Here is a 57,671-nt window from a genome sequence, read left to right on the forward strand (position 1 = left end):
ACGATGAGGACCACGGCCACGATGCCGCGCGGCAGCCAGGCCACGATGCCGTTGATCATCGTGCTGACCGGGTTGGCGCCGAAGACACCGAGCGCGAGCTGGAGCGTGATCAGCATCAGCGCGTAGTAGACGATCTTGCAGACGATCCCGGTCAGGTCGTACGCGGAGTCCCGCAGCAACTGCGCGGTACCCGCCCGTTCGGCCAGTCGCTCCGAACCGACCTTGCGCAGGACGCGGTCCAGCACACGGGCGATCAGCTTCGACACGAACCAGCCGATGGCCAGGATGATGAGGAACGCGACGAGTTTCGGGACGAACGTGGCGATCTTCGCCCAGGCGTCGTCGAGCCCCTGGGTGAAGTCGATGGCAAGCCCGGTACTGCTGCCGTGGGTGATGGTGGCCATGGATGGTCTTCCTTCGGTAGGTGATCAGGTGCTACCGGCCCCCTCCGTCGTGGATATCAGCGACGGCGCCCGACGGCCGTGGGTGCGCGGCCGAACGGGTGACCGATCCCCCATCTCGGAGACATACGCTGCCCCCCGTGACCTCTCCGACTTCTCCGGCCTCTCCGACTTCTCCCGCCGCCCGCACCGCGCTCGACCTCACCGCCGACCTCCCGGTCCCGGCCCTGGAGGACCTCTACCGCGACCTGCACAGCCACCCGGAACTGTCCCTGGCGGAACACCGCACGGCAGCCCGGCTGGCCGAGACCCTCCGCGAATCCGGCTACGAGACGACGGAGGGCGTCGGCGGCACAGGCGTCGTGGGCGTCCTTCGCAACGGCGACGGCCCGGCGGTCCTGCTCCGCGCCGACATGGACGCGCTCCCGGTACCGGAGGAAACGGCCCTCCCCTACGCCTCCACCGTCCCCGGCGTGATGCACGCCTGCGGCCACGACCTGCACGTGACCTGGCTGGCGGGGGCGGCCCAGGCCCTGGCAGCGGGCCGGGACACATGGAACGGCACTCTGCTCCTGGTCGGCCAGCCCGCCGAGGAGACGGGCGAGGGGGCACGGGCGATGCTGGCGGACGGCCTGTACGAGCGCTTCCCGCGCCCGGACGCCCTGCTGGCACAGCACGCGGCGCCGGGCCCGGCCGGCCTCTTCCCCCACATCCCCGGCCTGATCATGTCGGCGTCTACGGACGTCGACCTCGTCGTACACGGCCGGGGCGGCCACGGATCCCGCCCCGAAACGACGGTCGACCCGGTGGTGACGGCGGCCTACATCGTCACGCGCCTCCAGACGGTCGTCTCGCGCGAGATCGCGGCCCGCGACTCCGCCGTCCTGACGGTCGGCGTGATCGAGGCGGGCACCCGGCACAACATCATCCCGGCGACGGCACGTATCGCCCTGAACCTGCGCACCCAGTCGACCGACGTACGGGACCGCATGCTGGCCTCGATCAGACGGATCGCCCAGGGCGAGTGCCTGGCGGCGGGCTGCCCGCGCGATCCGGAGATCGAGGTCGGCGCGACCTTCCCGGTGACGGTCAACGACGCGACGCTCGACGAGCGGGTGGCCTCCGTCCACCGTGAGGTCTTCGGCGCGGGCACGGTCTTCGACCCCGGCCCGGCCATGGGCAGCGAGGACTTCGCCCATCTGGCGACGGACCAACTCCCGTACGCCTACTGGTTCGTGACGACCACACCGGCCGAGGTCTGGAACGCGGCGGAGGGCGGCGACGACCTGATGGCCAAACTCGCGGCGGTACCGAGCAACCACAGCCCACTGTTCGCCCCGGACCTGTCGGTGGTCGCACCCGGAGTACGAACCCTGGTGTCGGGGGCACTGGCCGTCCTGTCGCCGGCTTAGCCGACCAGGCATTGAGCGACCTCTTGCGGAGCAGGTCGAATCCGGCACGACCGTACAGCTGTCTCTTGATCTTCTTGATGCGGTTCACAGCACCTTCGGCACCGCCGGAACTCCAGACGGGCGTCCGCCGGAGCGGACGCCCTTCTGGCTGCGCGGCGGCACCGAGGCTGACTCAGGACGAGCTGACCGGCACCTCACCCGTTTTGTCCGCGACGCCAATTCCCAGGAGTGCGCTCTTGGTTGTTCCAAGGTAGACGAGACTCGACGAGTCGAAGACCCAGGCGTAGCCCTTTGAGGAGCCCTGGAACGTAAGGCCGACGCCCTCCCGCCCCGCGGCGTCCTTGACATGACTCACGACGCGCACGTCGGGGAGCTTGGCCATGGCACGGTAGATCGCGGCGCTGAGGTCGGGCAGCAGAGTGGCGTCGTCGATGATGGCCCCGAGGTTCTCGACGACCACTTCCGTGAGGCGGCTCGCTTCCACATTCCTCGCATCGCCGGAGAGCTTCTTCAGCAGCGCGTCGGGATCGGTGGGCAGAGCCTGAAGCTGCCGGAAGGTCAGGTATCCGACGCCGCTCATGCCCATGACCATCTTCTTGGACGGGTCGTTGAGCGCGACGCCCTTCCTCAAACCGTCCCGCTTGCCGTCTACCGAATCCCATTGCTCTCGTCGGACGGACCCCTTGTACTCCTCCACCTTGAAGGTCCCCTTGCTCTTCGCGAGCTCTTCGAAATCGCGGAAGTCAACGCCCAACTCACCTGCCAACCCTTGGGACTTGGTGTAGATGTACTGGTCGCCGCGCACCGTGACCGCCGGGCGGTCGGCCGCCGCCAGGGCGATCCGGTCCAGCAACTGCGTGGCTTTCCGGTGGTCGTCCCCGGTGACACCTGCGGCAGCTGTGTCGCGCCGGCCGTCCTGTGCGCCGTCGACCGCCACTACGCCCAGGCTCACGACGGCGGCCAGTGCCAGCGGGGCCGCGACGAGAACGAGGCGCCGCCCGGGGCGTCGGCGTGCGGGGGGCACAGGTGATGCGCTCGGTGATGGGTTCGTCGCACCCGACTGCTCGTGGGTGGTCTCGCGAGTGATCTGCTCCATCAGGTGTTCCCTCAGTACGCGGTGGCGGTCCTGCGCGAGCACCGGACGGCCCGGCGCGGGCAGCAACTCGGCCAGATCCTGGTAGTCGACCGGCCGATCGCGTCGTCGCGGGTTGGTGTTCATCGCTTCTTCTCCTGCGTGGACCGAGCCGCCTGATGGCGGCTAACCGGTAACTGTCCGACCGTGGCCGGGCGTTGCACTCGGGTCTGCCCGGTGGCGTCTTCCGTGCCGTTGTTGCCGCCTGTGCCGCCGCCGAGTTCGAGCTCAGTGAGCTTGCGCAGGCGTTTCCTCGCGCGCGAGAGCCGGGCCCGTACGGTGCCGACGGCCACGCCCAGGGCCTCGGCCGCTGTGGCGGCGTCCAGGCCCTCCCACACGCAGAGCGTGAACACCTCGCGCTCCCCGCGGCGCATCGTGCTCAATGCCTTCTGCGCGGCGGCCAGTTCCTCGGTGTCGGCCAGGCGCCGTGTCACCTCGTCGGCGAAGTCCGGCACGGGATCGGGGGGCGGGACTCTGATGAGCGCGGCCTGGTGTCTTCGCGCCGCCCGCGCGGTGTTGCGTGTGACGTTCGTCGCGATCCCCAGCAGCCACGGGCGCAGGCTGTCGTCACCCGGAAGCACCCGCTCACGCAGCCGCCATGCCTCCAGGAAGGTCAGCGACACGATGTCGTCGGCCATGACCCAGTTGCCGGTCATCCGGACGGCGTGCCGGTGGACCACCGAAGCGTGCTCGTCGAAGAGTTGCCTGAACGCATCCGGATCCCCGGCTCGCACGCGGTCCCGCAGTGAAATCTCCACACTCCTCTCTGTCCCCTGCGAGGACCGCGCTGCGGTGATCCGCGTCACACCATGGCCGGACCAACCCCGCAGTGCACATCACCGGACCGCTGCGACCATTCCGGCTTCTCGGACCATTCGCCAGTGACGAGCCTGGGGCCCTTGCCGGGCAGACTCCGCCACGTCACTGAGGGCACGGCCACCCTCGCCCCGGGCTGTCGACGGATGGAAGCCACGCCTCGGGTCTTGCGGTCGGAGCATGAACATGCCCTGTGGGATGAGGCTGCGACGGCGCCACATCTTGGGGAGCGGTCGCGGAAGGTCACTGAAACAGGATCATCTTGCGGAGCAGGTCGAATCCGGCACGACCGTACAGCTGTCTCTTCTGCGCGCCGGCCGGACGGGAGGGCGAGCGGCGTCGGCTCGACATCGCAGGCACCGTCGGTCTGCGTAGCGGTGACCGCCTGGCCGGGCTGCGGGGCGACGGAGCACAGGTAGCCGCGGTGCGCGGCAACGCACTTCTCGACGGCTTGACCGAGGTTCTGGAGCAGATGAAACCGATCAGCGACCTGGAGGGCGTCCGGGGCGCCGAGCGCGGCACCCTCGGCGTAGGCCCCGGCACGGTCCCTGCAGATCACCTCAACTCCCGGATGCGCCATCAGCCATGCGGCCAAGGTCGCCGCCTCGCGTCCGGGCAGGACCTCGATGGGCCGGTGGCGTTCACCGTCCGTGATCACGGTGGCGTACGAGTGCCCGCGCCGGGTGGCGAAATCGTCCACCCCGAGCACGCGAGGCGTGGTGACCTGCGGGTCCGGCAGCGCCAGATCTGTGCCAGAACCGCCAGCCGGCCCAACCGGGCAGCACGTGCTGGGCCGCCGGCACCTGCCCCGCCGGTCCGTCAGCGGCTCAACCGGGCACGTGCTGGGCGGTCCGCGCCTGCCTCAGCTTCTCCAACTGCCGCTCGGCATGCCGTACGGCGCCTTCGCGTCGGCCGGGCACCCGGTGCCTCAACTCGACGACCACCGGCCCGAGTTCACGCGCGTCGGCACTCTCGCCGAGGCTCGTCCACTGGTGGTGGGCCCGGTCGACGGCCGCCTCGACGGCGGGCGCGTCCGACGCCTGCCCGGCCCCGAGCCGCGCACCGGCGACGGTCAGCCAGGCCCGACAGCTCCGGGCCGGGTCCCCGGCGAACATCGCGAGATCGGCCCGCACCTCGGTCCAGTGCAACGCCTCCTCGGAAGCGACCCCGTACGCCCGAGCGGCGGCCTGCTCCCACTGGGCGGCCAACGCGTCGGCGTCCCCGTGCCGCCCGGCCTGCACGGCGGAGGTGATGAAGGAGTGCGGATCCCCGTCCTGGACGAGGGCGAGCCGACGCGGTGCGTCTGCAACTGGGGCTGCTTGCTTGGCTGGTGTCGCCGGCTCGGCCGGAACCGCCTGCTCGGCCGGAACCGGTGGAGCTGCAACCAGGTCCGCCTTCTCGGCTGAGCGCAGCTGCCTTACTGGGCTCGACTGTTCAGCTGTACCTGGTGTGCCTTCGGCTGCGCCCAGCCGTGTGGCTGAGCCCGATGCGCCTTCACCTGGTGCTGGCGCCGATTCGACGGAGCCTGACGCCTTTTCGGCTGGGACCGGTGCTTCTGCAGCTCGGCTCAGCGCCTCTGCGGCCGGGCTTGCCGCACCTCGGGACCGGATTGGCGAAGGCGGGGCTCCGCCGGGCGCTTCCGCGGCTCCGCCGGGTGCCTCTTCGGCGGCGGACGGCATGTTCAGCCCGTCTGGGGGTCCCCCCTCTGGGCCCCACCCACCCGCACCCTCAGACGGGGGTCTGGGGGCGAAGCCCCCCAGGGACGGGACGGGTAGGGGCGGCGGGGGCGAGACCAACCCGGCGTCCACACCCGCACCGGACACCGCGTCCCACGCCAGCACCACATCCCCGTAGGCCACCCCCTCCGACGACAACCGCCCGAGCGCCTGCTGATGCAACTGCCCCGCCTCGGGCCGATACCCGCTGCGCAGAATCGTCGCGACCGCCTTCATGTACGTCGGCACGGCCACCGCCCGCCGAGGCGGCGCCGGAGCCACCCTCCCGTACACACTCACCCCGCGCCCCGCAGCGAACGCCCGCCCCGTGACGTACTGCCACGCGGCGGCATCGGCGTGCAGGTCGAGGAACAGTGTCGTCGTCCCCGGCGCCCGCAACCGCAGCTCCTCCGCGATCCAGTGCCACGGGAACGCGGTGTAGCGAACCGTCGAGGGGGTCGTGCGGGCCAGCGCGAGATGCGGAAGGTGCTGTTTGCGGTCGAGTTGGAGCTGTCCGGTGAGGAAGACGGTGAGCGGCCCGGGGGCCACCGCGGCGGCACGCAGCCGGGTGAGCACGGCCTGCGGCTCCAGCGGGTCGGCGAGTTCGACGACGTTCGCGGTGTCGGTGCCGGCCAGCACGGCGGGGGCGACTGCGGCGAGGACGGGCAGCACGGACGCCGCGTCCACGAGACAGCCCTTGCCCACGGGCGAGGCGGCGAGCAGCAGCGCGGTCCCGGTCGTCGAGCCGATCGAACCCATCGCACCCGTTGCCCCGGCCATGGCCCCTCCCCTCACGTCCGTCACACCGTCACATGCCTAGGCAGCACCGTAACCGGTGCGACTGCGAAGGGGGGTTGGCGGTACGGCTATGGCCCTCTATGGACGGCTTGTACCGGACCCGGGGTCAGCCGCACCCTCTGCCGCCCCGTCCGCCGCACGCACGGCGAACACCGTCGTGTCGTCGGCGAGCCGCCCACCGCAGTGCCGCAGCGTGCCGTCCCGCACGAACGCCACCAGGCGCTCCGGATCGGCGGTACGCGGATCGTGGGCGACGGCGTCGGCGACGCGTTCACGCAGCGGGAAGAAGGTGCCGCCCGCGTCCCTGGCCTCGGTGACGCCGTCGGTGACGAGGAGCAGGGTCTCCGCGGCGCCGAGCGGCACCCGGACCACGGACGGCGGCCCACCGGCGCCCGCGGTCAACTCGCTGAGCCCGAGCGGGAGTCCGTCCCCCGGCGGCAGACTCCGTACCCCGTCGGGTGACACGATCAGGGAAGGCTCGTGCCCGAAGTTGACGACCTCGACGACGAGCCGCCCGTCGGCAGCCGCCCGGCGCTCCTCGGGAAAGCCGGGGGAGCCGGGGAAGCCGATGAGGACGGCCGTGGCGAACCGGTCGCCGTCGTCCCGCCCGACGGCCGCCCGGTAGTGGATGTGCCGCAGCATCCGTACCTCCAGGCGTTCCGCGACCGCCGCGAGCACCGGTTCGTGGTACGCGGCCTCCCGGAACGTGCCGAGCAGGGCCGCCGCCGCCTCGACCGCGCCGAGCCCCTTGCCCTGGACGTCACCGATGAGGACCCGGGTGCCGTGCGGGCCGGGCTGGATGTCGTAGAAGTCGCCGCCGACGCGGGCGACGGTGTCGGCGGCGAGATAGACCGCCGCGTGGTCGAGGCCGCCCCAGCCCGGCGGCAGCGGACGCAGCACCGTACGACGGGTGGTCTCGACGACGTCCCGCATGTGCAGCATGCGCCGCTCACCGCGCAGCCGGACCACGCAGGCCAGGACGGCGAGCACCCCGCCGAGGGCGACGAGGATGAAGTCGGGCAGCCCGGTCTGGTACTGGTGCGGCCAGGCACCGTCGACGAAGACATAGGTGCCGAGGGACAGGACGGCGAAGGCGACGGTGCCGGCCACCCGGCAGAGCGCGGCGGCGATCCCGGGTACCAGCACGATCCAGGAGATGATCCGGAACTCCCCGGTGGTGTTCCAGTCGAGGACCGCGATCACCATGAGCAGCACCAGCGGCGGCACCCACCCGGCACCGCGGCGCCCGGCGGAGAGGGGCGACGAGAAGGCGGGCCCCTCTTCCGTGCCCAGACCCACCGGGCCCACCGGCTTCATGGAACCCAGCGAAACACGGCCGACCACCCCTGTCGACTTGCCGACGGACCTCTCCAGGTGTGCTCTGGAGGGCGGGGGCGAGGAGAGAGGACACTCTCATGGCTCAGACAACGTCCGGCATCCCCGGCAGGGCCGGGTTTCCCGACATCTTCGGCGCCCGGGCCCACCGGGCCACGCACCTGGCGCTGCCCGTCGTACTCGGGCTGGTCTACGGCTTCTGGGCCGCCGCCAACCGGCGCGACGGCGGTCCCATCACCGGCTGGAACGTCCTCTTCGGCTGTGTGAGCGCGCTGGCGTTCATGGCGGTGCTGGTCGGCGTACGGGCGGTGGCGCCGCGGCTGAGGCGCGAGCCGCACGCGCTGGTGTGGGGCGCGTTCGCCGGGGTCGCCTTCGGGTTCCTGTACAGCCAGACCGGGGCGAGTGTGCTGCGGTCGTGCGGCAACTCGCTGGCGGTCGCGGCGTCCGTGTCGGCGGTGCTGTTCTACCGCTACTACACGCACGAGGACGCGACCGGCCAACGGGTGGGCTGATCCGGGCCGAAGCCGGACTCAGCCGAAGGTGACGTTCCAGGTGAAGCTCCACGTCCCCGAGGCGTTCCCGTGGTCGTGACCGTGGCCGTGGCCGTCGTCCTTCCACTCCGGGCACGGGTCGGCACACCTGGGCACCGGCCGGCCGCCGGTGTCGACGAAGGCGGCGCTCGCCCAGGCGTCGACGCCGGGCAGCCAGTACCAGTGCGGGTTTCCGCGCACGGTCTGCCCGTCGACCGAGCACTCGACACGGCCGTGGCTGCCCGGTGCCAGCCGCCCGACGACGGGCGAGTCGCTGGTCGGCTGCTGCCGCAGGTTCAGCTCGCCGGCGGAGACGACGGTGCCCCGGACCCCGGCGCCGTCGGAGCCGGCCGGCACCGCCGCCATCGCCGTGCCGAGGGGTACGGCGGCCATGATCCCGCCGGTGAACAGGGCCGCGGACAGGGTCCGCAGGGCCGGAGTGGTGCGCATGATCGTCCTCCTTCTCCCCAAAACCAGGAAACACCCGTTCGGGTGAACGCTCCACCGGAGGCTCCACCACGGAGGCTTGTCCCGCACCCCCATATGCAGTCATATGCAGTCGACCCGCTCGCGTTTCCCGCCCCCGGGCCTTTGCCTGGAGGGGTGTCTCACCGTGCGTGTCACCGTCTCCGGAGCGTCCTGTCGGCCGTCCTCACCGCCCTCGCGTGCTTCCTGCTGCCCTTCGGCGCGCTCTCGGCCTGGGCGGCGTACGGGCTCGCCGACACCGGCCGGTACGTCACCACGATGGCGCCGCTCGCCGAGAACCCGTACGTCCAGGACGCCATCGCGGACAACGTCGGCGCCGGGATCGTGCACGCTGTCGACGTCGGCCCGCTCGAAGGCACCGTGAACCACTTCGTGCAGGACGCGGTGCACTCGTTCACCCGCACCGATGCCTTCCGCGCCGCCTGGGACACCGCGAACCGCGCCACCCACGAGGCCGTACTCCACGCCCTGCGCAACGCCCCCACCAGGCAGCGCCCCTACGCCGGTTACGGGGGCGAGGGCGCCGTCACCATCGACCTGGCCCCCGTCACCGCCCAGGTCAAGCGTCAACTCACCGCCGACCATGTGCCGTTGGCGAGCCACATCCCCGTCGCGCACACCGAGGTCGCGGTTCTGCCCGCGCAGGATCTCGTACCGCTCCGGAAGGGTTTTCGCGTGCTCGAAGTCGCCGGTTTCTGGCTTCCGGTGACGGCCGGTGTCCTCGCCGTCGCCGGCATCGCCCTCGCCGTCCGGCGCCGCCGGGCGATCACGGCGACCGCGCTCGGTACGGCGCTCGGCGGGGCGCTGCTCGGCGTCGCGCTCGTGATCACCCGCCATCTGACCCTCGCCGACCTGCCGCCGGGTGTCTCCGCACCAGCCGCCGGCGCTGTCTACGACGCCCTGACGGCCACCCTCCGCACGGTCTCCTGGCTGCTCCTCGCCCTCGGCCTCGCCGTCGCCCTCGGCATGTGGGTCACCGACCGGTACGGCCGCGCCGGGCGATCACGGCGAGCGTCCGAAGCGCCCGGACCAGGTCCGCTTCCGGCACCGACGCGAGCCCAAGTCTGACAGCCTCCGGTGCCCGCTGCGGCCCCACGGCGAAGGTGTCCCCCGGCGTGACGGCGATACCGTGCACCGCGGCGGCGGCCGTGAAGGTGTCCGCCCGCCAGGACGCGGGCAACTCCCACCAGGCGTAGTAGGCGTACGGATCCGACCGCAGGCTGCCCTCGAACTCCGCCAACTCCCGTGCCACCAGTTGCTGTCGACGCGCCGCGTCCAGCCGCTTCGCGGCCACGAGCCGCGCCACCGTCCCGTCCTCGACCCACCGCGTCCCGGCCTCCAGCGCGAACCGCCCGGCACTCCACCCACCCGACCGCACCGCCGCCGCCACGGCTTCCGTCCGGTCCGGCGGTACGACGAGAAAGCCCACCGTGAGCCCGGGCGCCACCCGCTTGGACAACCCGTCCACGACATGCGCCAGTTCGGGAACATGGGCGGCGAGGGGTTCTCCCGTGCCGGGTGTACCGGTTATGCCGGTCGCGCCGGTCGCGGCATGTGCGCCGGTCGTGTCCGTGAGGAACGACCAGATCCGGTCCTCCACCACCGGTACGCCCAACTCCCGCACCACACCCGCGAGTTCACGCCTCCTCCGGTCACCCATCGTCGCCGACGTCGGGTTGTGCAGCGTCGGCTGGACGTACAGCGCGGACAGGGGAGCGGTGCGGTGGGCGGCGGCGACGGCGTCGGGGCGCAGACCCTCCCGGTCCATGGCGAGGGGGACGAGGGTGATGCCGAGGCGGACGGCGATCTCCTTGACCAGCGCGTACGTCAGCGCCTCGACGCCGACCCGGCCGCCCGGCCGGACCAGGGAGGCGAGGGTGGCGGCGATCGCCTGCCGCGCGTTGCCCGCGAAGAGGACGCCGCCGGGGTCGGGCCGCCAGCCCGGGGTGGCGAGCAGCCCGGCGACCGCCGCCCTGGCCTCGGCCGTACCGGTGGCGGGCGCCGGACGCAGCGCCTCGGTGAGCACGTCGGGCCGCAGAAGCGGCGCGAGCGCCGGGGCGAGCAGCTCCGACTGGCCCGGCACGGACGGGTAGTTGAGCTCCAGGTTCACCGTCGCGGCCTGGCCGCTCAGCGCCGGTTCGGCGAGCGCGCGCCCGCCCGGCGCGGGTGGCGCGGCCCGCACGAACGTGCCGCGTCCGACCTCGCCGACGACCAGTCCCCGGCGCACGAGCTCGCCGTACACCCGCCCGGCCGTCGACCCGGCGATCCCGCGCCGGCGCGCGAACGCCCGCTGCGGAGGCAGCCGTTCACCCGGGCGGAGCCGTCCGGTGGCGATGTCGTCGGCTATCCGGTCGGCGAGGCGTCGGTAGTCGTCCATGTATCCCCCGTACCCGTTCTCGTACATTGCACCGAGAGCAAAGATCCTATTGCACCGAGCAGTTGAGCGGATCTAAGGTCGTCCACATGCCCCCTCCCACCCCCATTGACCTCAATGACCCTCATGACCCCCATAGCCCTATTACCCCTCTCGTCCCCCTCACCCCTCTCGTCCTCGTGCACGGACACCCCTTCGACCACACGATGTGGAACCCGCAGATCGAGGCGTTCTCGGCCACCCGCCGGGTCATCGCCCCCGACCTGCGCGGCTACGGCATCTCCCCGGCGGCCGTCGACACCGCCACCCCGCTCTCGCGGTTCGCGCAGGACATCGAGGAGCTGCTCGACGAGGCGCGGGTCGAGTCGTGCGTGCTCGCCGGGCTGTCGATGGGCGGCCAGATCGTCATGGAGTGCTGCGAACGGTTCCCGGAGCGCGTCCGGGGTGTCGTCCTCGCCGACACCTTCCCCGCGCCCGAGACACCGGAGGGCCGCCTCGTCCGGAACGCGATGGCGGACCGACTGCTCGCCGAGGGCATGCGCGGGTACGCCGACGAGGTGCTGGAGAAGATGGTCGCCCCGTACGCCGACGCGAGCGTCAAGGCCCACGTCCACCGCATGATGACGGCCACGGACCCCCGGGGCGCGGCGGCGGCCCTCCGGGGCCGCGCGCGGCGCCCCGACTACCGCCCCCTGCTGGCCGGGCTCACCGTCCCGGCCCTGGTCGTCGTGGGCGCCGACGACCGGTTCACCCCGGTCTCCGACGCCGAGGCCATGCACGCGGCCCTCCCCGACTCCACGCTCCAGGTGATCGAGCGCTCGGCCCACCTGCCCAACCTGGAACGCCCGGCGGAGTTCAACAGGGCCCTGGCCGGCTTCCTAGCGACGCGTATCGACCCGGCACCCTGAACACGCCCAGGCCCCGGCCGGACCCGCCACCAGTTCCGCCACCGGATCCGCCACCGGCGCGGACGAGCCCGGTGGGTCCTCTCCGCGTCCGGCGATAATGGGGCCATGTCCCGCGAGTTCCCCATCGGCCTCACACCTCCCGACTGGCTGGTGCGGAATCTCCGGCCCCAGCCGGCCCCACCCGTCAACCGCCCCGCCGTAGCGCGTGCCGCCATCGGCATGGCGCTGCCGCTGGCCGTCGGACTCGCCACCGGCCACGCCGCCTACGGCGCTCTGGCCTCCATGGGCGCCCTCTCGGGCGTCATCGGGGACACCGCCGACGCGTACCGGATGCGCATCCTCAACATCGCGATCCCCCAGCTCTTCGGCGCGCTCGGCGTCACCCTCGGCTCGCTCGTGTACGGCCAGGGCTGGACCGCCGTCGTCGCGGTCACCGGCGTCGCCCTCGTCTCCGGGATGATCTCGACGATCGGCGCGGTGGCCTCCGTGTCCGGACTGCTGCTGCTCCTCAACTCCGTGATCGGCGCCGGGCTGCCGCTGCCGGGCGCCTGGTGGCTCGCGCCGGCGCTGATGTCCGGGGGCGGGCTGCTCGTCCTGACCCTGGCCCTGCTCGCCTGGCCGCTGCGCTCGGGGGTGCCGGAGCGGGCGGCGGTCGCGCAGACCTACCGTACGGTCGCCGAACTGCTCGCCGCCGGCGCCACCGACGGCTACGAGGACGCCCGGCAGGCCGTCACCCAGTCCCTCAACCAGTCCTACGACCTCGTCCTCGCCCGGCGCACCCGCCATCACGGCCGCAGCCCCGAACTCGTGCGCCTGCTCGCCCAGTTGAACGCCATCACCCCCGTCATCGAGGCCGCCCCCGCCGCCCACCAGGCCGGCCGCCCGCTGCCGCCCGAGGTCCCGGTGGCGGTGCGCCACCTCGCCGACGCCGTCGAGACCGGCTACACCGGCCCGACCGGGCTGCACATCCCCGCCCCCACCGACCACACCGCCCGAGCGGTAGAACAGGCGCTGCGCCATGCCGCGGACGTGGTCGGCAGCCGCTCCCCCGACCTGCGCACCGCCGTCGCCGACGACGACCGCCTCGGCCGGCCGGCCACCCTGCGCGCCCGTGCCGTCCGCGCGGCCCGGGACGTCGCCTTGTCCGGCGACTCCTGGCGCTACGGACTGCGCCTCGCGCTGTGCATCGGCCTCGCGCAGGTGCTGGTGTCGGCCGTCCCGGTGCCGCGGTCGTACTGGGTCGCGCTGACCATCACCTTCGTCCTGAAGCCCGACTTCGGCTCCGTCTTCTCCCGGGCGCTGCTGCGCGCCCTCGGCACGGTCGCGGGGCTGTTGATCGCGGCGGCGGTGCTCGTCCAGGTGCCGCGCGGCTGGTGGGACGTACCCGTGCTCCTCCTCCTCGCGCCGCTGATCCCGGCGTTCACCCCACGCGGGTACGGCTACCAGACGGCCGCCATCACCCCGGTGATCCTCCTTCTCTCCGACGTCCTCAACCACCAGGGCGCGGCCCTGCTGCTGCCCCGGCTCCTCGACTCCCTCATGGGCTGCGGAATCGCCCTCGTCGCCGGGTACCTCCTGTGGCCGGAGAGCTGGCACACCCGCGTCGGCGACCGCCTCGCCGACGCGGTCGCGGACACGGCCCGCTATGTGGAGTCGGCGTTCCGCCCGGACACCGAGGGTGCGGCACGGGCGCGGATGCGACGGCGCCTGTACCGCGATCTCTCCGTCGTCCGTACGGAGTTCCAGCGGGCGCTGACCGAACCGCCGCCCACCGGACGGCGGGCGGCGGCCTGGTGGCCCCTGGTCGTCGCGGTGGAATGCATCGTCGACGCGACGACGGCGGCCCGGGTCCACATCAAGCAGGGCGCGAACCCGCCGTCCGACGCCGAGATCACCCATGTCGTCGTCCAGCTCCGGGAGTTGTCGGACGGGCTGCGCCGGGTCGAGACGCTGTACGCGGTGCGTACGGACCTCAGCGGACCGGCGGACAGTGTGCTGGAGCCGCTGCGACAGGAGGTGGCGGCGGCGAGGGCGGTCACGTCACCGCGCCCGTAGGGACGGCGGCGAAGGGGGGCGCGGGCCGCCCCTGTGCAGAGGGACGGCCCGCGCCTGTGGGGGGTGGGGGCTACCGGGGACCCCTGAGGGTCAATCGGTCGTACGGCGAGTGTCGGCGTCTGTGCGACCGCTGTGATGATGGCAAGTCGCGATAGCGCGGCCCTATCACCGTCTTTGTGCGTCTGTCGGAACGCACGGATCCGGCTTAGGCTGCGACGGCATGGACATGTGCACGCGCATGATTCGCGACGCGGAGCCGGTCGCATGGAGCTAGAGGTGAGGCACCTTCGGGCGCTGTGCGCCATCGCCGACACCGGCAGCCTGCACCGGGCCGCCCGCCAACTGGGCGTGGCCCAGCCCTCGTTGAGCACCCAGTTGCGCCGGATCGAACAGGCGCTGGGCGGCGAGCTGTTCACCCGCACCCAGGCCGGCTGCCGTCCGACACCGCTCGGCCGGCTCGTCCTGAGCCGGGCCCGTCCCCTGGTGACGGAGATGCGCTCACTGGTCACGGAGGCACGGGCCGCCGCGGCGGACGCGCCACAGCTGCGCATCGGCTCGACGGCCAGCCGCGCCCTGTCGGGCTGGCTGCGCCGACTCCGTCAGCGCCAGCAGGAGCCGACCCTCCGCATGGACGTCTCCGCGAACGCGCTGCTGCGCATGGTCGCCGACGGCCGGCTGGACGTGGCGTTCGTGCACGAGGTCGAGGGCTGCCCGCTCAGAATCCCCGACGGCCTGCGGCTGCGCGTACTGGTCGACAGGGAACCCCAGTTCGTGTCCCTGCCCGCCGACCATCCGGCCACCGCGAAACCGGTGGTCCACCTCTCCGAGCTGGCCGGCGACCGCTGGATGGTGGACGAGACCGTCGACGGCGAGTTCGACGCCGTACTGCGCATGCTGCACACCGCCGGCCTCAGCCCCCGTGTCCTGCACGGCGATTACCACACCGCCGCCTCGCTGGTGGCGACCGGCGAGGTCGTCACCGTCTGCCAGGCGACCTGCCTGCCGCGCCCCGAGATGGCGGTACGCCGGCTCCACGGCGACCCGCTCGGCGTACGGCTGCTGCTGGCGGCCCGTACGGAGACGGAACTGGACGCGGCGCATCCGGCGCTGGCGGAGGCGTACGAAGAGGTGGCCCGCCAGGCACCGGCGTACCGGGAGTGGCTGGAACAGGGTGATGTGAACACCCCGGTTCCAGCCCTCCCCCACTAGAACACCGCTCGTCGGTCAGCTGCCGATGTCGCAGCCGTCCTTGCGCCACACCGCGACGACCGCCGGGCGGACGTACGTGCCCGGTCCGTCGGGCCAGGTGCTGGCCGGCGCCTCGACGGTCGCGCCGGTGATCTCGCCCGGGTGCTGCACGGCGACAAGCACCTGCCGCTCCCCGATGACCGGACCGCAGGTCTCGGCGCCCTTCGGCACGGTCAGGAACTGCTTCAGCTCACCGCGCCGGGGACCTTGCGTCGCCACGCCGAACAGACCGTCGTGCGAACCGAGTTGGGCGCCGTCCGTGGAGATCCACAGGTTGCCGTGCGGGTCGAAGGCCACGTTGTCCGGGCACGAGATCTGGCTGACGCTGTCCTTCGGGAAGCCCGCGAAGTAGGTCGCCGGGTCGTCCGGGTCGCCCGCGACGAGGAAGAGCAGCCAGGCGAACGAGGTGCTCTCGGGCCGGTTCCAGCGCTCGGTGAGCTCCAGGACGTGGCCGTGCTTGTTGGCGTTGCGCGGGTTGGGCTCGTCGGCCTTGGCGTTCGTACCGACACCGCGGTTGGTGTTGTTGGTCAGCGCGACGTACACCTTGCCGGTCTTCGGGTTGGGCTCGATGTCCTCGGGCCGGTCCATCTTGGTGGCGCCGACCTTGTCACCGGCGAGCCGCGTGAAGACGAAGACCTCCTCGGCGGTCATGCCCTCGACGTGCGAGACGGCACCCTTGGCGGTGGCGGTCGCCAGCGGGATCCACGTACCGCTGCCGTCGAACTCACCGTCGGCGGGCAGCTTCCCGCTCCCGTCGATCTCGATGGCGGGGGAGTCACCGGTGAGCTTGGCGACGTACAGCGTGCCCTCGTCGAGAAGGGTGAGGTTGTGCTCACGGGCGGAGCGCGAGTCCCCGTGCCGCATCCGCTTGCTGCTGACGAACTTGTAGAAGTAGTCGAAGCGCTCGTCGTCACCGCTGTAGGCGACGGGACGCCCGTCGGAGGTCAGCCGGATGGTGGCACCCTCGTGCTTGAAGCGTCCGAGGGCGGTGTGCTTGCGGGGCGTGGAGGAGGGGTCGTAGGGGTCGAACTCCACGACATACCCGAAGCGGTGGACCTCGTTGGGCTCCTGGGCGACGTCGAACCGCTTGTCGAACCGCTCCCACTTGCGCTCGCTGGCGCCGGTGCCGATGCCGTACCGCTTGTCGGTGGCACGGGAGGCGTTGGCGAAGTACTGGTTGAAGTTCTCCTCGCCGCTGAGGATGGTCCCCCACGGGGTGGTGCCGCCCGCGCAGTTGTTGAGGGTGCCGAAGGCCTTGCGGCCGGTCGGGTCGGTGGAGGTCTTGAGAAGGTCCGACCCGGCGGCCGGCCCGGTGATCCGGAACTCGGTGGTGGCGGTGACACGCCGGTTGAGCGGGTGGCGGGGCACCGGGGTGAGCTTGCCGGTACGCCGGTCGCCCTCGACCACGACGGCCGACAGCCCGTGCGCGGCCCAGGCGATCTCGACCTGCTCACGGGTGGGGTTGGCGGCGTCGTAGCCGCGGAACATCAGGATCTCGTCGGTGTACTCGTGGTTGGCGACCAGGAGCTTCTGGTTCCCGTGGAGGGGGAGCAGGGAGAGGAAGTCGTTGTTGTACCCGAACTGGCCAGCCTGCGCGGCGGCGGTCTGCTTCTCCGGGTCGAAGGCGGGGGCACCGCGGAGGATGGGCTCGCCCCAGCGGATGACCACGTTCTGGCCATACCCGCCGGGGACGGTCACGGCGTCGGCGGTGTTGGGCTCGACGGGGGTGAAGCGCAGGCCGCGCGGCACGGAGGAGTGGGAGGGGCGGGAGGGGTGCGGGTGGCGGGAGGCCGCGGTCGCGGCTTCCGCGCCCTCGGCGCCGGCGACGTTCACGGCGGTTCCGGCCGCGGTCACCACGGAGACGACGGCGGCGGCACGCATCACGGAACGGCGGCTGAGGGCGCCGGCGATCACATCGCCGACGTACTCGTTGGCGCTGGTGTTGGGAACCTCGTGGAAGCAGGCGTCACCACACCGGAAACGACAGGTCATCGCCGACCGGCCGCCCGGATGCGATCCGGACGACGATCCGATCAACGGCAGCAGCTTGCGCACTTTGCTCTCCCCATGGTGTCCCTATACGTGCCTTTGGTGTCAGCGTGACGCTAGGCGGACGGGAGTGCGACGGTGGGGACGCCAGGTGAACGGAGGGTGAACCCGTCGCAGCGGTAAGAGTATTGAGGTGCGGGCGAGGTGCGGACGGAACCTGTCGCGGGCCCGCCCGACGCCTGCTGGAGGGCGGGGCGCGAGGTTGGCGAGGTGGCGCCCTTGACGCCCGCCGGGTTCCGTGAAAGACCCTGCCCAAGATCGCCAATCCGGCCCGCTAACCTTACGTGTCCGTCCTGGCCAGGGATTGACGGCTACAACTCACGTGAAGGGTTGCGCACATGGGCATTCTCACTCTCCTGCGGAACGCGTTCGGCAAGTCACGCAAGGGGCGTGACGCCGAGGCGGCGCCCGCGCGGGAGGCGGAGTCGGCTCCTCAGCAGGAGGCCACCGAGCCGAAGATTCCGGCACCGTCCCCAGAACCGACCCTGACACCGAAGCCCGCGGCGGCCCCCTCGGTGGTGGACGACCTCGTCTCGGCAGCCTTCGACAACGTAACGGTCCCCAAGCCGACGAGGCCGGTCGACGAACCGGCGGCAGCACCGGCGAAGCCGGTGGTCGAGCCTGTGGCCGAGCTGCCGAAGCCGGTGGTCGAGGCCGAGGTGTCCGAGCCCGTGGTCGAGCCGGTGACCGAGGTGTCCAAGCCGCTGGTCGAGCCGGTGACCGAGGTCAAGGTGCCCAAGCCGGTGACCGAGGTCGAGGCCAAGACCGAGGTTGCGGAGGAGACCAAGCCTGAGCCGGTGGCCAAGACCGAGGTTGCGGAGGAGACCAAGCCTGAGCCGGTGGCCGAGGCCGAGGTTGCGGAGGAGACCGCGGCAGAGGTGGAGGCCAAGCCTGCGGTGGAGGCGGCGCCTGAGCCGGTCGCCGAGACCGCGCCGGAGGCTGAGCCGGTCGCCGAGGTGACACCGGAACCGGAATCTGTTGTCGAGGCGTCCCCCGAGCCCGAACCGGTCGCCGAGGTAGCCCCCCAGCCCGAACCGGAACCTCTGGCCGAGGTGACCCCTGAGCCGGAGCCGGAGGCTGTCGTCGAGGCCGAGCCCGAGGCAGAGGCCAAGCCTGTGTCCGAGGAGCCGGTGGCCGAGGTGACTGAGGTCGCCCCGGAACCGGAACCCGAGGTCGAAGCGGTTGTCGAGCCCGAGCCCGAGATCGAGCCCGCCGCGGAGGAGCCGACCCCCGAGCCGGTTGAACCGGAGTCTGCGCCTGAGGCCGATGCTCAGGACCTGGAACCGGCAGCCGCCGACGCAGAGGAAGCCCCACAGGGGCCACCCGCACCCGAGAACGAAGGCGCCACGGGTGGTGCGGGTGGGAAAACGGACACAGCCGACGGCGGAGCCGAGGCCGTACCCGCCAGCCTCCTCACCGCGTACCACTCCGCCGCCGCAACCCTCACCACCCTCAACCTCAACAACACCCCCGCCAAGGTCTATCTCGTCCTGGACCGCTCCGCGTCCATGCGCCCGTACTACAAGGACGGCTCCGCCCAGGCCCTCGGCGAGCAGACCCTCGCCCTCGCCGCCCACCTCGACCCGGAGGCGACCGTCCACGTCGTCTTCTTCTCCACGGAACTGGACGGCACCGGCGAGCTGACCCTCCCCGACCACGACAACAAGATCGACGAGCTCCACGCCTCCCTCGGCCGCATGGGCCGTACGAGCTACCACGCGGCCGTGGAGGAGGTCGTCGCGCACTACGAGAAGTCCGGCACCGAACACCCCGCCCTCATCGTCTTCCAGACGGACGGCGCCCCGGACGCCAAGACCCCCGCCACCCAGTCCCTCACGGACGCGGCGGCGAAGCACCCCACCCTCTTCTTCTCCTTCGTCGCGTTCGGCGAGCCGGAGAACAAGGCCTTCGACTACCTCCGCAAGCTCAAGACGTCCAACACGTCCTTCTTCCACGCGGGCCCGGCCCCCCGCGAGCTGACGGACACGGAGCTGTACGAGGGCGTACTGGCCAACTGGCGCCCCTAACCCTCGTAGAGAACCTCACGCACCACGACCGACAGGGCCCGGGACCATACCCCGGGCCCTGTCCCCGGGTGCGGCTGCGTGCCACCCGTAGGACCCTGCGTCTATGGCGTACACCAAGCTGGAGATCTGGGCCACGGGCGAGTGGCACGGCGTTCGGGGAGCCCGCCCCCTTGGGCGGCCCTTCGGGGTGGCAGGTGACTTCTCGTGTGGCCGCAGGCAAGCCACAGGCACGACGCGGCAGTCACTCGCGACCGAACTGGACAGGCTGCTGAAGCCGAACGACCCCCTTGAGGTCGTCATGGAAGACGGACGCACGCTGTACTTCGCTCCCGGCACGGCGGGGCCGTTCCGCATGGCCGGCGACGAGGACGAGCAGTCCTGACAGCACGAGGCCAAGGGGCTACGCCGACGTTCAGGACTCGGGGGACTCGGGGGACTCGGGCTCGGGCTCGGGCTCGGGCTCGGGCTCGGCCAGCCAGACGGTCGACTGGCCCGTACGGCGGGCGACGGTGTCGACGTCACGGTCGTGGTGGAGGAGGGTCAGGCCCGACAACTCGGCCGTGGCGGCGACGAGCAGGTCGACCGGTCCGGCCGAGCGATGCTCGCCGTTGTCGGTAAGAAGCTGCTGAACCTCGCGAGCGCGCTGATAGATGCCGTCGGGCATCAGGGCCCAGGCGAACAACCTCCGCAGACGCTCCTGCTTGGCATCCCGGTCCTTTCCGGAACGGGCAGAGTAGAGGAGTTCCAGTTCGGTCAGGTCACATAGCGCGACCAGCCCGTTGGCGAGGACCTGCTGCCATCGCTCGTCATACGCGTCGCTGTTGAGCAGGCGCACAACGGCCGAGGTGTCGATCAGATACGAGACGTCACTCACCGGCGGTAGTTCCTCTTGTCCAGAAGGATGTCGAAGTCACCTCGCGCTCCCATCTCCCGGAGCTCTGCCAGCGCTATGGCCCGGCTGCGCCGCTTGGCGACTTCCCGCAGCGCGGTGTTGACGGTGTCCTTCTTGGTCTTGGTGCCGAGCAGGACCTGGGCTTCCGCCAGAGCCTCGTCGTCGACCTCGATGAGCAGTTTCGACATGACAGACCTCCCCGTATAGATAAATGCCTCATGAAATATATACGGGCGCCGCGAGCGTCCACTCCCAGCTACGATTTCAGGGTTCGTGAAGCAGCAGGAAACCAACCTGGGAGCAGCCCCCGATGGCTCGACACCTCATCACCAGCGCCCTTCCGTACATCAACGGGATCAAGCACCTGGGCAACATGGTGGGGTCCATGCTCCCGGCGGACGTCTACTCCCGTTATCTCCGCCAGCGCGGCCACGACGTCCTCTACATCTGCGCGACGGACGAACACGGCACCCCGGCCGAACTGGCCGCGAAGGAGCAGGGCATCCCCGTGGCGGAGTTCTGCGCGCAGGCGCACGACGCGCAGAAGGCGGTGTACGACGGGTTCGCGCTGGCCTTCGACCACTTCGGGCGGAGTTCCTCCCCGCAGAACGTGGAGATCACCCAGCACTTCGCCCGCCGACTGGGCGAGAACGGCTTCATCGAAGAGCGCGCGATCCGCCAGGTGTACAGCCCCACCGACGGCCGTTTCCTCCCGGACCGCTACGTCGAGGGCACCTGCCCGCACTGTGGCTACGACAAGGCCCGCGGCGACCAGTGCGAGAACTGCACCCGGGTGCTCGACCCCACCGACCTGATCGACCCCCGGTCCGCGATCTCCGGCTCCACCGACCTTGAGGTCCGCGAGACGAAGCACCTCTTCCTGCTCCAGTCGAAGCTCCAGCACGAGGTCGAGGAGTGGGTGACCGCCCACGAGGGCCGGTGGCCGCACCTCGCCTCCTCCATCGCCCGCAAGTGGCTCACCGAGGGTCTGCACGACCGTGCGATCACCCGCGACCTGGACTGGGGAGTCCCGGTCCCGGCGGACACCTGGCCGGAGCTGGCGGCGGAGGGCAAGGTCTTCTACGTCTGGTTCGACGCCCCGATCGAGTACATCGGCGCGACGAAGGAGTGGTCGGACGAGCAGCCGGAGACCAGGGACTGGAAGTCCTGGTGGTACGAGGCCGACGCCGGCGACAACCCGGTCCACTACACGGAGTTCATGGCGAAGGACAACGTCCCGTTCCACACGGTGATGTTCCCGGCCACGCAGCTCGGCGTCCGCGAACCGTGGAAGAAGGTCGACGTCGTCAAGGCCTTCAACTGGCTGACGTACTACGGCGGAAAGTTCTCCACGTCCCAGAAGCGCGGCGTCTTCACCGACCAGGCCCTGTCCATCCTCCCGGCCGACTACTGGCGCTACTTCCTGATCGCCAACGCCCCCGAGTCCGACGACTCCTCCTTCACCTGGGAGCACTTCACGGCCACGGTGAACAAGGACCTGGCGGACACCCTCGGCAACTTCGTCAACCGCGTCCTGTCCTTCTCGAAGAAGCGCTTCGGCGACGAGGTCCCGGCGGGCTCGGCGGCCGGCGAGGCGGAGGCGAAGCTGGGCGAGCAGATCGCCGAGCTGCTCGCGGAGTACGAGAACCAGCTGGAGGCGCTCCAGTTCCGCAAGGCGGCGGCAGCCCTGCGTGCCCTGTGGTCGGCGGGCAACTCCTACCTGGAGGAGAAGGCCCCCTGGCTGGAGATCAAGACCGACCAGGACGGCGCGGCCCTGACCCTCCGTACGGCGATGAACCTCATCCATCTCTACGCGGTGGTCTCGGAACCCTTCATCCCGGCGACGTCGGCGACGATGCGCGCGGCGTTCGCGCTGCGGGGTGACACGAAGACGTGGGTCACGGCCGACGAGGCGAAGTCGCTGTCCGCCGTCCCCGCGGGCACCGCCTTCACCGTCCCGCCGGTGCTGTTCGCGAAGCTGACGGACGAGGACCTGGAGACGTACAAGGAGCGCTTCGGCGGCGCATCCGAGTGACGACCGGGCCCCCGCGCCTCACGCCGTGACACCGAACCGCCCGCCAACTCCCTTGAGCTGACGGGCGGTTCCTTCGGTCGGGTCGTCGGCATCGGCGGCGTCGGGGCCCGGCGGACCGGATGCGAGCCCGAGGGCGCTGCGGGCGGCAACGACGTACTGGAGACCCTCCGCGGCGGTCTGCCTCGCGAGCGCGTACTCGGCGGGCGTGCGGGCGGTGGCCAGTTGGCCGCGGGCGGCGTGATGCCGTCCGGCCGCCTCGGCCAACGCCTGCGCGGCGGCTTCGTCGGCCCCCGGCCGCAGACCGGCCAGACTCCCTCCGAGCCGCACCACCCATCGGTTGGCCTCGACCTCGGCGTCGAGCCCGGCCAGGCCGGACGGAACCCTGCGCATCCCCGCCTGCCTGCGCAGAAGGACACCGGAAACCACCGCTCCGACGATCAGCAGCAGCGTGAGCGGAACGACGACTCCCATGACTTCCTCCAACGGGCGCGAGCAACGAACAACGAGCGTGAGGGGAACATCCCGTGGGGTGCGGTTACCCCACTGCGACAGTTCCCATCAAACGCCCCGCCACTGTGCCCTCCCGACGAGAAGTCTGTGCGCCCCCTGCGAACCTCCCGTGTGCGTGGGCTTGATCAGGCTCACCGGGACATGAGTCCAGATGTGGACGTCCCCAGAGGGGGACCCCATCGCGGTGGAGACCGCGGGCACCTTCGACCTCGACGCCGAACTCAGGATCTGGATCCCCGGCACCCCGACCCCGGTCCAGAAGACGTTCACCAAGGGAGTCGACATCTACGAGGTCCAGGCGATCCTGACGCAGTTCGTGGCGAAGTAGGCGAGTAGGCGAAGCAGGAGGCAGGGGCAGGGGGCAGGGGGCAGGAGCACACCTACCGGCGAAGGCCCGGAACCTGGGGGGGTTCCGGGCCTTCGCCCTTCGCGGGCCGTACGTCCGTCAGCTCGCGGAAGCGGAGGGGGAGGCCGTGTCCGCCGGCGATTCGGACGCGCCCGGCTGCACCGCGTCGCCCGTGCCGTCGTTGGTCGCCTCCGGGTCGACGCCCATCGTGATGGAGCCGGTCACACCCTTCGCGATGTTCTTCTTGTCGTACTTCAGCCTGAGCAGACCGCCCGCGGTGCCGCTCTGGTCGTAGATCGTGTCCTCGGTGAGCGTCGTGCGCTCGGTCGTCGACGTCGAGTACGGCTCGACCGTGGCGGAGAGCAGCACCGACTCCTCGTCGAAGAAGAACTGACCGGTGTGGCAGGTGGTGCCGCCCTCGTAGCCGGCGTCGGTCCAGGTGCCGTCCACGTGCACCTTCGTGTGGATGTGGACCGTGCGGCCCCGGTACCAGCCCGGGAAGACCGTCTTGAAGGTGACCCGGCCCTGCCGGTCGGTCTTCCAGGTGCCGCGCAGGTAGCGCTTGTCGTCGGTGGGCTCCTCGTGCACACCGCCACCGCCACCGCCCGTGCCGCCGGACGGCGCGTCGGTCGGCGGCTCACCGGTCGGGGTGCCCGAGGGTGCGTCCGTCGGGGCGCCGCCACCACCGCCGGTGGAGAGGCTCTCGTAGCCGGAGTACAGGCCCAGGGCGTCGCAGTGCCAGATGTCGACGGCCGCGTTGACGATCGGTTTGCACGACTCGGAGTCGATCACCCGCAGGCTCAGGGTCAGCGGGATGCCTTCCTTGTCCTCGGTGATGTCCTGGCGGAGCTTGTCCGCGTCGATGTAGTACGGGCCCTCGGTGGTCTCCGAGGTGAGCGTGTAGCAGACCTCCGCACTGCTGCCGGACGCCTTGGGGGTGGGGGTCTTCCCGCCCCTGCCCGTCTCACCCGCGAACGCGCCCGCCGCGAGTCCGCCCGCGACGCCCACCGCGGCGACCGCTCCGGCGCCGGTGACGACGACCTTCCGACGTGTCAGATCCCTTTTGTGCTTCGGCCCTTGAATCTCTGTCATGGCCTGGAACTTAGGCAGGACGCCTGTCAGGACCATGGGAAGGGACTGTGCTTTCCTTCGTCTTCTAATGAACCTGAGAGAAATGCGCGAAAGGGGCGGAAAACAGGGATCCTTTTTCCGCCCCAGGTGCGCGAGCCAGGAAGCCTATCCTTATTTATTTAGTTGCTGTCCTGCGTCTAGTCCGGTGCCACGCCCATCGTCAGCTCGGCGAGAACCCCGCGCCCGATGTCCCGCTTCTTGTACCGCAGCCGCAGCAGTCCGCCCTCGGCGCCGTTGTCCGGGTAGATCGTGTCCTCGTCGAGGGTCGTGCGGGTGGCCGTGTTCGCCGAGTACGGGGCCGTCTCCGCCGAGAGCAGCACCGACTCCTCGTCGAAGAACAGCTGGCCCGTGTGGCAGGTGTGCCCGCCCTCGTAGCCGGCGTCGGTCCAGGTGCCGTCCACGTGCACCTTGACGTGGATGTGGACGCAGCGGCCCCGGTACCAGCCCGGGAACACGGTCCGGAAGGTGACGTGGCCGTGCCGGTCCGTCTTCCACGTGCCGCGCAGATAGCGCTCGTCGTCGGTCGGCTCCTGGTGGCCGCCCGGCCCGCCGGGACCGCCGGTCGGGGGCGGACCCGTGGGTACGTCCGTCGGCTCGCCGGAGGGCGGGGTGCCGCCACCGCCGTTGCCCATGTCCTCGTAGCCGGAGTAGATGCCGAGCGCCGAGCAGTGCCAGATGTCGACGGCCGCGTTCCGCACCGGCTCGCAGGTCTCGGCGTCGATCACCTTGAGCCTGAGGGTGAGGGGGATGCCCGCCTCGTCCTCGGTGACGTCCTGGCGGATCCTGTCGGCGTCGATGTAGTACGGGCCCTCGGTGGTCTCCGTGGTGAGTGCGTAACAGGCCTCGGGCGTACCCGAGGGGGTGCCGGAGGCAGTGCCGGAGGGCCGGCTTCCGGGGCCGTGCGCACCCATGCCCTCCGGCGCTCCCTGCGCCGACGCCAGCCCGGCGCCCAGAGCCACCGCCGTGGCCGTCACCGCCGTCGCGCCACCGGCGACGACGACTCTGCGGCGCGTCAATTCCTGTAATTCATGCTGGGGGGTGTCAGTCATGGCCACGGAGATTATGAATGTGACCTGTCAAAGAGCTGTGAATTTCCGTGTTTTCCTGAGCACCATACGAGAATGGCTCGGAATCGCCGCCGATTCCGAGCCACCCACACAAAGCCCCTTTTACTTCGGCTGCGGCTTCCGCACCGAAATGTGCAGCTCCCGAAGCCGCGCCTCCTCCAGCTCCGTCGGCGCGCCCATCATCAGGTCCTGGGCGTTGCCGTTGAGCGGGAAGGCGATCGTCTCGCGGATGTTCGGCTCGTCCGCGAGGAGCATGACGATACGGTCGACGCCGGGCGCGATCCCGCCGTGCGGAGGGGCGCCGAAGCGGAACGCGCGGAGCATGCCGGCGAACTCGCGCTCGACCGTCTCCTCGTCGTAGCCCGCGATGCCGAACGCCTTCAGCATGATGTCGGGCTCGTGGTTGCGGATCGCGCCGGAGGACAGCTCCGTACCGTTGCAGACGATGTCGTACTGCCAGGCCAGGATGTCCAGCGGGTCCTGGGTCTCCAGGGCCTCCATGCCGCCCTGGGGCATCGAGAACGGGTTGTGCGAGAAGTCGATCCTGCCGGTCTCCTCGTCCTTCTCGAACATCGGGAAGTCGACGATCCAGCAGAACCGGAACACGTTCTCCTCGAAGTGCCCGGCACGCTTGGCGGCCTCGACCCGCACCGCGCCCATGATCTTCGAGACCTCGTCGAACTCGCCCGCGCCGAAGAACACCGCGTGACCGGGGGCCAGCGAGAGCCGCTTGGTCAGCTCGGCGACGTTCGCCTCGGTGAGGAACTTCGCGATCGGCCCGGACAGCGAACCGTCCTCCGTGACCCGCACCCAGGCCAGGCCCTTCGCACCCAGCGTGACGGCGAAGTCACCGAGCTGGTCGAAGAACTTCCGGGTCTGTGACGCCACGTCCGGCACCGGCAGGGCGCGTACGTGCCGGCCCGCGAAGGCCTTGAACTCCGAGCCCGCGAAGACGTCGGTGATGTCGACCAGCTCCAGCTGGGCGCGCAGGTCCGGCTTGTCGGAGCCGTACTTCAGCATCGCCTCGCGGAACGGGATGCGCGGGAAGGGCGAGGTGACCTCGCGGCCCTTGCCGAACTCGGTGAAGAGCTCGGTCATCAGCCGCTCGATCGGCTGGAAGACGTCCTCCTGCTCGACGAAGCTCATCTCGACGTCGAGCTGGTAGAACTCGCCCGGCGAACGGTCCGCGCGCGCGTCCTCGTCACGGAAACAGGGCGCGATCTGGAAGTAGCGGTCGAACCCGGAGATCATCAGCAGCTGCTTGAACTGCTGCGGGGCCTGCGGCAGCGCGTAGAACCGGCCCGGGTTGAGGCGCGACGGCACCACGAAGTCGCGGGCGCCCTCCGGGGAGGTCGCCGTCAGGATCGGCGTGGCCATCTCGTTGAAGCCCAGCGCGGTCATCTTGTGCCGGATCGCCGAGATGACGGCCGTACGCAGCATGATGTTGCGGTGCATGCGCTCGCGGCGCAGGTCCAGGAAGCGGTACTCCAGGCGCCGCTCCTCGTTGACCCCGTCCTCGGTGTTGATCGTGAAGGGCAGCGGCTGGGCGGCGCCGAGCAGCTCCACCTCGCCGACCTCGACCTCGATCTCGCCCGTGGGCAGCTCGGGGTTGATGTTCTCCGCGCCGCGCGAGACGACCTTGCCGTCGACGCGGACCGTCGACTCCTTGGAGACCTTGTCGAGGGCCTCGTAGGCGGGCGTGCCGGGGCGGGCGACGAGCTGCGTGATGCCGTAGTGATCGCGCAGGTCGATGAAGAGGATGCCGCCCAGGTCGCGCCGATTGTGCAGCCAGCCGCTCAGCCGGACGTCGCTGCCGACGTCAGAGGCGCGGAGCTCGCCGCAGGTGTGGGACCTGTACCGATGCATCGTCGTTCATCCAGCCTTCGCGGATCGGGGATCGGGGATCGAGGCCGGTGTTTCACGTGAAACACCGAAACCTCCGAAAACACAGACCCAGGGTACCGGCCGCCCCGAGACCGCTTCCCCGCAATTGTTCGCGGGCGTAGCCTGTACCGCTCCTCCACAGGGTGCTCCGCACAGCTTGGGTGGCACGCTGCGATCACCTCTCCATAAAGTGGGTCAATGCGCACTGGTGAGCCCCTGCCCGCCGTGGGGGACGTCCTGGTCGCCCTCGCAACCGGCATGTGGCATTGGGACACGGCCACACAACTGGTCACGCTCGACGCCGAGGCGGCCCGTCTGCTCGGCCTGCCCGCCGAGCGGACCACCCTCACGGAGGCCGCGACCCGGGCCCGGCTCCACCCCGTCGACTGGAACGAGATCACCGGCGTCATCCAGCTCGCCGTCGCCGAGGACAGCATCGCCGAGGTCCGGGTCCGCGTCATGGACGAGCAGGGCCGGGTGATCCGTACCGCACGCAGCCGCGCGAAGCCGACCTTCGACCTCGACCGCAAGGCGTACGACGTGATGGGCACCCTCCAGGAGGTCACCGAGCCCTCGCCGGGCACCGCCGCGCGCACCCCCGTCACCGGTGACTGGCGCCGCTCGCGGGAGGCGTTCCTGCTGGACGCGGGCCGGGCGCTGGCCGAGGCGCGGTCCACGGAGGAGGTGCTGCGGGTCGCGGCCGGCCTGTCGATGCCGGGCTTCTCACCGGACGGCCTCGCCGTCTTCGGCGTCCAGGGTGACCGCCTGACCGTCATCGGCCACCACGGCCAGCGCGCCGGCGACGAGCATCCCTTCTCCCGCATGCCCCTGGAGACCGACTACCCGGCCGCTGAGGTGGTCCGCACCGGCCGGGCCGTCTACCTCTCCTCCCCCGAGGCCTACAAGGCCCGCTACCCCACCGCCTGGCCGCTCGCCCAGGTGTTCGACCGACAGTCCTGGGCGTTCCTGCCGCTGACCGTCGCCGGCCGCACGATGGGCGCCTGGATGGCGGGCTTCGCCTACCCGGTCAGCTTCATCCCCGACGAACGCTCGGTCCTGACGACGGTCGCCCGCATGCTCGCCCAGGCCCTCTCCCGGGCAGGCGTCGCCGAGTCGGAACGCGAACTGACCGACGGCCTGCAACGCTCGATGCTGCCGACCCTCGGCCCCGAGATACCCGGCATGGAGGTCACCGCCCGTTACATACCGACCGGCGGCGGCCTCCAGGTCGGCGGCGACTGGTACGACATGATCCCGCTGCCCGGCGGCGGACGCTTCGCCCTGGTCATCGGCGACGTCCAGGGCCACGACGTCCGCGCCGCCGGCCTGATGGGCCAGCTCCGCATAGCGCTGCGCGCCTACGCCTCCGAGGGCCACCGCCCCGACGCCGTCCTCTCCCGCGCGTCCCGCTTCCTGCACGGCATCACCCACTCCGCGGACAGCGCGGTCGGCGGCGACCTGCGCTTCGCGACCTGCCTGTACGTCGAGGTCGACCCCGCGACCGGCGTCCTGGAGATCGCCCGCGCCGGCCACCCCGACCCGGCGATCCGGATGGCGGACGGCACGGTACTGACCCGCCCGACCGCGGGCGGCCTGCCCCTGGGCATCGACCCGGACGCCGACTACCCCACCACCCTCCTCGCCCTCGAACCCGGCGAGACCATGCTCCTGTGCACCGACGGCCTGATCGAGACCGGCGGCCACGACCTGGACACGGGCTGGCGGCGCATCCGGACGACCCTGGAGGAGCACAAGGGGGACATCAAGGACGACGGCCTGGAGGAACTGGCCGACGCCCTCGTCCAGGCCGTGCACGGCCCGTCCTCCCACCACACCACGGGCCCACTGGCCGACCGCCGCGAGGACGACATAGCGCTGCTGCTCCTGAGCCGCCCGGCCGAATGCGCCACCGACGGCACGCTGCCGCCGGCGGTGCGGTCCAGCGTCCGCCGCACCATGCTGACGATCGCCCAGGCGGAACCCGAGCGCGTCGCCGTCGCCCGCCAGCAACTCCGCGAACAGCTCCACGACTGGGCCTGCCCCGACCAGGTCGACTCGGCAGTCCTCCTGCTCTCCGAGACGGCCACCAACGTCCTGGTCCACACGGACACCGACGCCCTGGTCGTCGCCGAGGTCACGGGCGCCCCCGGCACGCGCCGCATCCGCGTCGAGGTCACCGACGTGAGCGACGACCTCCCGCACAAACGCCGCCCGGGTGAACTCGCCTCGTCGGGGCGGGGGTTGATGCTGATCGAGATGCTCGCGGACGCATGGGGAGTCGACCCGCGGGGCGAGGGCAAGAGCATCTGGTTCGAGCTGTACGAGAGGGACCACGAGAAGGGAGAGGAGGAGAAGGGAGAGGAGGGGGAGGAGCGGGAGGGGGAGGCGAAGAAGGAGACGGAGCAGGAGACGGAGCAGGAGGTGTAGCGCGAAAGGGCACCCCCGAGCGCCCAGAAACGCGGATGATACGACCATGGCCGTCTCGCGCACCGCCCGCAGGTCCGCACCCGGGACCACATCCGCCACCGCTCCCGTCCCCGGCCCCACCGGCCACCCCCTGCTGGGCTCGGCCCTCGACCTCCGCAGGGACCCGCTCGGCACCTTCGTCCGCGCCCAGCGGGAGCACGGCGACGTGGTCCGCGTATCGGCAGGACCGCCCGGCCTCCGTACGGTCATGTACTGCGTCTTCTCCCCCGAGGGCGCCCAGCAGGTCCTGGCCACACAGGCCGCCAACTTCCGCAAGGACAACGTCTTCTACGAGGAGATCCGCCAGACCGGCGGCAACGGCCTCCTGACCAGCCAGGACGACGTCTACCTCCGCCAACGGCGCCTGATCCAGCCCTTGTTCACGAAGAAACGGGTCGACGGTTACGCCGCGACGATCACCGACGAGGCCGAGGCGACAGCCGAGCGCTGGCGGAACAGGCCCGACGTGGACGTCGTACGGGAGATGGACCGGCTGGCGCTGCGCACGGTCTCCCGTGTCCTGTTCGGCGCGGACGTCGAGGCCGCGGTGGACGTCATCCACGTCAACTTCCCGGTCATCAGCGCGTACATCACCGGGCGGGCCTACTCCCCGCTCAGGCTCCCGCGCACCTGGCCCACACCGTCCAACAGGCGTGCGGAGGCGGCGACCCGGGCGGTGTACGAGGTCTGCGACCGCATCATCGCGGCGCGCCGGAGCAACGGAGACGAGGCGGCCCACGAGACGGCCGGAACCGACCTGCTCTCCCTCCTCGCCCAGGCACAGAACGAGGAGGACGGCAGCCTCGACGCCACCGAACTCCGCGACCAGGTACTGGTGTTCCTCCTCGCGGGCCACGAAACGACGGCGACGTCACTCGCCTTCGCGCTCCGCCTCCTGGCCTGCCATCCCGAGGCGAGGGCCCGGGCCCAGGAGGAGATCGACGCGCTGCCGCCGGGCGAGCCCTGCACGGCGGCGACCATGGACCAACTCCCGTACCTGACAAGGGTCCTGAAGGAGACGATGCGCCTGTATCCGGCCGCTCCCCTGATGGGCAGGCGGGCGGTGGCGGAGACGGAGATCGACGGCCACGTCATCCCGGCGGGCGCGGACGTCCTGATCTCGCCCTGGGTCACCCACCGCCACCCGGCCCACTGGACCGACCCCGCCCGCTTCGACCCGGACCGCTTCACCCCCGACCGGGAAGCCGCCCGCCACCGCTACGCATGGCTCCCCTTCGGCGGCGGCCCGCGCGCGTGCATCGGCCGCCACTTCTCGATGCTGGAGTCGGTCCTGGCCCTGGCGGTACTGCTCCGCGAGTACGACGTCGAGGCACCGGCCACGGAGATGCCGGTGACGGCGGCGGTGACGTTGCAGGCGGTGGGGGAGGCCCGGGTGGGGGTGCGGGCGCGCAGAGGGAGGCTCGCCGCAGAATCGATGCCTCTGTCCCCCTAAAGGACGAACAAGCTTGCTATAGACGTATGTTGGTCCACCGTCTGCCTACTTTCCGAGGCGGAGGTGATGCTCGATGTACGAGCAGAACAACAACCCGCCGTCGGACAGGCCGACGGCACAGCGGCAGGACGCGATCGACATCAGCGACTTCGTGTTCGCGGCCACGGGGTCGCGGGTGCGGAGGCTGACGATGCCGGACGGGGAACACTGGTTCGTCGCCGCAGATGTGGCTGCGAACCTGGGGTACGCAAATACCCGTCAGGCACTCGTCATGCATGTTGCAGCAGATTGCCAGACGCCTCTTGACGATCTTGCGCGAGGCGTCTGTGGAGCAGACGCTTCACACAAGATTGCAGGTCACGGACTCAAGAAGTCGATGAGGATGGTGAATCTAAGGGGGCTGATCAGCCTCGTCAACGGGTGCACCAAGCCGGAGTGCGAGCCATTCAAGGCCTGGGTTTCCGAGGTTGTCGCCACCATCCAGCGAGACGGTTCGTACTCCCTCGAACCGGCCCCCGTACAGCCCGCCCCCGACGGCGGCACCGCCTACGCGATGCCCCAGCAGGTCGCCAACGCGATCGTGCGGCTCGAAGAGCGGAACATCCGGGCGGACGAATCGATGGTGGCGTTGCAGGAGGAACACAACGGACTCCTACGGCAGATCGGCCACAGCCAGCACATGATGGCCGACGCGCTGCGGGACATCGCCCAGTCCCTCAGGCGCCCCGCGGAAAGCCGTCACCAACCCGCCCCCGTACCGGAGTTGACGCCTCAGCAGCTCCTCGCCACCTGGAAGGCGAAGAACCTGGTCGTCACCGACGACATCCACGCCGTGGCGGCCTACCTGGCCCCGGCGCTCGTGCACGGTGAGGCCAGCTACCGCCTGGAGGAGATCGCCACCCGCACGGGGCTGCCGCACGACCGTGTCCACGACTGCCTGCGGATGCTGCTCAAGCGGGGTTGCGTCCGCCAGATCGGATGCACTCCGGATGGCGCACCGGTCTACGTGCTGCCGTAACCGAACCCGGCGAAACAGACAGGCCCGAAGCCGCAACATCAACTTGCGGCTTCGGGCCCAGTCGTACCGTACTGAACCTTCGAGGTTCTACAGACCACCCTCGGACATTCCGTGCACCGCCGGGACAGTTCCCAGCCGGCCCTTCTGGAAGTCCTCGAACGCCTGCTCAAGCTCCGCCCTCGTGTTCATCACGAACGGGCCGTAGTGGGCCATCGGCTCACGGATCGGCTGCCCACCGAGGAGTACGACCTCCAGGTCCGGGGTGTTCGCGTCCTGCGCCTCGTCCGCGCGGACGGTCAGGGACGAGCCCGTGCCGAAGACCGCCGTCTGGCCCTTGTGGACCGGGCGCCGGTCCACACCCACGCTGCCGCGGCCCGCGAGGACGTACGCCAGGCCGTTGAAGTCCTCGCGCCAGGGGATCGTGACCTCCGCGCCCGGGGCCAGCGTGGCGTGGACCAGGCTGATCGGGGTGTGGGTGATACCGGGACCCTGGTGGCCGTCCAGCTCGCCGGCGATGACGCGCAGGAGCGCGCCGCCGTCGTGGGACGTGAGGAGCTGGACCTGGCCACCGCGGATGTCCTGGTAGCGGGGGGCCATCATCTTGTCCTTGGCCGGGAGGTTCACCCACAGCTGGATGCCGTGGAAGAGGCCGCCGGACATCACCAGGGACTCCGGGGGAGCCTCGATATGGAGGAGACCCGAGCCGGCCGTCATCCACTGGGTGTCCCCGTTGGTGATGGTGCCGCCGCCGCCCTGCGAGTCCTGGTGGTCGAAGATGCCGTCAATGGACCTCCTTGTGCGGCCAGTTTAGTTGATTCTTGAACTTCCTGCTACCTCTAACAGCGAAGGCCCGGAGGGCATTCCCTCCGGGCCTCACCGGCCGACCGGGCCGGTTAGTTGCTGAAGTACAGGTACTTCCAGGATCCGAACGTCGTCGAGTTCACGTTGTCGCCGGAGGCGCCGTCGACGTAGGCCGACCGTATCCGGGCCCGGATGCCCGACTCACCGGGCGCCACGAGCTCCACCGCCGACCTGCCGTTCGTGCCGATCCCGAAGTACTGGGAGTCCGCGGAGTACCACGTGCCCTCGAAGAAGACCTGCAGGTCGAAGCGCTGCTGACGGCCCGGGTAGTAGGGCATCGAGGTCGTCAGCACCGGGTTGGTGTTCTTGTGGAACCAGTAGTACGAGGTCGAGCCGATCTTGCCCGTCCGGTAGTGCCGGGACACGGCCGTGGAGATCCGCACCCGCGCGTTCGCCGTGACCTTGACCGTCTTCGGCGCGAAGCGGGCGTCACCCTTGAAGACCGCGGTGACGTTCGTGTCGCGGGTCATGTCGACGGTCACGGTGAGGTTTCCGGCGGAGTTGACCTTGCCGGTCTTGACCAGCTTCTTCGGCCTGTCGCTGCCGTGCGGGTCGACCCAGATCTCGACCGTGCGGTTCTTGTACGTCCGGCCCAGGTGCGCGGTGAACTTGACGTCGGTGCCGTAGTTGTACAGCTTCTTGTTGTTGTTCAGGGTCAGCGTCGTCGCCGTACGGGAGACCGCGACCTTGTCGGAGACGGCGACCGGGGTGTGCGCGGCGTCGCCGACGTACGCCACCTTGTAGGTGACCGGGCCGCCGACGGGCGGGGTGTTGGTGAAGGAGTACGTGCCGTCCGACTTCACCGTGACCGACGGCAGCGCCCTGCCGTTCGGGGTCTCCAGGTCGGTGCGGGTGACACTCAGCTTGACGCCGGCCGGCAGCGCGACCGTCGCCGAGAGCTTGCCGGAGACGGTGAGCTTCTTGGCGCGGGTGGCCGTCGACGGAGCGTTCACCGTCAGGGTCGGGACGTTCTTCGTCGGGTCGGTGAGTACCTTGAGGGTGTAACCGGTGCCGGTGCCGACCAGGGCGAAGATCCGCGAGGAGTCCGGCGCCCAGGCCAGGTCGCCGGTGCCCTGCGTGCTGGTCGTGTACGTGCGCAGCGGCCTCGTGGCGTTCGGCCGGTAGACGGTTACCTTGGTACCGCCGAACTGGGCGACCAGGCCGTTCGGGGCGATGTCGGCACTCTCGCCGCCCGGGTAGGCGCCCAGCTTCTTGAACATGCCGTTCGCGTAGGCGTCCCGGTCCTTGCCGTTGACCAGCACCTGCGGGGTTCCTGGCACGAGGTCGAGGTCCCAGATGCCCTCGTTGAGCGTGTAGTCGCCGTTGTGCCAGGCGGTCAGCTCGGGCGTCGCTCCGGAGACGTCCACGACGGCCATCGAGGATGTGGTCAGGCCGGTCTCACCGACGGCCAGGAGACCGGGCGCCGACGGGCTCGCGTCGAGCAGCGCCGGACCCCAGATGCCGGGGTGGGACTGCGGGAACAGTTCCATCGTCACCGGGTCGGCCCCGCTCGCCAGGGCCCTGGTGGAGGCGTCGGCGGAGACCTCCGGGGAGGGAGCGGGCGCGTCGGTGGGCTCGGCGGAGGCATCCGGCGACGGTTCCGAGGTGGGCGGCTCCGTCGTGGGCTCCACGGACGGCTCGGCGCTCGGCTCCGTGGTCGGCTCCGTGCCCGGGTCGTCGGACGGGTCCGGTGCGGGCGACGTCGGGGGCTGGGACGGCGGCGCCGTCGGCTCGACGACCGTCGAGGTCGGAGTCGGCGTCGGGGCCGGGGGCTCGGGCTCGGTCCAGTTCGGGTCGACCGAGCCCAGGTTGCCGTCCCACTGGTCGCCGTAGCTGAACCAGAGCTTGCCGCCGGTGAAGGCGAGGTGGCGCGGGCCGGTGTCGGTGGGGACCGCGTAGCGGGCCTTGATGTTCAGGGTGGCCGGGTCGAGGGCCACGATCTGGTGCCGCGCGGGCAGGGACGCGTACAGGGTTCGTCCGTCGTCGGAGAGCGCCAGGTCGGCGACCGAACCGAGGCCGCCCACGGTGTCGACGACGGTGCCCGAGTAGTTCGCCGCCACGACACGGCCGTTGCCGCTGTCGCCGACGAAAACCCGCTTCAGGATCGCGTCCGCCACGATGCCGCCGGGCGACTGCACGGTGGCGACGGCCGCCGAGGCCGTACCGGTGGTGGCGACGCTCAGAACCACCGAACTGAAGAGGACGGCGAGCGCCGTCGCGGTCGAAGTGCTGCGCATACGCACAGTGATGAACCCCCACAAGAGAACCCGGGATCACCCGGGAGCTGAGAGCGCCGCGCGGCACCCAGGCGCGACCGCCGGAAGCGGTGGCCAGTGGGGCGCGGCTGCCAGAAGGAACCCTATGGCATGCCTGTGACAATCACGGAGGGGATTTTCAGCGGGCGGACAACGATTTCGGCACGGGAGAAGGGATCTCCGGCCTGCGGGGGCGGGGGATCGGAGGGGAGGGCGGTCAGCCGTACATCCTGCGCATCGCGAACTCCACCATCTGCTCGACCGCCTTCGCGTCGAACACCATGCGGTGCTCGCCCTCCATGTCCACGACGAAGCCGTAGCCCGTCGGCAGCAGGTCGATGACCTCGGCGCCGGTGATCACGAAGTACTTGGACTCCTTGCCGGCGTACCGGCGCAGCTCCTTCAGGGAGGTGAACATCGGGATCACCGGCTGCTGGGTGTTGTGCAGCGCCAGGAACCCGGGGTTGTCACCGCGCGGGCAGTACACCTTCGACGTGGCGAAGACCTGCTGGAAGTCCTCGGCCGACAGCGAGCCCGTCGTGAAGGCGCGCACCGCGTCCGCGAGGGACGGCGGGGACGGCTCGGGATACAGCGGCGGCTGCTGGCCGTACCCGCCCGGCATCTGCTGCTGCGGCTGGGCGTACTGCTGCTGCGCCGCACCTCCATCGCCGTGCTGGCCATATCCATACATGGGCGCAAGAGTACCGAGAGCGCGGCCGAGTGGGGGCGGCCCGGTCCCCCGCTCGCGGCCGGGGTGGCCGGGCCGCCCCACAGGGAGCCCACAGGTACGGCCCCGGCTTGCCACAGCGGGCGCCCATACCGTCGAATTCGACAAGGTATCGATCAGGCGGTGGCAATGGCCGGGTAACGCCCGGCGGGCGCAGACAGAGGGAGACGGCCATGAGCGGACACGGGCACCACGTCCAGGCGGACCACCACGACCACGAGGACCACGAGCACGACAGGGGCCTCTCCTACGACTTCCCCGTCCTCGCCCGCCGCCGGATGATCCGCCTGCTGGCCGGCGCGAGTCTGGTGCCACTGGTGGGCTGCTCCGCCGACGACGATCCCACGTCCTCCTCCGGCACCCCGTCCGGTGGCACGGCCTCCACCTCGTCGTCCGCGTCCGCCGAGTGCGCGACCATCCCCAGCGAGACGGCCGGCCCGTACCCGGGCGACGGTTCGAACGGGGTGAACGTGCTCAAGGAGAGCGGAGTCGTCCGCGCCGACATCAGGTCCAGCTTCGGGAACTCGGCGGGCGGTACGGCCGAGGGTGTGCCGCTGACCGTCACGCTCACCGTCGTCGACGCGGCCTCCGGCTGCGGGACGCCCAAGGCGGGCGCCGCCGTCTACCTGTGGCACTGCGACCGGGCCGGCGACTACTCCCTCTATACGGAGGGGGTCACCGACGAGAACTACCTCCGGGGCGTTCAGGAGACGGACGAGAAGGGCCGGGTCACCTTCACGAGCATCTTCCCTGGCTGCTACACGGGCCGCTGGCCGCACATCCACTTCGAGGTCTACGGCAGCCTGGCGGACGCGACCGCCGCCACGTCCATCACGAACACCTCGCAGCTGGCGTTCCCGAAGGACGTCTGCGACGCGGTGTACGCGACGGACGGGTACAGCCGGAGCGTGGAGAACCTGGGGGAGCTCTCCCTGGAGAGCGACATGATCTTCAGCGACGGCTACGACCAGCAGCTGGCGGCCATGGAAGGCAGCGTGGACAAGGGCTACACGGCCCGTCTCACCGTCCCGGTCTAGATCGCTCCGTTTCATCGATCCGTTTCACGGCGCCCCTGGCGCGCACGTGACGCGTCACATATGGCCGGTTGGGGTTGCGCCTTATTACCGACGGGTAGCATCATCGTAGGAAGCTAGTTACTAGTTGGTACGCGAATTAGGCGCGAGGAGTCAGTGCCTCGCCGATCTCTCTACGGAGCCGTCGCCATGGGGCACTACAAGTCGAATCTCCGCGACATCGAGTTCAACCTCTTCGAGGTCCTCGGGCGCGACAAGCTGTACGGCACGGGTCCGTTCGCGGAGATGGACACCGACACCGCCAAGAGCATCCTGGAAGAGCTGACGCGCCTCTCGGAGAACGAGCTGGCGGAGTCCTTCATGGACGGCGACCGCACCCCGCCGGTCTTCGACCCCGCGACGAACACCGCTCCCGTACCGGCGTCCTTCAAGAAGAGCTACAAGGCCTTCATGGACTCGGAGTACTGGCGTCTCGGCCTGCCCGAGGAGATCGGCGGCACCACCTCCCCCCGCTCCCTGATCTGGGCGTACGCGGAGCTGCTGCTCGGCTCGAACCCGGCCGTGTGGATGTACGCCTCCGGCCCGGCGTTCGCCGGCATCCTCTACGACGAGGGCAACGACGTACAGAAGAAGATCGCCCAGATCGCGGTCGACAAGACCTGGGGCTCCACCATGGTCCTCACCGAGCCGGACGCCGGCTCGGACGTGGGCGCCGGCCGCACCAAGGCGATCCAGCAGGAGGACGGCTCCTGGCACATCGAGGGCGTGAAGCGGTTCATCACCTCCGGTGAGCACGACATGGAGGAGAACATCCTCCACTACGTCCTCGCGCGGCCGGAGGGCAACGGCCCCGGCACCAAGGGCCTGTCCCTCTTCCTCGTACCGAAGTTCCTCTTCGACTTCGAGACGGGCGAACTGGGCGAGCGCAACGGCGTGTACGCGACGAACGTCGAGCACAAGATGGGCCTCAAGGCCTCCAACACCTGCGAGATGACCTTCGGCGACCGGCACCCGGCCAAGGGCTGGCTGATCGGTGACAAGCACGACGGCATCCGCCAGATGTTCCGGATCATCGAGTTCGCCCGCATGATGGTCGGCACGAAGGCCATCTCGACGCTGTCGACCGGCTACCTCAACGCCCTGGAGTACGCCAAGGAGCGCGTCCAGGGCACGGATCTCGCCAACTTCATGGACAAGACGGCGCCCAAGGTCACCATCACGCACCACCCGGACGTCCGCCGCTCGCTGATCACGCAGAAGGCGTACGCCGAGGGCATGCGCGCGCTGGTGCTGCACACCGCGGCCGTGCAGGACGACATCCAGGTCAAGGAGGCGGCCGGCGAGGACACCGCCGCCCTGGAGGCCATGAACGACCTGCTGCTCCCGATCGTGAAGGGCTACGGCTCCGAGAAGGGCTACGAGCTGCTCGCCCAGTCGCTCCAGACCTTCGGCGGCTCCGGTTTCCTCCAGGAGTACCCGATCGAGCAGTACATCCGCGACGCCAAGATCGACACCCTGTACGAGGGCACGACCGCGATCCAGGGCCAGGACTTCTTCTTCCGGAAGATCGTCCGCAACCAGGGCGCGGCCCTCAACTCCCTCGCCGAGGACATCAAGAAGTTCCTCGCGCCGGGCACGGGCGGCGAGGACCTGGCGGTGGCGCGCGAGCAGCTCGCCAAGGCGGCCGTCGAGCTGGAGGCGATCGTCGGCCTGATGCTGACGGACCTCGCGGCGACCGAGCAGGACGTCAAGAACATCTACAAGGTGGGCCTCAACACCACCCGCCTGCTGATGGCTTCGGGCGACGTCGTCGTCGGCTACCTCCTCCTCAGGGGTGCCGCGGTGGCCGCCGAGAAGCTGCGGACGGCGTCGGCGAAGGACGTCCCGTTCTACACGGGCAAGATCGCGGCGGCGAAGTTCTTCGCGGCCAACGTCCTCCCGGGCGTCACCGGCGCCCGCAAGCTCGCGGCGGGCGTGGACCTCGATCTGATGGAGCTGGACGAAGCGGCTTTCTGAGCCGGACGGACACGTACGGCAGGCCAAGCACGGCGGCCCGCATCCGGATCCACTTCCGGGGCGGGCCGCCGTGCTGCTGAACCAGGACACAACCCCACGGCCCCTCCGGTGTCCGATAACTGAATCACTGGCCAGTTGTCCGGCCTTCACACCCCCGTTACGAGAGCCCGCTCACCATCCCAGGGAGCGGGCCCTGTTACGTCGTTAAGGTGAACCCCATGAGCGCACCCCACCGCTTCGACCGCGGCCACACCGACGACTTGATGTCCTTCCTGGCGGCAAGTCCGTCGCCGTACCACGCCGTGGCGAACACCGCCGAGCGGCTGGAGAAGGCCGGCTTCCGTCAGGTCGCCGAGACGGACGCCTGGGACGCGGAGAGCTCGGCGGGCTCCGCGACCGGGAGCGGTGGCAAGTACGTGCTGCGCGGCGGCGCGATCGTGGCCTGGTACGTCCCCGAGGGCGCCGCGCCGCACACCCCCTTCCGGATCGTCGGCGCCCACACCGACTCCCCCAACCTGCGGGTCAAGCCGGTGCCCGACCTCGGAGGACACGGCTGGCGCCAGGTCGCCGTGGAGATCTACGGCGGACCGCTGCTCAACTCCTGGCTCGACCGCGACCTCGGTCTGGCGGGCCGCCTCACCCTCCGGGACGGCACCTCGCGTCTGGTGAACATCGACCGGCCCCTGATGCGGGTCCCCCAGCTCGCCATCCACCTCGACCGCGCCGTGAACACCGACGGGCTGAAGCTCGACAAGCAGCGCCACCTGCAGCCCATCTGGGGCATGTCGGACGATGTCCGCGAGGGCGACCTGATCGCCTTCCTCGAACAGGAGTCCGGGCTCACGCCGGGCGAGGTCACCGGCTGGGACCTGATGGTCCACTCCATCGAACCGCCCGCGTACCTGGGCCGCGACCGGGAACTGGTCGCCGGCCCGCGCATGGACAACCTCCTGTCCGTGCACGCCGCCACCGCGGCTCTCGCGTCCGTGGCGACGAGCGGCTCCACCTCAGGCGACGGGTCGCCGCCGTACATCCCGGTGCTCGCGGCCTTCGACCACGAGGAGAACGGTTCACAGAGCGACACCGGCGCGGACGGTCCGCTGCTCGGCAGCGTGCTGGAGCGTTCGGTGTTCGCGCGCGGAGGGTCGTACGAGGACAGGGCGAGGGCCTTCGCCGGCACCGTCTGTCTCTCCTCCGACACGGGCCACGCCGTCCACCCCAACTACGCGGAGCGGCACGACCCGACGCACCACCCGCGCGTCAACGGCGGGCCGATCCTCAAGGTCAACGTCAACAACCGCTACGCCACGGACGGTTCGGGCCGCGCGGTCTGGGCGGCTGCCTGTGACCGGGCCGGCGTCCCGTTCCAGAACTTCGTCTCCAACAACTCCATGCCCTGCGGCACGACGATCGGCCCGATCACCGCCGCGAGGCACGGCATCAAGACCGTCGACATCGGTGTGGCGATCCTGTCGATGCACAGTGCGCGGGAGTTGTGCGGCGCCGACGACCCCCATCTGCTCGCCAACGCTCTCGTGGCCTTCCTGGAAAGGTAGTTGGGCAGGGCAGTTGGGCAACCACGCATACCTGTCCCAGGTCCGGGCACCCGGAAACTCCGGAACAACCGGAACCTCCGGTACGACCGGACCCGACAGGGAGGCAACACTCATGAGCCTCGGCGGATGCATCATCCTCATCGCCGTGGGAGCCATCCTCACGTTCGCCACCGACTGGGAGATGGAGGGCGTCAACCTCGATCTGGTCGGCGTCATCCTGATGATCGTCGGAGTGATCGGCGCCCTGGCGTTCCGCAGTGTGGCCCGGCGCAGGCGGGTGCTGATACCGCCCTCGACGACCGTGATCGACGACGACCGCCACCACGGCTGACGGCCGGGCACGTTGTCGTGCCGGTCGCACTCGTCAGCCCATCGGCGTACCGGCGGCGTTTCGGACGCGTCGGCGGGGAAGTGGTGAGTACATGAGATTCCTCGTGCGCGACCGGCTGCTCGGCTTCGGCGACGACTACTGGATCGAGGACCAGCACGGCACCAAGGTGTACCTGGTCGACGGCAAGGCGATGCGGCTGCGGGACACCTTCGAGCTGAAGGACACCCGAGGACAGGTGCTGATCGACATCCACAAGAAGATGCTCGCCCTGCGGGACACGATGGTGATCGAACGGGACGGCGACCCGTTGGCCACGATCAGACGCAAACGCCTGTCACTGCTGCGCAACCACTACCGGGTGTCGTTGGCGGACGGCACGGAACTGGACGTCAGCGGAAAGATCCTGGACCGGGAGTTCGCGGTCGACTACGACGGCGAACTCCTCGCCCAGATCTCCCGCCGCTGGCTGCACGTCCGGGAGACGTACGGGGTGGATGTCGTACGGGACGACGCGGATCCGGCGCTGTTGATCGCGGTGGCGGTCTGCGTGATCCACCTGGCGGAGAAGGAACGAATGGGGGACTGAGTTTCCCCCCGCCCGTCCACCCCTCCACCCGTTTGCCGCATCCATTCAGCGCGGGCGCAGGACATCCAGCCCGTCCGGCGCTTGAGGACGAGGCCCGTTCAGGGCCGACAGCGGGGGTCTGGGGGCGCAGCCCCCAGTGGGGGGTCCCCTCTGGGGGAGGGACGGGAACAAGTAGGGGCGGCGGGGGCGAAACCCTCCGGCGCCGGCCTCAGTCGCGGCGCGGCGGTACCGCCACCCCCAGCACCCTGTCCTTCAGCGCCGGGAACTGCTCCCGCGTCTCCCCCACCTTCGCGGGCTCGAACTCGACCCGCAGAACCTCCTCGCCCCCACCCGCCTCCGCCAGCACCTCACCCCACGGATCGACCACGATCGAGTGCCCGGCCTGAGGAACCCCCGCATGCGTACCAGCCGTTCCACACGCAAGGACGTACGCCTGGTTCTCGACCGCCCGCGCCCGGGCCAGCAGCGTCCAGTGGGCCCGCCGCCGCTCCGGCCAGCCCGCGGAGACGACGATCGTCTCGGCGCCCGCGTCGACGAGACCGCGGAAGAGCTCGGGGAACCGGAGGTCGTAGCAGGTGGCGACGCCGACCGTCGTCCCGGGGAGGGAGACGGTCACCAGTTCCGTGCCCGCACCCATCAGCACGGCCTCGCCCTTGTCGAAACCGAAGCGGTGGATCTTGCGATAGGCGGCGACCAACTCACCGGCGGGGGAGAAGACGAGGGAGGTGTTGTACAGAGGCCCTTCAGGGTCTCGTTCCGGAATCGACCCGGCGTGCAGCCACACGCCCGCGTCGCTCGCCGCCTTCGCCATCGCCTCGTACGTCGGACCGTCCAGCGGCTCGGCCTCGGTGGCGAACCGCTCGTACGCGAAAGCGCCCGTCGTCCACAGCTCGGGCAGTACGACGAGGTCGGCACCGGCCTCGGCCCGAACGAGCGAGGCAACGCGACACCTGCGCGATTCGACCGATTCGCCCTCATCTGCACCGATCTGGATGAGCGAGGCGCGCACACTACCACCGTCCTGACATTCGAGCCGTTCACACGGGCCTACGATCGTCACACGAAAGCACTGCCGGGGTGCCTCACAGCAGCGTAACTTAACGTTCCAAGACACCCGCTGACAGCTATCCCGCCCGCGCCTTCGCACCGACCGAAACGCCGCACCGCCACCGATACCAACCCTGGCACCGACACCGATACCGCCTCCGACACCACCCTGGCACCGCCGCCGACAACGCCGTCGACACCCGCCGTCATCCGCCGTCGCCACTGCCCGCGTACCGACCGCCCGAGGGGTCCCGTTCCGTGAGTCTGCATCCCACTCTCCAGCCCTACGCCGACGCCTGGACCCACTCCATCGACGCGATATCCGAGCTGGTGTCACCGCTCGTGGAGGGCGAGTGGAACCGCCGGACCCCATGCCCAGGATGGTCGGTCCGTGACGTGGTCTCCCATGTCATCGGCCTGGAGTGCGAGATGCTCGGCGACCCGCGCCCCATCCACACGCTCCCGCGCGACCTCTACCACGTCACCAACGAGCAGCAGCGGTACATGGAGATGCAGGTCGACGTACGGCGGCACCACACGGCCCCCGAGATGACGTCCGAGCTGGAGTACACGGTCATCCGCCGCAACCGCCAGCTGCGCAACGAGTCACGCGAACCGGGGACGATGATCCGCGGCCTCTACGGCCGGGAGACCGCCCTCGAAGACCTCATGCGCAACCGGGCGTTCGACGTGTGGGTGCACGAGCAGGACCTGCGTACCGCCCTCGGCCGGCCCGGCAACCTGGACTCGCCCGGCGCGCACATTACGCGGGACATGCTCCTCTCCGCGCTGCCGAAGGTCGTCGCCAAGGACGCGGGGGCGCCGCGCAGTTCGGCGATCGTCTTCGACGTGCACGGCCCCATCGAGTTCCTGCGCACGATCCGCGTCGACATCAACGGCCGCGGCACCCTGGAATCGTCCCCGGCCCTCGGCCCCGCCGCCAGCTTCGCCCTCGACTGGGAGACCTACTACCGCCTGGCCTGCGGCCGGGTGACCCCGGAGGCGGTCGCCGACCGCGTCAAGACGGAGGGCGACCCGGGCCTCACGGCAGCGATCCTGCGCCACTTCGCGGTGACTCCCTGAGGCTCGGCAGCCCATTTCTGCCCGTCCGGGGGTACCCCCTCTGGGGGAGCTTGAGGCCCTTCAGGGCCGAAGCGGGGGCCTGGGGGCGGCAGCCCCCAGAGACACCCACACCAACACCCCGCACCTACACCGGAACGTGCACCGTAGAAACCCTGCTGGCGACCAACCGCTCCGACTCCCGCAGAGCGGCCCGCTTCCGCAACCGCAGAATCTGGCTGACGCCGACCCCCTGCAGCAGGAACACGAACGAGAACGCGGCGGTGTAGTTGTCCCCGGTCGCGTCCAGCAGCACACCGACCGCGAACAGCGTCGTCATCGAGGCCACGAAACCGCCCATGTTGGTGATCCCCGAAGCCGTCCCCTGACGCTCGGGCGGATTCGCGGGCCGGGCGAAGTCGAAGCCGAGCATCGAGGCGGGTCCGCAGGCGCCCAGCACCGTGCACAGCAGCACCAGCAGCCACATCGGGGCGTGGTCCGCGCTGGCCACCGCCGGGTAGGCGAGCGTCACCGCCCACATCACCGCCGTGGCGCCCACCGTGCCCAGCGCCAGCGGCAGCCGCGCCGTGTGGTGCCGGGCGACGATCTGGCCGTACACCAGGCCGATCACCATGTTCGACAGCACGACCAGGGTGAGCAGCTCCCCCGCCGTCGCCCGCGTCAGCCCCTGCGCCTCGACGAGGAACGGCAGGCCCCACAGCAACAGGAACACCATCGCCGGGAACTGGGTGGTGAAGTGGACCCACAGCCCCAGGCGCGTCCCGGGCTCGTGCCACGAGGCGGCGATCTGCCGGCGCACGTACGCGGCCCCCTGGTGCGGGAACGGCTCCGGCTCGTGCCCGTCCGGATGGTCACGGAGCAACACGAGCATCAGCACGAGCACCACCACGCCCGCGACCGCGCTGCCCGCGAAGGCCGCCGTCCATCCGACGCCGTGCAGCAACCGGGCCAGGACGAGCGTCGAGACGAGGTTGCCCGCCATCCCGGCCAGCCCCGCGAGCTGCGCGATCATCGGCCCGCGGCGCGCCGGGAACCACCGGGACCCCAGCCTCAGCACGCTGATGAACGTCATCGCGTCCCCGCACCCGAGCAGCGCACGGGAGGCGAGGGCCGTGCCGTACGAGGGGGAGAACGCGAAGCCCAGTTGCCCGGCCGTGAACAGAACGGCCCCGATGGCCAGCACCTTCTTCGTGCCGAGGCGGTCGACGAGCAGACCGACCGGTATCTGCATGCCCGCGTAGACGAGGAGCTGGAGGATCGAGAAGGTCGACAGCGCGGACGCGCCCACGTGGAAACGGTCGGCGGCGTCGAGCCCCGCCACCCCCAGGGACGTACGGAAGATGACGGCGACGAAGTAGACCGAGACGCCCACGGACCAGACGAGGACGGCACGACGCCCGCCGGGAGGATCGCCGGGCAGCGATCCGGACCCGGAGCCGGCGGCGGCAATGGGCCTGGGACTCATCGGACCTCGCCCCGGGCCAGGTTGGAGAACCAGCTGACGTGCCGGTGCACGATCGCGACCGCCGCCTCCGCATCGCCCGAGCGCAGCGCGTCGAGGATCTCCTGGTGCTCGGTGAGCGTCTTGGTGATGCGGTCGGGGTGGGCGTGCATGACGGCGACGCCCATCCTCAGCTGCCGGTCGCGCAGTTGGTCGTACAGCCGGGAGAGGATCTCGTTGCCCGCGCTGCGGACGATCTCGGCGTGGAAGCACCGGTCGGTCACGGCAGCGCCCGCGAGGTCGCCTGCGGCGGCCTGCTCGCGCTGCCGTTCGAGCAGTTCGGTGAGGCGGGCCAGGAGCCGGGGCGAGGCGGGCACCGCCTTGCGGACGGTGTGCTCCTCGACCAGTTGCCGGGTCTCGACGACGTCCGCGATCTCCTGCGCGGAGACGGGCAGGACGAGCGCGCCCTTCTTCGGGTAGAGCTTGATGAGCCCCTCGGCCTCCAGGCGCAGCAGCGCCTCGCGCACCGGCGTGCGCGACACCCCGACGGCCTCGGCCAGTTCGCCTTCGGTGAGCAGGGTCCCGCCCTCGTAACGGCGGTCCAGGACGCCCTCTTTGACGTGCGCGTAGACGCGGTCGGCGGCGGGAGGCTGCTTGACGTGCTGCACGGCCGGGCTGTTCATGGCGACAGCATAGATACAACACGTACCCATGAGGGCGGCCGTCCGCCATATGGACCGACCCCGGAACCGATCCCCGTTCGGGGCGTGACGTCGCCGCGCGGACAACAGTTCAATGTCAGGAAGGGTCGCGGGAACCACGGAGAGCCGTACGGCGTCTCTCGGAAAGGGAAATTCGAGGAACCCGCCTCAGCACGCGCACAACCAACTGTGCTAGTTACGAGTCACACGAGAGCGACGTTCCGTCGATTCGGCCAACTCGGCCGCTCTCCAGGGGCATTCGGACGATTCAGACGTAATCGGGGTATTGAAGTTGATAACCGGCATCCAGGGCATCCGTTTTCGTAGAGCCGCAGCCGTGGTGGTCACCACCGGCGCCGTGCTCGCGACCGGAGCGCTCACCGCGGCGCCCGCGCAGGCCGCTCCCGCCGTTCCGACGATCACCGCCAAGGGCGGCTATCTGATGAACAACGCCAACGGCCAGATCCTGTACGGGAAGCTCCCGAACAACAAACTCTCCACCGGTTCCACGACGAAGATCATGACGGCGAAGGTCGTGCTGTCGCAGCCGAACCTGAACCTCAACACCAAGGTCACGATCCAGAAGGCTTACAGCGACTACATCGTCGCCAACACCGCCTCCTCGGCCGGCCTGATCGTCGGCGACAAGGTCACCGTCCGTCAGCTGCTGTACGGGCTGATGCTGCCGTCGGGCTGCGACGCCGCGTACGCGCTCGCGGACAAGTTCGGCACCGGCTCGACGCGTGCCGCCCGGGTGAAGTCGTTCATCGGCAAGATGAACAGCATGGCCCGGAGCCTCGACATGCCGAGCACGAAGTTCGACAGCTTCGACGGCATCGGCAACGGCTCGAACTACTCGACGCCGCGCGACCTGACGAAGCTCGCCGGCAACGCCATGAAGAACGGCGCCTTCCGCGCGATAGTGAAGACGCAGAACTTCAAGGAGAAGGTCACCACCAAGACCGGTGGCACCCGCTGGATGAGCTGGGAGAACACCAACAAGCCGCTGCTGTCCGGCTACTCCGGCACCATCGGCGTCAAGACCGGTTCCGGCCCGCAGGCCAAGTACTGTCTGGTCTTCGCCGCGACCCGCAACGGCAAGACGGTCATCGGCACGGTGCTCGCCTCCACCTCGGTCGCCAACCGCACGGCGGACGCGAAGAAGCTGATGAACTACGGTTTCGCGCGCCTGGGCTGACACCCGGCACGCTTGCATGACAAAGGGGGCCCACTCCGGTGGGCCCCCTTCGTGCGTCACGGCTCCCTGCGCCCGGGTGCCTGCGCCCAGGTGTCTACGCCCAGGTGATGAGCTTCTTCGGCTGCTCCAGGATCGCCGCCACGTCCGCCAGCACCTTGGAGCCCAGCTCCCCGTCCACCAGCCGGTGGTCGAAGGAGAGGGCCAGGGTCGTCACCTGGCGGGGCTTGACCTTGCCCTTGTGGACCCACGGCTGGAGCCTGATCGAGCCGACCGCGAGGATCGCCGCCTCGCCGGGAGGGAGAATCGGCGTGCCCGTGTCGACGCCGAAGACGCCGACGTTCGTGATCGTCACCGTGCCGCCCTGCATGGCCGCGGGAGACGTCCTGCCCTCCCGCGCCGTGGACACCAACTCGCCGAGCGCCTCCGCGAGTTGCGGGAGCGTCTTGTCGTGGGCGTCCTTGATGTTCGGGACGATCAGGCCGCGCGGAGTGGCCGCCGCGATACCCAGGTTGACGTAGTGCTTGAGCACGATCTCCTGGTTCGCCTCGTCCCAGGACGCGTTGATGTCCGGATGGCGCTTGATCGCGACCAGCAGGGCCTTGGCGATCAGGAGCAGCGGGTTCACCCGCAGACCCGCCAACCCGTACGAGTCGGGGGCCCCCTTGAGCTCCTCGACCAGCTTCAGCGTCCGCGTCACGTCCACCGTCACGAACTCCGTGACATGCGGCGCCGTGAACGCCGAGCCGACCATCGCCGCCGCGGTCGCCTTCCGTACGCCCTTGACCGGGACACGCGTCTCCCGCGTGCCGTCGTACGAGGCGGCCGGCGCCGGGACCGCCGGGGCGGCCGGGGCCGTGCGGACCGGCTCGGGGGTCACCGGGGCCACCGCCGCGTGCACGTCCTCGCGCGTGATGACGCCGTCGGGGCCCGACGGCGTCACCGTCGTCAGGTCGACGCCGAGATCCTTGGCGAGCTTGCGCACCGGCGGCTTGGCGAGCGGACGCCCGGCCACCGCGGCCAGGACAGCCTGGCCTGCCGTGCCGGTGAGGGCGCCGGGGCCACCGTGCCCGTTGTGCCCGTTGGCCTCCACCCGCTCGCTGTGGCCGTTCAGCTCCTGCTGGACCGCCGCCGCGACCTCCCGGGCCGGCACCTCGGCACCCTTGCGGGGGCGGCGCTTGGTCGAGGAGACGGACACGCCGTAGCCCACGAGGACCGGCTGGCGGGCCTGCGGCTTCGCCTCCTCGGGTGCCTCGGCGGCAACCGGGGCCTGGACCTCCGCCGTGGCACCGGCCCCGCCCGTCACGTCCACCGCGATGATCGACGTACCCACGTCGACCGTCGTGCCCTCGGGGAAGTGCAGTGAGCGCACGACCCCGTCGTACGGGATGGGCAGTTCGACGGCCGCCTTCGCGGTCTCGACCTCGCACACCACCTGCCCGTCGGTGACCGTGTCGCCCGGCTGGACATACCACTTGAGGATCTCGGCCTCGGTGAGTCCCTCGCCCACGTCGGGCATCTTGAACTCGCGAACGGACGCGTCAGTCATCGTCGTCACGTCCCTCTCCTCAGTACGCAAGCGAGCGGTCGACGGCGTCGAGCACCCGGTCCAGGCTCGGTAGGTACTCGTCCTCAAGGCGCGCCGGCGGATACGGGGCGTGATAGCCGCCGACCCTGAGCACCGGGGCCTCCAGGTGGTAGAAACAGCGCTCCGTGATCCGGGCGGCGATCTCCGCGCCCGAGCCGAAGAACACCGGTGCCTCGTGCACCACGACCAGGTGGCGGGTCTTCTCGACCGAGGCCTGGACGGTGTCGAAGTCGAGCGGGGAGACCGACCGGAGGTCGAGGACCTCAAGGGACCGGCCCTCCTCGGCCGCCACGCCCGCGACCTCCAGGCACAGCTTCACCATCGGGCCGTAGGCGACGAGGGTGAGATCGGTGCCCTCGCGGACCACCTTGGCCTTGTGCAGCGGGCCCGGGATGGCCTCCACATCGACCTCGGCCTTGTCCCAGTAACGCCGCTTCGGCTCGAAGAAGATCACCGGGTCGTTGCTCTGGATGGCCTGCTGCATCATCCAGTACGCGTCCGACGCGTTGGCCGGGGACACCACCTTGAGGCCCGCCACGTGCGCGAAGAGCGCCTCCGGGGATTCCGAGTGGTGCTCGACCGCGCCAATGCCACCGCCGTACGGGATACGGATGACGATCGGGAGCTTGATCTTGCCCAGCGCGCGGGCGTGCATCTTCGCGAGCTGGGTGACGATCTGGTCGTACGCCGGGAAGACGAAGCCGTCGAACTGGATCTCCACCACCGGGCGGTAGCCGCGCAGGGCGAGGCCGATGGCCGTGCCGACGATGCCCGACTCGGCGAGCGGGGTGTCGATGACCCGGTCCTCGCCGAAGTCCTTCTGCAGGCCGTCGGTGACCCGGAAGACGCCGCCGAGCTTGCCGACGTCCTCACCCATGATCAGGACCTTGGGGTCCGACTCCAGGGCCTTGCGCAGCGATTCGTTGATCGCCTTGGCCAGGGCCATGCTCTGGGAAGTCACAGTCCTGGAAGTCACTGTCTCTGCCGCCATGGTCATGCCCCCTCCACATCCGTGAACGACGCCTGGTAGGCGGCGAACTGGGCCCGCTCCTCGTCCACGAGCGCGTGCCCGTCGGCGTAGGTGTGCTCGAACATCGCGAAGGGGTCCGGGTCCGGCATGGCACGGACCACTTCGCGTACTCGCCTGCCCAACGACTCGCTCTCGGCCTCCAGTTCCGCGAAAAATCCCTCGTCCGCGTGGTTTGAGGCCTCCAGGTACGTGCGCAGCCGCGCGATCGGGTCCTTGGCCTCCCAGGCCACCCGCTCGTCGTCGTGGCGGTAGCGGCTCGCGTCGTCGGAGGTGGTGTGGTCGCCCATGCGGTACGTGAACGCCTCGACCAGCGTGGGGCCCTCACCGCGGCGGGCCCGCTCCAGGGCCCACTTCGTCACCGCGAGGACGGCCAGCACGTCGTTGCCGTCCACCCTTACGCCGGGGAAGCCGTAGCCCTGCGCGCGCTGGTAGAGCGGGACGCGGGTCTGACGCTCGGTCGGCTCGGAGATGGCCCACTGGTTGTTCTGGCAGAAGAACACCACGGGTGCGTTGTAGACCGAGGCGAAGGTGAAGGACTCGGCGACGTCGCCCTGGCTGGAGGCGCCGTCCCCGAAGTACGCGATGACCGCGGAGTCCGCGCCGTCCTTGGCCACGCCCATCGCGTAGCCGGTGGCGTGCAGGGTCTGCGAGCCGATGACGATCGTGTAGAGGTGGAAGTTGTTGCTGTTGGGGTCCCAGCCGCCGTTGTTCACCCCCCGGAACATGCCGAGCAGGTTGGTCGGGTCGACGTCCCGGCACCAGGCGACACCGTGCTCCCGGTAGGTCGGGAAGACGTAGTCGTCGGGGCGCGTGGCGCGGCCGGAGCCGATCTGGGCGGCCTCCTGGCCGAGCAGCGAGGCCCACAGGCCCAGTTCGCCCTGGCGCTGGAGGGCGGTGGCCTCGGCGTCGAAGCGGCGGGTCAGCACCATGTCCCGGTACAGGCCGCGCAGATCGTCGGAGGTGAGGGCGGCGACGTAGGGGTCGTAGGCGGCGTTCTCGACCCGCCTGCCCTCGGGGGTCAGCAGCTGGACGAGGTCCGGATCGGTGCCCGTCCCGGCCGGCTTCGCGACCGCCTTCACGACCGGCTTCGCGGCCGGCTTCTTGGTGGCGGCACGTTTGGCGGTGACGCGTTTCGCGGCCGTGGGCGGCGCGTCGGCGGCCGGTGCGTCGGCGCTCTGGGCGGTGGTGCGGGTGGTACCGGTCTTGCTTCCGGCGCTGCGTCGCGGTTTGCGCGCGGCAGTGCTCTCCACGGTCACGTGTACTCCTCCGTCGGTCCGGCCCCGGGGTTGCCGGGTAACCAGTGCGGTCACCTGTACCCGATGCCCGTGCACGGGGTGGGTGCCACTCGGCCGGGAACAGGCGTGACAGGCGCCCCGGCCGGCGTCCCGCAAGGAGCACGTTACCCAGTGCGTCATATTTCTATGAAACCCCCCTGACCTGCCATTTTGCTTGGAAATCCAAGTAAAATAAGCAAGTCGGAAAGGGACCCTGGTCACAGCCTTGCAGGGGGCCGGAACAACGGCACGTTATCCCGCTGACCCAGCTCACGGGAAGAGCCGGTATGTGAGACTGTCCGCGTGCCCGAAGATGGAAAAATCACCGTATTTCTCCTCGACGACCATGAAGTCGTCCGCCGGGGAGTCCGCGAACTGCTCTCGGTCGAGGACGACATCGAGGTGGTCGGCGAGGCCGGTACGGCGGCGGAGGCGCTGGCGCGGATTCCGGCCACCCGCCCGGACGTGGCCGTCCTGGACGTACGGCTCCCGGACGGCAGCGGCGTCGAGGTGTGCCGCGAGATCCGCTCGTGGGACGCGGGCGTCAAGTGCCTGATGCTGACCTCGTTCGCCGACGACGAGGCCCTCTTCGACGCCATCATGGCGGGCGCCTCCGGGTACGTCCTGAAGGCCATCCGCGGACATGAACTACTGGCGGCCGTCCGGGATGTCGCCGCAGGTCGGTCCCTGCTAGACCCGGTCGCGACCGCCCGCGTCATGGAACGGCTGCGGGACGGCGGCGACCCGGCGAAGGGCGACGAGCGGCTCGCGAACCTCACCGAGCGGGAACGCCGGATCCTCGACCTGATCGGCGAGGGGCTCACCAACCGGGAGATCGGCGAACAACTGCACCTGGCGGAGAAGACGATCAAGAACTACGTGTCCGGACTGCTGTCCAAACTGGGCATGCAGAGGCGTTCCCAGGCGGCTGCGTACGTGGCGCGGATGCGGGCGGAGCGACAGGGGCCGCGGCAGGGTTTTGAGGGGTGACCCCCCGAATCGGGACCTAAGACCCCTCTTCTCGGGGCGAGGGCCCCTGGTGCGCCCCTTCTCCCGGCACGCACCCTGGGTGCATGCCGACCGACGAACAGCGCGCCGCCGATCTTCTCGGCCGGGTCGAGCACGGCCGGGTCGCGACCAGCATGCGCGCCTTGCCCTTCCTGGCCTCCGCCCGGCACATCGTCGTGGACGGCCGGGTCCTGCTGCGTCTGCACAAGGGGCATGGGTACCACCGGGCGTGCGTGGGCGGCGTCGTCGCGTACGGCGCGGATGTTCCCACCGCGCGGAGCGGGTCGTGGTCCGTGCAGGTCGTCGGAGAGTGCGCCGCCGTCGAGCCGACCGCAGCCGAGCTCGACCGGTTCGGCCCGGCCCCGCGCTCCGTGGACGGCGTTCCCTTCGATCCCGTCTACCTCAGAGTCGAACCCCAGTTCGCCACAGTGCACTCCGTGATCGATTCCGACTGTCCGTGACTTCCCGCGGTCACCTGTGACTGCCTGCGACAAGCGCCCCGCTCACGCGCCCGGCTCGTGCCCTACCATCTGGCGCGTGCCGCGCTCATCTGTACCACCCCTTGCGTCCCATGCGCCCCCGCTGGGCGCCCTCCTCCGCCAGTACTCCGCCGGGTCCGCGCTGACCTGCGACCCCGTCGACCAGGGGCTGCTGAACCGCGGCTACCGGCTCGCCACCACGCGCGGCGACTACTTCCTGAAGCACCACTTCGACCCCGAGACCGCCGACCCCGCCGCGATCGCCCGTCAGCACCGGGCGACCCAGCGCCTCGCGGACCTCGGCGTCCCGGTGGCCCCGCCCCTGCCCGGCCGCGACGGACGGACGGTCGCCGTCGTCGGCGGCCACGCCTACGCCCTGCACCCCTGGATCGACGGCCGCCACCGCCACGGCGGCCAGCTCAGCACCGTCCAGTGCGGCCGGCTGGGCGCGCTGCTGGGCGTGGTCCACGCGAGCCTGGAACACGTGATGCCGACGCGGGGCCGGGCACCGGGCCACCGGGGCACGGGCGGGCGCGAGGCCGCCGGACAGAACCGGGCAGTCCCCCGGAACCCGACCGCGGGTCGGGATCTGACCGCGGGCCGGGAAGGCGCCGCGGGATGGGATCTGACCGCAGGCGGGGAAGGGATCGCCGCGTGGGAACTCACCGCAGGCCGGCAACCCACCGCAGGTCGGAGGGAGGACGCCGGTCGAGGACGGCCTCCCGAACAGGGTGGCCCCGGCCGCGCCCGGCAAGAAGAGGCCGCCCGAGGGGCAGAACCCGGCCGAGGGGGAGCACCCGGCCGACCGGGCGAAGCCGCCCACCACCGGGACGCGACCTGGCAGCGCGGGACCACCGAGCGGAGCCGGGCCGCCACCCCTTCCGGACCCCCCGCCAAGCCGTCCGCCCCGACCGAGCCTCCACACCCGGCCGACGCCCGCCGTCCCCACCACCCCGCCGGGCAGCCGCAGCCGGCCGGTTCCAGCAGCCTCGCCGAGGCCCCGCCGGCCCCCTCGGCCGACCCCGCCGACACCTTCGCCCTCATCGACGACCTCCTGGCCCACGTACGCCGCCACCGCCCCACCGACGCCTTCGACGAACTGGCCCGCCACCGGCTCCTGGAACGCCGGGCTCTGCTGGAGCAGCACGCTGACCGGCGGCCCCCACCGGGTGGCTCGGTGGGCTGGGTGCACGGCGACTTCCACCCGTTCAACCTGCTCTACAAGGGGGATGCCCCGGCCGCGATCGTCGACTGGGACAGGCTCGGGGTGCAGCCACGCGCGGAGGAGGCCGTACGTGCCGCCGCGATCTTCTTCGTCCGGCCCGCGGGCACGCTCGACCTGCCCAAGGCACGGGAGTACGCGCGCGCGTACCGGCGTACGGCGGGGGCCACTCCCTCCGAGCTGGCCGCCGCCGTGCACCGGGTGTGGTGGGAGCGCCTCAACGACTTCTGGATGCTGCGCTGGCACTACGAGCGGGGGGACACCCGCGCCGACTCCCAGTTCCCGGCCGCGTCGGCGCTCGCGGTGTGGTGGACGCGCGAGTACGACGCGGTGTGCGAGGCGTTCGTGGACTGACACCCGCCGAAGCAGACCCCCTGAAACGCCCCGCGCGCGTGAAGCCCGCTTCGGGCCGCACGCGCGCGTGGAGACTGCTTTCCGTCAACCGGCCGCCGATTCGTTCACCCGGCGGGGCGATCGGCGGGTCAGGGGGTGGTGCCACCCTCCGTACCGCCGTCTTCCTCGCCGGTGTCGCCCGTCGGCTCCGCGCTCGTCTCCACGTCCGTGGGCTCCGACTCCGTGACCGACGGCGCCGCGCTCGTCTCCGGGTCCGACGGGGTGGGCGACGGCTCGGTGGAGGGGGTCGCGGACGGCGTGTACGACGGCGTGGCCGACGGCGTCCACTGGGACCCTCCGTCCGAGCCACTGCCGTCGTCAGTGGCGGTGTTCGACGGCTCGTCGGAGGGCTCGTCGGTCGGGCTCGCCGTGCTGTCGTCGGCCGTCGCGGACTTCGAGGTGGTCGGCGTCGGCGTGGTATCGGTTTTACCGTCCGTGCCGCCGCCGTTCTGCAGGGCGAGGGCTACGCCCACCGCGATGGCGATCACGGCGAAGAACGCCAGTATCCACAGCTTGCCCCGGCCGCCGCCCCGGTTGCCGTGGCCGGCGAAGCCGCCGTCGTCCCCACCGCCGTACCCGGCGGGCAGGATCTGCTGGGGGATCTGGGTGGTGCCGGCCTGGTCGCCCTGTTGGTTCATCACCGCGGTGCCCGCGAAGCCCCCCGAGGGGGTGTGCCGGCCGTCGTGCATGTCCACGGGCCCGGTGTTCCAGGTGCCGGTGTGGCTGCCCTGGTCGTACAGCATCTGCAGGCCGTACTGGATCAGCCCGCGCATCTCCTCGGCGGTCTGGAAGCGGTCGTCCGGCTCCTTGGCGAGGGAACGCATGACGAGCCCGTCGAGCTCCGGCGGCGCCGCGTCCGAGACCTGGGACGGGGGCACCGGAATGTCCTGGACGTGCTGGTAGACCACGGACAGCGGCGTCTCGCCGGTGAACGGGGGCCGCAGCGCGAGGAGTTCGTACAGCAGACAGCCGGTGGCGTACAGGTCGGAGCGGTGGTCGACGGCCTTGCCGAGGGCCTGCTCCGGGGAGAGGTACTGGGGCGTACCCATGACCATGCCGGTCTGCGTCATCGTCGTGGACACGCCGTGCAGCGCGCGGGCGATGCCGAAGTCCATGACCTTCACGGCGCCGCCGTGCGTGATGATCACGTTGGCGGGCTTGATGTCGCGGTGCACGATGCCGTGCTGATGCGAATAGGCAAGCGCTTCCAGTACCCCGGAGACGATGATCAGGGCCTGCTCGGGCCCCGGCGCCTCGGCGTTGATGAGAAGGTCACGGATGGTGCGCCCCTCGACGATCTCCATCACGATGTACGGGACGGACTGACCGCCGCCCCCGGTGAAGCCGCCGTTGGACATCGTGTCCTCGCCGGAGTCGTACACGGCGACGATCGAGTGGTGGTTCAGCCCGGCCACCGCCTGGGCCTCGCGCGTGAAGCGGGCCTTCGAGATCGGGTCCTCGGCGAGGTCGGCGCGGAGCAGTTTGACCGCGACGGTCCGTCCGAGGCGCACGTCCTCGGCGGCGAACACCTCGGCCATGCCGCCCCGGCCGAGTCTGTGGGTGAGCCGGTAACGGCCGTCCCCGACCAGTCCGCCGTTGCCCCACAGCTCAGGCGCGTCTGACATACCGCCGCCAGCCGCCTCGGGGTCGGACGGGCCCTGAGCGCGCTGCTGTGCCATCAGTCCTCGCCGTCGTTTCTGCCCGCGGTGCGCGGTGTTGTTACGGTCTCCGTCGGCCACGCTACAGCCTCCACGCAAGCCTCCGATCCGGGAGACGATCCCGGAGGAGCTCCGGAAGGAACCCGGGTACGAGTCCCGGGCGGACCGGTTATCAAACCCGTTGCGGCTATCGGCGGGCAAATCCCGTGCCTCGTCCGTGCAGCCCCTGTAACGCTTCCGCGACGCTTCCTTCCCGTACGGTCACGGAACGGGCACCGCGCTTGACGTGTCAGTGCCCTCCGGCAGACTTGGCCCGGAATCGGCCGATCGATCACGTACGGCCGTGGCGAAACACGGGGGACGCGGACACATGAGCCAGGACGGCGCACACGGCCGGTACGCGGGGCACGCACTCGCCGGCGGGCGCTACCAGCTGCGCGATCTGCTCGGCGAGGGCGGCATGGCCTCGGTGCACCTCGCGTACGACTCGGTCCTGGACCGGCAGGTCGCGATCAAGACGCTGCACACCGAACTGGGCCGTGAGCAGGCCTTCCGCGAGCGTTTCCGCCGCGAGGCCCAGGCCGTGGCCAAGCTCACGCACACGAACATCGTCTCGGTCTTCGACACCGGTGAGGACGATGTGGCGGGGACGATGACGCCGTACATCGTCATGGAGTACGTCGAGGGCCAGCCGCTCGGCTCCGTTCTCGACGCTGACGTACGGCAGTTCGGGGCGATGCCCGCCGACAAGGCGCTGAAGATCACCGCGGACGTGCTTGCGGCCCTGGAGATCAGCCACGAGATGGGCCTGGTCCACCGGGACATCAAGCCGGGCAACGTGATGACGACCAAGCGCGGTGTCGTCAAGGTCATGGACTTCGGCATCGCCCGCGCCATGCAGTCGGGCGTCACGTCGATGACGCAGACCGGCATGGTCGTCGGCACCCCGCAGTACCTCTCCCCGGAGCAGGCGCTGGGCCGGGCCGTGGACGCCCGCTCCGACCTCTATTCGGTCGGCATCATGCTGTTCCAGCTGGTCACCGGGCGGCTGCCGTTCAACGCCGACTCACCGCTCGCGATCGCGTACGCGCATGTTCAGGAGGAGCCGGTCGCCCCCTCCTCGGTCAACAGCGCCCTGCCCCCGGCGGTCGACGCGCTCGTCGCCCGCGCGCTGAAGAAGAACCCGAACGAGCGTTTCCCGAGCGCCGTCGCCATGCGTGACGAGTGCCTGCGCGTGGCCGCCTCCCTGCAGTCGGCCGCCCCGAACATCGTCCCGGGCGCCCCGGCGCATAGCGGCACGGGCGTCGCCTCCGCCGTGTTCCCGCCGGTCGACCAGGCGGCCCCGGCGCCGCCCGGCTCCGTACAGACCCCGTACCAGCCGACCCCGCACCCGCAGCACGCGAATCCGTACGGCACTCCGCCCCCGGCGTACACACCTCCGCACACACCGGCTCCGGCGTACGGCTATCCGCCGCAGGCCGCCTACCAGACGCCCGGCAGCTACGCGCCGCAGCAAGCGCCCCCGGCCGCGTACTCGCCCTCGCCCTCGACTCTGGCACCGTCCTCCTCCGGAGGCGGACGGAAGCGCGGCACCCCGGTGATCGTGGGCTCGATCGTCGTCTCCCTCGTCGCCGTCGGCGGGCTGCTCCTCGCCCTGAAACTGGGCGGGGGCGACAACGACAACGGCGGTGGGACCGACAGCGGCACACCGAGCGCCTCGGCCTCGCAGACGGCGGGGTCGGGATCCGGATCGGGGTACAAGGGGCCGGACCCGAGCAAGACGGTCGACGCGGTGGAGTGCTCGGAGGCGCGGGAGTCGTACAGCGACCCGGACAAGATCCAGCTGCCCGACTTCCGCTACAAGAACCTGGCCTCGGTCAAGCTCTGTTTCCAGGAGGCCGGCTGGCGGATGAAGGTCACCCGGGTCGCCGAGAACACGTACGGCAAGGACACGGTCATGGACCAGTTCCCCTCCGCGGGTGCGGACATCGACCCGGAGGACATGCCGGTGATCGAGCTCAACGTGTCGACGGGCTACCCGCCGTCCTGAGCGGACGGTCGTTCATGGAGCGGGGCCCGGCAGCCGGTCGGTCGGCCACCG

Annotated in this window: 45 protein-coding genes and 5 pseudogenes; 25 read left to right on the top strand and 25 right to left on the bottom strand. The window is 70.4% G+C overall.

The annotated features are described in order from the left end of the window. A partial coding sequence (locus tag IEY89_RS40865) for a mechanosensitive ion channel family protein (RefSeq protein ID WP_444545544.1) occupies positions 1-404 on the bottom strand: 404 nt, incomplete at its 3' end. Between the two features lie 137 nt (positions 405-541). Between IEY89_RS40865 and IEY89_RS23250 the strand changes: the two genes are divergently transcribed. Continuing rightward, complete coding sequence (locus tag IEY89_RS23250; protein ID WP_189149406.1) at positions 542-1,813, top strand: amidohydrolase; 1,272 nt, start codon at positions 542-544, stop codon at positions 1,811-1,813. Positions 1,814-1,985: 172 nt separating this feature from the next. Here the strand turns inward: IEY89_RS23250 and IEY89_RS23260 are convergent, their stop codons facing one another. From IEY89_RS23260 to IEY89_RS23280, 5 genes and pseudogenes are all read right to left on the bottom strand, one after another. Then, positions 1,986-3,032, bottom strand: coding sequence for a CU044_5270 family protein (locus IEY89_RS23260; RefSeq protein ID WP_189149407.1), 1,047 nt, complete (start codon positions 3,030-3,032; stop codon positions 1,986-1,988). Continuing rightward, entirely contained in the window at positions 3,029-3,703 is a 675-nt protein-coding gene (locus IEY89_RS23265) for an RNA polymerase sigma factor (protein ID WP_189149408.1), read from the bottom strand. The genes IEY89_RS23260 and IEY89_RS23265 overlap by 4 nt, the downstream gene beginning before the upstream one ends. Positions 3,704-4,185: 482 nt before the next feature. Continuing rightward, positions 4,186-4,500 (bottom strand): annotated as a pseudogene (locus IEY89_RS23270) (ISL3 family transposase); the annotation flags it as partial. Positions 4,501-4,588: 88 nt separating this feature from the next. Continuing rightward, positions 4,589-6,256, bottom strand: coding sequence for a hypothetical protein (locus IEY89_RS23275; protein WP_189149409.1), 1,668 nt, complete (start codon positions 6,254-6,256; stop codon positions 4,589-4,591). Positions 6,257-6,352: 96 nt separating this feature from the next. Continuing rightward, positions 6,353-7,591, bottom strand: a complete 1,239-nt coding sequence (locus IEY89_RS23280) for a PP2C family protein-serine/threonine phosphatase (protein ID WP_189149410.1) — start codon at positions 7,589-7,591, stop codon at positions 6,353-6,355. 98 nt (positions 7,592-7,689) lie between these two features. On the opposite strand from IEY89_RS23280, the gene IEY89_RS23285 reads away from it, so the two are divergent. Beyond that, complete coding sequence (locus IEY89_RS23285) at positions 7,690-8,121, top strand: hypothetical protein (protein WP_189149411.1); 432 nt, start codon at positions 7,690-7,692, stop codon at positions 8,119-8,121. 18 nt (positions 8,122-8,139) lie between these two features. On the opposite strand, the gene IEY89_RS23290 is transcribed toward IEY89_RS23285, so the two are convergent. After that, positions 8,140-8,589, bottom strand: coding sequence for an SH3 domain-containing protein (locus IEY89_RS23290; protein ID WP_189149412.1), 450 nt, complete (start codon positions 8,587-8,589; stop codon positions 8,140-8,142). A 153-nt stretch (positions 8,590-8,742) separates the two neighbouring features. Between IEY89_RS23290 and IEY89_RS23295 the strand changes: the two genes are divergently transcribed. After that, positions 8,743-9,693 carry a hypothetical protein gene (locus tag IEY89_RS23295; protein WP_229695384.1) on the top strand — a complete coding sequence of 317 codons (951 nt, stop codon included), beginning with the start codon at positions 8,743-8,745 and terminating at the stop codon, positions 9,691-9,693. Here IEY89_RS23295 and IEY89_RS23300 read toward each other — a convergent pair. Further along, positions 9,599-11,002 carry an aminotransferase-like domain-containing protein gene (locus IEY89_RS23300; protein ID WP_189149513.1) on the bottom strand — a complete coding sequence of 468 codons (1,404 nt, stop codon included), beginning with the start codon at positions 11,000-11,002 and terminating at the stop codon, positions 9,599-9,601. The two genes, IEY89_RS23295 and IEY89_RS23300, sit on opposite strands and share 95 nt — an antisense overlap. An 86-nt stretch (positions 11,003-11,088) precedes the next feature. On the opposite strand from IEY89_RS23300, the gene IEY89_RS23305 reads away from it, so the two are divergent. The 3 genes from IEY89_RS23305 (at position 11,089) to IEY89_RS23315 (ending at position 15,171) form a co-directional block, all read left to right on the top strand. Beyond that, entirely contained in the window at positions 11,089-11,907 is an 819-nt protein-coding gene (locus IEY89_RS23305) for an alpha/beta fold hydrolase (protein WP_189149413.1), read from the top strand. A gap of 105 nt (positions 11,908-12,012) precedes the next feature. Then, entirely contained in the window at positions 12,013-13,962 is a 1,950-nt protein-coding gene (locus tag IEY89_RS23310) for an FUSC family protein (RefSeq protein WP_189149414.1), read from the top strand. A 264-nt stretch (positions 13,963-14,226) separates the two neighbouring features. Next, positions 14,227-15,171 (top strand): LysR family transcriptional regulator, encoded by a 945-nt coding sequence (locus IEY89_RS23315; protein WP_189149415.1) that lies wholly within the window; start codon positions 14,227-14,229, stop codon positions 15,169-15,171. Between the two features lie 15 nt (positions 15,172-15,186). On the opposite strand, the gene IEY89_RS23320 is transcribed toward IEY89_RS23315, so the two are convergent. Beyond that, a complete protein-coding gene (locus IEY89_RS23320; protein WP_189149416.1) occupies positions 15,187-17,265 on the bottom strand; it encodes a PhoX family protein in 2,079 nt (692 codons plus the stop codon). Between the two features lie 332 nt (positions 17,266-17,597). On the opposite strand from IEY89_RS23320, the gene IEY89_RS23325 reads away from it, so the two are divergent. Further along, positions 17,598-19,286 carry a VWA domain-containing protein gene (locus IEY89_RS23325; protein ID WP_189149417.1) on the top strand — a complete coding sequence of 563 codons (1,689 nt, stop codon included), beginning with the start codon at positions 17,598-17,600 and terminating at the stop codon, positions 19,284-19,286. A gap of 103 nt (positions 19,287-19,389) precedes the next feature. Then, the gene (locus tag IEY89_RS23330) at positions 19,390-19,668 is read left to right on the top strand and encodes a hypothetical protein (RefSeq protein WP_189149418.1); all 279 of its coding nucleotides are present in this window, start codon (positions 19,390-19,392) and stop codon (positions 19,666-19,668) included. A 30-nt stretch (positions 19,669-19,698) separates the two neighbouring features. Here IEY89_RS23330 and IEY89_RS23335 read toward each other — a convergent pair whose 3' ends face one another. Continuing rightward, on the bottom strand, positions 19,699-20,160 hold the full coding sequence (locus tag IEY89_RS23335) for a PIN domain nuclease (protein WP_189149419.1): 462 nt from the start codon (positions 20,158-20,160) through the stop codon (positions 19,699-19,701). After that, complete coding sequence (locus tag IEY89_RS23340) at positions 20,157-20,366, bottom strand: type II toxin-antitoxin system VapB family antitoxin (RefSeq protein ID WP_189149420.1); 210 nt, start codon at positions 20,364-20,366, stop codon at positions 20,157-20,159. The genes IEY89_RS23335 and IEY89_RS23340 overlap by 4 nt, the downstream gene beginning before the upstream one ends. Positions 20,367-20,488: 122 nt before the next feature. On the opposite strand from IEY89_RS23340, the gene metG reads away from it, so the two are divergent. Continuing rightward, positions 20,489-22,213 carry a methionine--tRNA ligase gene (gene metG, locus IEY89_RS23345; RefSeq protein ID WP_189149421.1) on the top strand — a complete coding sequence of 575 codons (1,725 nt, stop codon included), beginning with the start codon at positions 20,489-20,491 and terminating at the stop codon, positions 22,211-22,213. A gap of 18 nt (positions 22,214-22,231) precedes the next feature. On the opposite strand, the gene IEY89_RS23350 is transcribed toward metG, so the two are convergent. Next, positions 22,232-22,684, bottom strand: coding sequence for a hypothetical protein (locus tag IEY89_RS23350; protein ID WP_189149422.1), 453 nt, complete (start codon positions 22,682-22,684; stop codon positions 22,232-22,234). Positions 22,685-22,904: 220 nt separating this feature from the next. On the opposite strand from IEY89_RS23350, the pseudogene IEY89_RS23355 reads away from it, so the two are divergent. Continuing rightward, positions 22,905-23,051 (top strand): annotated as a pseudogene (locus tag IEY89_RS23355) (PH domain-containing protein); the annotation flags it as partial. A 117-nt stretch (positions 23,052-23,168) separates the two neighbouring features. Here the strand turns inward: IEY89_RS23355 and IEY89_RS23360 are convergent. From IEY89_RS23360 to aspS, 3 genes are all read right to left on the bottom strand, one after another. Then, the gene (locus IEY89_RS23360; RefSeq protein WP_189149423.1) at positions 23,169-24,161 is read right to left on the bottom strand and encodes an intradiol ring-cleavage dioxygenase; all 993 of its coding nucleotides are present in this window, start codon (positions 24,159-24,161) and stop codon (positions 23,169-23,171) included. A 176-nt stretch (positions 24,162-24,337) separates the two neighbouring features. Continuing rightward, positions 24,338-25,249, bottom strand: coding sequence for an intradiol ring-cleavage dioxygenase (locus IEY89_RS23365; protein ID WP_189149424.1), 912 nt, complete (start codon positions 25,247-25,249; stop codon positions 24,338-24,340). A gap of 120 nt (positions 25,250-25,369) precedes the next feature. Then, the gene (gene aspS, locus IEY89_RS23370) at positions 25,370-27,133 is read right to left on the bottom strand and encodes an aspartate--tRNA ligase (protein WP_189149425.1); all 1,764 of its coding nucleotides are present in this window, start codon (positions 27,131-27,133) and stop codon (positions 25,370-25,372) included. A gap of 216 nt (positions 27,134-27,349) precedes the next feature. On the opposite strand from aspS, the gene IEY89_RS23375 reads away from it, so the two are divergent. From IEY89_RS23375 to IEY89_RS23385, 3 genes are all read left to right on the top strand, one after another. Then, the gene (locus IEY89_RS23375) at positions 27,350-29,578 is read left to right on the top strand and encodes an ATP-binding SpoIIE family protein phosphatase (protein ID WP_189149426.1); all 2,229 of its coding nucleotides are present in this window, start codon (positions 27,350-27,352) and stop codon (positions 29,576-29,578) included. Positions 29,579-29,624: 46 nt separating this feature from the next. After that, positions 29,625-31,070, top strand: a complete 1,446-nt coding sequence (locus IEY89_RS23380; protein WP_189149427.1) for a cytochrome P450 — start codon at positions 29,625-29,627, stop codon at positions 31,068-31,070. 190 nt (positions 31,071-31,260) lie between these two features. Further along, positions 31,261-32,088 (top strand): BRO-N domain-containing protein, encoded by an 828-nt coding sequence (locus tag IEY89_RS23385; protein WP_229695390.1) that lies wholly within the window; start codon positions 31,261-31,263, stop codon positions 32,086-32,088. 87 nt (positions 32,089-32,175) lie between these two features. Here IEY89_RS23385 and IEY89_RS23390 read toward each other — a convergent pair. From IEY89_RS23390 to IEY89_RS23400, 3 genes and pseudogenes are all read right to left on the bottom strand, one after another. Further along, a pseudogene (locus IEY89_RS23390) lies at positions 32,176-32,874 on the bottom strand (pirin family protein); the annotation flags it as partial. A gap of 107 nt (positions 32,875-32,981) precedes the next feature. Next, positions 32,982-35,186, bottom strand: a complete 2,205-nt coding sequence (locus tag IEY89_RS23395; protein WP_189149429.1) for a YncE family protein — start codon at positions 35,184-35,186, stop codon at positions 32,982-32,984. A gap of 235 nt (positions 35,187-35,421) precedes the next feature. Then, positions 35,422-35,895: an SseB family protein gene (locus IEY89_RS23400; protein ID WP_189149430.1), complete on the bottom strand. Its 474-nt coding sequence runs from the start codon at positions 35,893-35,895 to the stop codon at positions 35,422-35,424. A gap of 209 nt (positions 35,896-36,104) precedes the next feature. Between IEY89_RS23400 and IEY89_RS23405 the strand changes: the two genes are divergently transcribed. From IEY89_RS23405 to IEY89_RS23425, 5 genes are all read left to right on the top strand, one after another. Next, positions 36,105-36,968: an intradiol ring-cleavage dioxygenase gene (locus IEY89_RS23405; RefSeq protein ID WP_189149431.1), complete on the top strand. Its 864-nt coding sequence runs from the start codon at positions 36,105-36,107 to the stop codon at positions 36,966-36,968. Positions 36,969-37,154: 186 nt separating this feature from the next. Next, complete coding sequence (locus tag IEY89_RS23410; protein WP_189149515.1) at positions 37,155-38,981, top strand: acyl-CoA dehydrogenase; 1,827 nt, start codon at positions 37,155-37,157, stop codon at positions 38,979-38,981. 218 nt (positions 38,982-39,199) lie between these two features. Further along, a complete protein-coding gene (locus tag IEY89_RS23415) occupies positions 39,200-40,537 on the top strand; it encodes a M18 family aminopeptidase (RefSeq protein ID WP_189149432.1) in 1,338 nt (445 codons plus the stop codon). 112 nt (positions 40,538-40,649) lie between these two features. Further along, positions 40,650-40,868, top strand: coding sequence for a DUF6458 family protein (locus tag IEY89_RS23420; RefSeq protein ID WP_189149433.1), 219 nt, complete (start codon positions 40,650-40,652; stop codon positions 40,866-40,868). 91 nt (positions 40,869-40,959) lie between these two features. Further along, a complete protein-coding gene (locus tag IEY89_RS23425; protein ID WP_189149434.1) occupies positions 40,960-41,454 on the top strand; it encodes an LURP-one-related/scramblase family protein in 495 nt (164 codons plus the stop codon). Between the two features lie 208 nt (positions 41,455-41,662). Here IEY89_RS23425 and IEY89_RS23430 read toward each other — a convergent pair whose 3' ends face one another. After that, positions 41,663-42,463: a carbon-nitrogen family hydrolase gene (locus IEY89_RS23430; protein ID WP_189149435.1), complete on the bottom strand. Its 801-nt coding sequence runs from the start codon at positions 42,461-42,463 to the stop codon at positions 41,663-41,665. Positions 42,464-42,759: 296 nt separating this feature from the next. Between IEY89_RS23430 and IEY89_RS23435 the strand changes: the two genes are divergently transcribed. Further along, entirely contained in the window at positions 42,760-43,584 is an 825-nt protein-coding gene (locus IEY89_RS23435) for a maleylpyruvate isomerase family mycothiol-dependent enzyme (protein ID WP_189149436.1), read from the top strand. 124 nt (positions 43,585-43,708) lie between these two features. On the opposite strand, the gene IEY89_RS23440 is transcribed toward IEY89_RS23435, so the two are convergent. Beyond that, a complete protein-coding gene (locus IEY89_RS23440; RefSeq protein WP_189149437.1) occupies positions 43,709-45,046 on the bottom strand; it encodes an MFS transporter in 1,338 nt (445 codons plus the stop codon). Beyond that, complete coding sequence (locus tag IEY89_RS23445) at positions 45,043-45,705, bottom strand: GntR family transcriptional regulator (RefSeq protein WP_189149438.1); 663 nt, start codon at positions 45,703-45,705, stop codon at positions 45,043-45,045. The genes IEY89_RS23440 and IEY89_RS23445 overlap by 4 nt, the downstream gene beginning before the upstream one ends. Before the next feature lie 310 nt (positions 45,706-46,015). Between IEY89_RS23445 and IEY89_RS23450 the strand changes: the two genes are divergently transcribed. Then, positions 46,016-46,921, top strand: coding sequence for a D-alanyl-D-alanine carboxypeptidase family protein (locus tag IEY89_RS23450; protein ID WP_189149516.1), 906 nt, complete (start codon positions 46,016-46,018; stop codon positions 46,919-46,921). 94 nt (positions 46,922-47,015) lie between these two features. Here the strand turns inward: IEY89_RS23450 and IEY89_RS23455 are convergent, their stop codons facing one another. The 3 genes from IEY89_RS23455 to pdhA are packed head-to-tail and all read right to left on the bottom strand — an operon-like array spanning position 47,016 to position 50,792. Next, complete coding sequence (locus IEY89_RS23455) at positions 47,016-48,476, bottom strand: dihydrolipoamide acetyltransferase family protein (protein ID WP_189149439.1); 1,461 nt, start codon at positions 48,474-48,476, stop codon at positions 47,016-47,018. 10 nt (positions 48,477-48,486) lie between these two features. Then, on the bottom strand, positions 48,487-49,452 hold the full coding sequence (locus tag IEY89_RS23460; RefSeq protein WP_189149517.1) for an alpha-ketoacid dehydrogenase subunit beta: 966 nt from the start codon (positions 49,450-49,452) through the stop codon (positions 48,487-48,489). Between the two features lie 47 nt (positions 49,453-49,499). Continuing rightward, entirely contained in the window at positions 49,500-50,792 is a 1,293-nt protein-coding gene (pdhA, locus tag IEY89_RS23465) for a pyruvate dehydrogenase (acetyl-transferring) E1 component subunit alpha (protein ID WP_189149440.1), read from the bottom strand. Positions 50,793-51,113: 321 nt separating this feature from the next. Here pdhA and IEY89_RS23470 point away from each other — a divergent pair, with 321 nt between their 5' ends. From IEY89_RS23470 to IEY89_RS41980, 4 genes and pseudogenes are all read left to right on the top strand, one after another. Next, on the top strand, positions 51,114-51,800 hold the full coding sequence (locus IEY89_RS23470) for a response regulator (protein ID WP_189149441.1): 687 nt from the start codon (positions 51,114-51,116) through the stop codon (positions 51,798-51,800). A gap of 83 nt (positions 51,801-51,883) precedes the next feature. Beyond that, positions 51,884-52,279, top strand: a complete 396-nt coding sequence (locus IEY89_RS23475) for a pyridoxamine 5'-phosphate oxidase family protein (protein ID WP_189149442.1) — start codon at positions 51,884-51,886, stop codon at positions 52,277-52,279. Positions 52,280-52,355: 76 nt separating this feature from the next. Next, a pseudogene (locus IEY89_RS41975) lies at positions 52,356-52,802 on the top strand (phosphotransferase); the annotation flags it as partial. Between the two features lie 498 nt (positions 52,803-53,300). Then, positions 53,301-53,873 (top strand): annotated as a pseudogene (locus tag IEY89_RS41980) (phosphotransferase); the annotation flags it as partial. Positions 53,874-54,001: 128 nt separating this feature from the next. Here the strand turns inward: IEY89_RS41980 and IEY89_RS23485 are convergent. After that, positions 54,002-55,591 (bottom strand): protein kinase domain-containing protein, encoded by a 1,590-nt coding sequence (locus IEY89_RS23485; protein WP_373287284.1) that lies wholly within the window; start codon positions 55,589-55,591, stop codon positions 54,002-54,004. A gap of 349 nt (positions 55,592-55,940) precedes the next feature. Here IEY89_RS23485 and IEY89_RS23490 point away from each other — a divergent pair, with 349 nt between their 5' ends. After that, a complete protein-coding gene (locus IEY89_RS23490) occupies positions 55,941-57,620 on the top strand; it encodes a Stk1 family PASTA domain-containing Ser/Thr kinase (RefSeq protein ID WP_189149443.1) in 1,680 nt (559 codons plus the stop codon). Positions 57,621-57,671: the final 51 nt, after the last annotated feature.

The organism is Streptomyces lacrimifluminis (genome assembly GCF_014646095.1).
Taxonomy (GTDB): domain Bacteria; phylum Actinomycetota; class Actinomycetes; order Streptomycetales; family Streptomycetaceae; genus Streptomyces; species Streptomyces lacrimifluminis.

What these genes read in the sequence shown, in the direction of transcription:
- IEY89_RS23380 (WP_189149427.1), top strand. Translation starts at nt 29,625, where the DNA reads ATGGCCGTCTCGCGCACCGCCCGCAGGTCCGCACCCGGGACCACATCC.
- IEY89_RS23440 (WP_189149437.1), bottom strand. Translation starts at nt 45,046, where the DNA reads ATGAGTCCCAGGCCCATTGCCGCCGCCGGCTCCGGGTCCGGATCGCTG.
- IEY89_RS23285 (WP_189149411.1), top strand. Translation starts at nt 7,690, where the DNA reads ATGGCTCAGACAACGTCCGGCATCCCCGGCAGGGCCGGGTTTCCCGAC.
- IEY89_RS23490 (WP_189149443.1), top strand. Translation starts at nt 55,941, where the DNA reads ATGAGCCAGGACGGCGCACACGGCCGGTACGCGGGGCACGCACTCGCC.
- IEY89_RS23410 (WP_189149515.1), top strand. Translation starts at nt 37,155, where the DNA reads ATGGGGCACTACAAGTCGAATCTCCGCGACATCGAGTTCAACCTCTTC.
- IEY89_RS23395 (WP_189149429.1), bottom strand. Translation starts at nt 35,186, where the DNA reads ATGCGCAGCACTTCGACCGCGACGGCGCTCGCCGTCCTCTTCAGTTCG.
- IEY89_RS23460 (WP_189149517.1), bottom strand. Translation starts at nt 49,452, where the DNA reads ATGGCCCTGGCCAAGGCGATCAACGAATCGCTGCGCAAGGCCCTGGAG.
- IEY89_RS23310 (WP_189149414.1), top strand. Translation starts at nt 12,013, where the DNA reads ATGTCCCGCGAGTTCCCCATCGGCCTCACACCTCCCGACTGGCTGGTG.
- aspS (WP_189149425.1), bottom strand. Translation starts at nt 27,133, where the DNA reads ATGCATCGGTACAGGTCCCACACCTGCGGCGAGCTCCGCGCCTCTGAC.
- IEY89_RS23325 (WP_189149417.1), top strand. Translation starts at nt 17,598, where the DNA reads ATGGGCATTCTCACTCTCCTGCGGAACGCGTTCGGCAAGTCACGCAAG.
- IEY89_RS23485 (WP_373287284.1), bottom strand. Translation starts at nt 55,591, where the DNA reads ATGGCACAGCAGCGCGCTCAGGGCCCGTCCGACCCCGAGGCGGCTGGC.
- IEY89_RS23305 (WP_189149413.1), top strand. Translation starts at nt 11,089, where the DNA reads ATGCCCCCTCCCACCCCCATTGACCTCAATGACCCTCATGACCCCCAT.
- IEY89_RS23275 (WP_189149409.1), bottom strand. Translation starts at nt 6,256, where the DNA reads ATGGCCGGGGCAACGGGTGCGATGGGTTCGATCGGCTCGACGACCGGG.
- IEY89_RS23330 (WP_189149418.1), top strand. Translation starts at nt 19,390, where the DNA reads ATGGCGTACACCAAGCTGGAGATCTGGGCCACGGGCGAGTGGCACGGC.
- IEY89_RS23405 (WP_189149431.1), top strand. Translation starts at nt 36,105, where the DNA reads ATGAGCGGACACGGGCACCACGTCCAGGCGGACCACCACGACCACGAG.
- IEY89_RS23315 (WP_189149415.1), top strand. Translation starts at nt 14,227, where the DNA reads ATGGAGCTAGAGGTGAGGCACCTTCGGGCGCTGTGCGCCATCGCCGAC.
- IEY89_RS23425 (WP_189149434.1), top strand. Translation starts at nt 40,960, where the DNA reads ATGAGATTCCTCGTGCGCGACCGGCTGCTCGGCTTCGGCGACGACTAC.
- IEY89_RS23300 (WP_189149513.1), bottom strand. Translation starts at nt 11,002, where the DNA reads ATGGACGACTACCGACGCCTCGCCGACCGGATAGCCGACGACATCGCC.
- IEY89_RS23340 (WP_189149420.1), bottom strand. Translation starts at nt 20,366, where the DNA reads ATGTCGAAACTGCTCATCGAGGTCGACGACGAGGCTCTGGCGGAAGCC.
- IEY89_RS23415 (WP_189149432.1), top strand. Translation starts at nt 39,200, where the DNA reads ATGAGCGCACCCCACCGCTTCGACCGCGGCCACACCGACGACTTGATG.
- IEY89_RS23445 (WP_189149438.1), bottom strand. Translation starts at nt 45,705, where the DNA reads ATGAACAGCCCGGCCGTGCAGCACGTCAAGCAGCCTCCCGCCGCCGAC.
- IEY89_RS23365 (WP_189149424.1), bottom strand. Translation starts at nt 25,249, where the DNA reads ATGACTGACACCCCCCAGCATGAATTACAGGAATTGACGCGCCGCAGA.
- IEY89_RS23475 (WP_189149442.1), top strand. Translation starts at nt 51,884, where the DNA reads ATGCCGACCGACGAACAGCGCGCCGCCGATCTTCTCGGCCGGGTCGAG.
- IEY89_RS23420 (WP_189149433.1), top strand. Translation starts at nt 40,650, where the DNA reads ATGAGCCTCGGCGGATGCATCATCCTCATCGCCGTGGGAGCCATCCTC.
- IEY89_RS23400 (WP_189149430.1), bottom strand. Translation starts at nt 35,895, where the DNA reads ATGTATGGATATGGCCAGCACGGCGATGGAGGTGCGGCGCAGCAGCAG.
- IEY89_RS23290 (WP_189149412.1), bottom strand. Translation starts at nt 8,589, where the DNA reads ATGCGCACCACTCCGGCCCTGCGGACCCTGTCCGCGGCCCTGTTCACC.
- IEY89_RS23350 (WP_189149422.1), bottom strand. Translation starts at nt 22,684, where the DNA reads ATGGGAGTCGTCGTTCCGCTCACGCTGCTGCTGATCGTCGGAGCGGTG.
- IEY89_RS23280 (WP_189149410.1), bottom strand. Translation starts at nt 7,591, where the DNA reads ATGAAGCCGGTGGGCCCGGTGGGTCTGGGCACGGAAGAGGGGCCCGCC.
- IEY89_RS23385 (WP_229695390.1), top strand. Translation starts at nt 31,261, where the DNA reads ATGCCGGACGGGGAACACTGGTTCGTCGCCGCAGATGTGGCTGCGAAC.
- IEY89_RS23260 (WP_189149407.1), bottom strand. Translation starts at nt 3,032, where the DNA reads ATGAACACCAACCCGCGACGACGCGATCGGCCGGTCGACTACCAGGAT.
- metG (WP_189149421.1), top strand. Translation starts at nt 20,489, where the DNA reads ATGGCTCGACACCTCATCACCAGCGCCCTTCCGTACATCAACGGGATC.
- IEY89_RS23375 (WP_189149426.1), top strand. Translation starts at nt 27,350, where the DNA reads ATGCGCACTGGTGAGCCCCTGCCCGCCGTGGGGGACGTCCTGGTCGCC.
- IEY89_RS23360 (WP_189149423.1), bottom strand. Translation starts at nt 24,161, where the DNA reads ATGACAGAGATTCAAGGGCCGAAGCACAAAAGGGATCTGACACGTCGG.